This window comes from Dyadobacter bucti (assembly GCF_005869225.1).
GTDB lineage: Bacteria > Bacteroidota > Bacteroidia > Cytophagales > Spirosomataceae > Dyadobacter > Dyadobacter bucti.
The window spans coordinates 1-55999 of sequence record NZ_SWFP01000016.1 but is presented as its reverse complement, the minus strand read 5'-3'; the positions used below and the strand labels follow the sequence as shown (position 1 = coordinate 55999).

68 protein-coding genes (1 of these 68 cut by a window edge) are annotated in these 55999 nt (G+C 40.7%); 12 read left to right on the top strand and 56 right to left on the bottom strand.

From position 1 onward, the window contains the following. The 3 genes from FBF61_RS32165 to FBF61_RS32155 form a co-directional block, all read right to left on the bottom strand. Positions 1-51, bottom strand: the start of a protein-coding gene (locus FBF61_RS32165) for a DUF2147 domain-containing protein (RefSeq protein WP_138485104.1). 426 nt of this gene lie to the left of the window's left edge; 51 of the gene's 477 nt are visible here — the first part of the coding sequence; the start codon lies at positions 49-51; its stop codon lies beyond the left edge, outside the window. 67 nt (positions 52-118) lie between these two features. Next, positions 119-1360: a hypothetical protein gene (locus tag FBF61_RS32160; RefSeq protein ID WP_138485103.1), complete on the bottom strand. Its 1242-nt coding sequence runs from the start codon at positions 1358-1360 to the stop codon at positions 119-121. A gap of 34 nt (positions 1361-1394) precedes the next feature. Continuing rightward, a complete protein-coding gene (locus FBF61_RS32155) occupies positions 1395-2012 on the bottom strand; it encodes a recombinase family protein (RefSeq protein ID WP_138485102.1) in 618 nt (205 codons plus the stop codon). A 264-nt stretch (positions 2013-2276) separates the two neighbouring features. Between FBF61_RS32155 and FBF61_RS32150 the strand changes: the two genes are divergently transcribed. Together FBF61_RS32150 and FBF61_RS32145 are read left to right on the top strand one after the other, a co-directional pair. Continuing rightward, positions 2277-2879 carry a Crp/Fnr family transcriptional regulator gene (locus FBF61_RS32150; protein WP_138485101.1) on the top strand — a complete coding sequence of 201 codons (603 nt, stop codon included), beginning with the start codon at positions 2277-2279 and terminating at the stop codon, positions 2877-2879. Positions 2880-2947: 68 nt separating this feature from the next. Next, a complete protein-coding gene (locus tag FBF61_RS32145) occupies positions 2948-3766 on the top strand; it encodes a hypothetical protein (protein WP_205748345.1) in 819 nt (272 codons plus the stop codon). A 108-nt stretch (positions 3767-3874) separates the two neighbouring features. On the opposite strand, the gene FBF61_RS32140 is transcribed toward FBF61_RS32145, so the two are convergent. The 43 genes from FBF61_RS32140 to FBF61_RS31935 all read right to left on the bottom strand — a co-directional run bounded on the left by FBF61_RS32140 (position 3875) and on the right by FBF61_RS31935 (position 39950). Next, entirely contained in the window at positions 3875-6319 is a 2445-nt protein-coding gene (locus FBF61_RS32140) for a GAF domain-containing protein (RefSeq protein WP_138485100.1), read from the bottom strand. 26 nt (positions 6320-6345) lie between these two features. Continuing rightward, positions 6346-7170 carry an alpha/beta hydrolase fold domain-containing protein gene (locus FBF61_RS32135; protein ID WP_138485099.1) on the bottom strand — a complete coding sequence of 275 codons (825 nt, stop codon included), beginning with the start codon at positions 7168-7170 and terminating at the stop codon, positions 6346-6348. A gap of 333 nt (positions 7171-7503) precedes the next feature. Further along, entirely contained in the window at positions 7504-8397 is an 894-nt protein-coding gene (locus FBF61_RS32130; RefSeq protein WP_138485098.1) for a DUF6268 family outer membrane beta-barrel protein, read from the bottom strand. Positions 8398-8409: 12 nt separating this feature from the next. After that, positions 8410-11541: an efflux RND transporter permease subunit gene (locus FBF61_RS32125; RefSeq protein ID WP_138485097.1), complete on the bottom strand. Its 3132-nt coding sequence runs from the start codon at positions 11539-11541 to the stop codon at positions 8410-8412. Positions 11542-11543: 2 nt separating this feature from the next. After that, a complete protein-coding gene (locus FBF61_RS32120; RefSeq protein ID WP_138485096.1) occupies positions 11544-12647 on the bottom strand; it encodes an efflux RND transporter periplasmic adaptor subunit in 1104 nt (367 codons plus the stop codon). Positions 12648-12652: 5 nt separating this feature from the next. After that, positions 12653-13978, bottom strand: coding sequence for a TolC family protein (locus FBF61_RS32115; protein WP_166444671.1), 1326 nt, complete (start codon positions 13976-13978; stop codon positions 12653-12655). A 129-nt stretch (positions 13979-14107) separates the two neighbouring features. Continuing rightward, positions 14108-14896, bottom strand: a complete 789-nt coding sequence (locus FBF61_RS32110) for a LytR/AlgR family response regulator transcription factor (protein ID WP_138485094.1) — start codon at positions 14894-14896, stop codon at positions 14108-14110. Positions 14897-14901: 5 nt separating this feature from the next. Then, positions 14902-15606: a sensor histidine kinase gene (locus FBF61_RS32105; RefSeq protein ID WP_166444670.1), complete on the bottom strand. Its 705-nt coding sequence runs from the start codon at positions 15604-15606 to the stop codon at positions 14902-14904. Positions 15607-15905: 299 nt separating this feature from the next. Beyond that, positions 15906-16379 (bottom strand): DUF2147 domain-containing protein, encoded by a 474-nt coding sequence (locus FBF61_RS32100; RefSeq protein WP_138485092.1) that lies wholly within the window; start codon positions 16377-16379, stop codon positions 15906-15908. Positions 16380-16992: 613 nt separating this feature from the next. After that, entirely contained in the window at positions 16993-17361 is a 369-nt protein-coding gene (locus FBF61_RS32095; RefSeq protein ID WP_138485091.1) for a hypothetical protein, read from the bottom strand. Between the two features lie 201 nt (positions 17362-17562). Beyond that, positions 17563-17730, bottom strand: a complete 168-nt coding sequence (locus tag FBF61_RS34800) for a hypothetical protein (RefSeq protein WP_166444669.1) — start codon at positions 17728-17730, stop codon at positions 17563-17565. 3 nt (positions 17731-17733) lie between these two features. Then, positions 17734-18162 (bottom strand): DNA-directed RNA polymerase subunit alpha C-terminal domain-containing protein, encoded by a 429-nt coding sequence (locus FBF61_RS32090; RefSeq protein WP_138485090.1) that lies wholly within the window; start codon positions 18160-18162, stop codon positions 17734-17736. 100 nt (positions 18163-18262) lie between these two features. After that, entirely contained in the window at positions 18263-18541 is a 279-nt protein-coding gene (locus FBF61_RS32085) for a hypothetical protein (protein WP_138485089.1), read from the bottom strand. Between the two features lie 210 nt (positions 18542-18751). Next, positions 18752-19042, bottom strand: a complete 291-nt coding sequence (locus FBF61_RS32080) for a hypothetical protein (protein WP_138485088.1) — start codon at positions 19040-19042, stop codon at positions 18752-18754. A gap of 20 nt (positions 19043-19062) precedes the next feature. Further along, a complete protein-coding gene (locus tag FBF61_RS32075) occupies positions 19063-19563 on the bottom strand; it encodes a hypothetical protein (RefSeq protein WP_138485087.1) in 501 nt (166 codons plus the stop codon). Position 19564: 1 nt separating this feature from the next. Next, positions 19565-19846 carry a hypothetical protein gene (locus FBF61_RS32070; protein WP_138485086.1) on the bottom strand — a complete coding sequence of 94 codons (282 nt, stop codon included), beginning with the start codon at positions 19844-19846 and terminating at the stop codon, positions 19565-19567. A gap of 13 nt (positions 19847-19859) precedes the next feature. Continuing rightward, a complete protein-coding gene (locus FBF61_RS32065; protein WP_138485085.1) occupies positions 19860-20324 on the bottom strand; it encodes a hypothetical protein in 465 nt (154 codons plus the stop codon). Positions 20325-20334: 10 nt separating this feature from the next. Next, positions 20335-20991: a hypothetical protein gene (locus tag FBF61_RS32060; RefSeq protein WP_138485084.1), complete on the bottom strand. Its 657-nt coding sequence runs from the start codon at positions 20989-20991 to the stop codon at positions 20335-20337. Positions 20992-21475: 484 nt separating this feature from the next. Continuing rightward, positions 21476-21772 carry a hypothetical protein gene (locus FBF61_RS32055; RefSeq protein ID WP_138485083.1) on the bottom strand — a complete coding sequence of 99 codons (297 nt, stop codon included), beginning with the start codon at positions 21770-21772 and terminating at the stop codon, positions 21476-21478. Then, positions 21772-22083 (bottom strand): hypothetical protein, encoded by a 312-nt coding sequence (locus FBF61_RS32050; RefSeq protein ID WP_138485082.1) that lies wholly within the window; start codon positions 22081-22083, stop codon positions 21772-21774. Before FBF61_RS32050 ends, FBF61_RS32055 begins: the two co-directional genes overlap by 1 nt. A gap of 424 nt (positions 22084-22507) precedes the next feature. After that, entirely contained in the window at positions 22508-22816 is a 309-nt protein-coding gene (locus tag FBF61_RS32045; protein WP_138485081.1) for a hypothetical protein, read from the bottom strand. Continuing rightward, entirely contained in the window at positions 22794-23249 is a 456-nt protein-coding gene (locus tag FBF61_RS32040) for a hypothetical protein (RefSeq protein WP_138485080.1), read from the bottom strand. Before FBF61_RS32040 ends, FBF61_RS32045 begins: the two co-directional genes overlap by 23 nt. Continuing rightward, positions 23246-23458, bottom strand: a complete 213-nt coding sequence (locus FBF61_RS32035; protein ID WP_138485079.1) for a helix-turn-helix domain-containing protein — start codon at positions 23456-23458, stop codon at positions 23246-23248. The genes FBF61_RS32040 and FBF61_RS32035 overlap by 4 nt, the downstream gene beginning before the upstream one ends. A 192-nt stretch (positions 23459-23650) precedes the next feature. Next, entirely contained in the window at positions 23651-23887 is a 237-nt protein-coding gene (locus FBF61_RS32030) for a DUF2442 domain-containing protein (RefSeq protein ID WP_138485078.1), read from the bottom strand. Then, positions 23874-24110, bottom strand: a complete 237-nt coding sequence (locus tag FBF61_RS32025) for a DUF4160 domain-containing protein (RefSeq protein WP_138485077.1) — start codon at positions 24108-24110, stop codon at positions 23874-23876. The genes FBF61_RS32030 and FBF61_RS32025 overlap by 14 nt, the downstream gene beginning before the upstream one ends. Positions 24111-24724: 614 nt before the next feature. Continuing rightward, on the bottom strand, positions 24725-25279 hold the full coding sequence (locus FBF61_RS32020) for a hypothetical protein (RefSeq protein ID WP_138485076.1): 555 nt from the start codon (positions 25277-25279) through the stop codon (positions 24725-24727). Positions 25280-25382: 103 nt separating this feature from the next. Beyond that, positions 25383-26264, bottom strand: a complete 882-nt coding sequence (locus FBF61_RS32015; RefSeq protein ID WP_138485075.1) for a hypothetical protein — start codon at positions 26262-26264, stop codon at positions 25383-25385. Positions 26265-26980: 716 nt separating this feature from the next. Further along, entirely contained in the window at positions 26981-27904 is a 924-nt protein-coding gene (locus FBF61_RS32010) for a hypothetical protein (RefSeq protein WP_138485074.1), read from the bottom strand. 9 nt (positions 27905-27913) lie between these two features. Further along, a complete protein-coding gene (locus FBF61_RS32005; RefSeq protein ID WP_138485073.1) occupies positions 27914-28375 on the bottom strand; it encodes a hypothetical protein in 462 nt (153 codons plus the stop codon). 236 nt (positions 28376-28611) lie between these two features. Then, on the bottom strand, positions 28612-29049 hold the full coding sequence (locus FBF61_RS32000) for a DUF6705 family protein (RefSeq protein WP_138485072.1): 438 nt from the start codon (positions 29047-29049) through the stop codon (positions 28612-28614). A gap of 3 nt (positions 29050-29052) precedes the next feature. Then, a complete protein-coding gene (locus FBF61_RS31995) occupies positions 29053-29298 on the bottom strand; it encodes a DUF3127 domain-containing protein (protein WP_166444668.1) in 246 nt (81 codons plus the stop codon). Between the two features lie 9 nt (positions 29299-29307). Then, positions 29308-29745: a hypothetical protein gene (locus FBF61_RS31990; RefSeq protein WP_138485070.1), complete on the bottom strand. Its 438-nt coding sequence runs from the start codon at positions 29743-29745 to the stop codon at positions 29308-29310. Next, positions 29742-30281, bottom strand: a complete 540-nt coding sequence (locus FBF61_RS31985; RefSeq protein ID WP_138485069.1) for a conjugal transfer protein TraO — start codon at positions 30279-30281, stop codon at positions 29742-29744. The genes FBF61_RS31990 and FBF61_RS31985 overlap by 4 nt, the downstream gene beginning before the upstream one ends. Next, the gene (gene traN / locus FBF61_RS31980; RefSeq protein ID WP_138485068.1) at positions 30278-31207 is read right to left on the bottom strand and encodes a conjugative transposon protein TraN; all 930 of its coding nucleotides are present in this window, start codon (positions 31205-31207) and stop codon (positions 30278-30280) included. Before traN ends, FBF61_RS31985 begins: the two co-directional genes overlap by 4 nt. Before the next feature lie 13 nt (positions 31208-31220). After that, positions 31221-32594 carry a conjugative transposon protein TraM gene (gene traM, locus FBF61_RS31975; protein ID WP_138485067.1) on the bottom strand — a complete coding sequence of 458 codons (1374 nt, stop codon included), beginning with the start codon at positions 32592-32594 and terminating at the stop codon, positions 31221-31223. 146 nt (positions 32595-32740) lie between these two features. After that, on the bottom strand, positions 32741-33361 hold the full coding sequence (locus FBF61_RS31970; RefSeq protein ID WP_138485066.1) for a conjugative transposon protein TraK: 621 nt from the start codon (positions 33359-33361) through the stop codon (positions 32741-32743). A 201-nt stretch (positions 33362-33562) separates the two neighbouring features. After that, the gene (locus FBF61_RS31965; protein ID WP_138485065.1) at positions 33563-34753 is read right to left on the bottom strand and encodes a TraJ family protein; all 1191 of its coding nucleotides are present in this window, start codon (positions 34751-34753) and stop codon (positions 33563-33565) included. Between the two features lie 10 nt (positions 34754-34763). Continuing rightward, on the bottom strand, positions 34764-35957 hold the full coding sequence (locus FBF61_RS31960; protein ID WP_138485064.1) for a hypothetical protein: 1194 nt from the start codon (positions 35955-35957) through the stop codon (positions 34764-34766). Between the two features lie 20 nt (positions 35958-35977). Continuing rightward, a complete protein-coding gene (locus tag FBF61_RS31955) occupies positions 35978-38497 on the bottom strand; it encodes a TraG family conjugative transposon ATPase (RefSeq protein ID WP_138485063.1) in 2520 nt (839 codons plus the stop codon). After that, positions 38494-38796, bottom strand: a complete 303-nt coding sequence (locus FBF61_RS31950; RefSeq protein ID WP_138485062.1) for a DUF4133 domain-containing protein — start codon at positions 38794-38796, stop codon at positions 38494-38496. Before FBF61_RS31950 ends, FBF61_RS31955 begins: the two co-directional genes overlap by 4 nt. 9 nt (positions 38797-38805) lie before the next feature. Further along, a complete protein-coding gene (locus FBF61_RS31945; RefSeq protein WP_138485061.1) occupies positions 38806-39222 on the bottom strand; it encodes a DUF4134 domain-containing protein in 417 nt (138 codons plus the stop codon). 2 nt (positions 39223-39224) lie between these two features. After that, positions 39225-39542 (bottom strand): DUF4134 family protein, encoded by a 318-nt coding sequence (locus FBF61_RS31940; RefSeq protein ID WP_138485060.1) that lies wholly within the window; start codon positions 39540-39542, stop codon positions 39225-39227. Positions 39543-39611: 69 nt separating this feature from the next. Further along, a complete protein-coding gene (locus FBF61_RS31935) occupies positions 39612-39950 on the bottom strand; it encodes a DUF4134 family protein (RefSeq protein ID WP_229215321.1) in 339 nt (112 codons plus the stop codon). Between the two features lie 84 nt (positions 39951-40034). Between FBF61_RS31935 and FBF61_RS31930 the strand changes: the two genes are divergently transcribed. Then, complete coding sequence (locus FBF61_RS31930) at positions 40035-42017, top strand: type IV secretory system conjugative DNA transfer family protein (RefSeq protein WP_138485059.1); 1983 nt, start codon at positions 40035-40037, stop codon at positions 42015-42017. Here FBF61_RS31930 and FBF61_RS31925 read toward each other — a convergent pair. Genes FBF61_RS31925 through FBF61_RS31905 form a run of 5 tightly spaced genes read right to left on the bottom strand, consistent with a single transcriptional unit; the run spans position 42010 to position 44500 of the window. Next, positions 42010-42375 carry a hypothetical protein gene (locus tag FBF61_RS31925; RefSeq protein WP_138485058.1) on the bottom strand — a complete coding sequence of 122 codons (366 nt, stop codon included), beginning with the start codon at positions 42373-42375 and terminating at the stop codon, positions 42010-42012. The genes FBF61_RS31930 and FBF61_RS31925 overlap by 8 nt on opposite strands. Continuing rightward, positions 42350-42883 carry a M23 family metallopeptidase gene (locus tag FBF61_RS31920; RefSeq protein WP_138485057.1) on the bottom strand — a complete coding sequence of 178 codons (534 nt, stop codon included), beginning with the start codon at positions 42881-42883 and terminating at the stop codon, positions 42350-42352. Before FBF61_RS31920 ends, FBF61_RS31925 begins: the two co-directional genes overlap by 26 nt. Then, positions 42880-43068 carry a hypothetical protein gene (locus FBF61_RS31915; protein ID WP_138485056.1) on the bottom strand — a complete coding sequence of 63 codons (189 nt, stop codon included), beginning with the start codon at positions 43066-43068 and terminating at the stop codon, positions 42880-42882. The genes FBF61_RS31920 and FBF61_RS31915 overlap by 4 nt, the downstream gene beginning before the upstream one ends. After that, positions 43065-44153: a relaxase/mobilization nuclease domain-containing protein gene (locus FBF61_RS31910; protein WP_138485055.1), complete on the bottom strand. Its 1089-nt coding sequence runs from the start codon at positions 44151-44153 to the stop codon at positions 43065-43067. Before FBF61_RS31910 ends, FBF61_RS31915 begins: the two co-directional genes overlap by 4 nt. Beyond that, positions 44150-44500 (bottom strand): plasmid mobilization protein, encoded by a 351-nt coding sequence (locus tag FBF61_RS31905; RefSeq protein WP_138485054.1) that lies wholly within the window; start codon positions 44498-44500, stop codon positions 44150-44152. Before FBF61_RS31905 ends, FBF61_RS31910 begins: the two co-directional genes overlap by 4 nt. A gap of 342 nt (positions 44501-44842) precedes the next feature. Between FBF61_RS31905 and FBF61_RS31900 the strand changes: the two genes are divergently transcribed. The 5 genes from FBF61_RS31900 to FBF61_RS31880 all read left to right on the top strand — a co-directional run bounded on the left by FBF61_RS31900 (position 44843) and on the right by FBF61_RS31880 (position 48916). Beyond that, positions 44843-45265: a hypothetical protein gene (locus tag FBF61_RS31900; RefSeq protein ID WP_166444667.1), complete on the top strand. Its 423-nt coding sequence runs from the start codon at positions 44843-44845 to the stop codon at positions 45263-45265. An 85-nt stretch (positions 45266-45350) separates the two neighbouring features. After that, positions 45351-46055, top strand: coding sequence for a P-loop NTPase family protein (locus tag FBF61_RS31895; protein WP_138485052.1), 705 nt, complete (start codon positions 45351-45353; stop codon positions 46053-46055). Next, entirely contained in the window at positions 46052-46501 is a 450-nt protein-coding gene (locus FBF61_RS31890) for a hypothetical protein (RefSeq protein WP_138485051.1), read from the top strand. Before FBF61_RS31895 ends, FBF61_RS31890 begins: the two co-directional genes overlap by 4 nt. 591 nt (positions 46502-47092) lie before the next feature. Next, positions 47093-48016, top strand: a complete 924-nt coding sequence (locus FBF61_RS31885) for a replication initiation protein (protein ID WP_138485050.1) — start codon at positions 47093-47095, stop codon at positions 48014-48016. 582 nt (positions 48017-48598) lie between these two features. After that, positions 48599-48916 carry a hypothetical protein gene (locus FBF61_RS31880; protein ID WP_138485049.1) on the top strand — a complete coding sequence of 106 codons (318 nt, stop codon included), beginning with the start codon at positions 48599-48601 and terminating at the stop codon, positions 48914-48916. A gap of 171 nt (positions 48917-49087) precedes the next feature. Here FBF61_RS31880 and FBF61_RS31875 read toward each other — a convergent pair whose 3' ends face one another. Then, positions 49088-49333 (bottom strand): hypothetical protein, encoded by a 246-nt coding sequence (locus FBF61_RS31875; protein ID WP_138485048.1) that lies wholly within the window; start codon positions 49331-49333, stop codon positions 49088-49090. A gap of 11 nt (positions 49334-49344) precedes the next feature. Beyond that, a complete protein-coding gene (locus tag FBF61_RS31870; protein ID WP_138485047.1) occupies positions 49345-49941 on the bottom strand; it encodes an AAA family ATPase in 597 nt (198 codons plus the stop codon). Between the two features lie 309 nt (positions 49942-50250). Between FBF61_RS31870 and FBF61_RS31865 the strand changes: the two genes are divergently transcribed. The 4 genes from FBF61_RS31865 (at position 50251) to FBF61_RS31850 (ending at position 52948) form a co-directional block, all read left to right on the top strand. After that, on the top strand, positions 50251-50445 hold the full coding sequence (locus tag FBF61_RS31865) for a hypothetical protein (protein WP_138485046.1): 195 nt from the start codon (positions 50251-50253) through the stop codon (positions 50443-50445). Continuing rightward, complete coding sequence (locus FBF61_RS31860) at positions 50435-50737, top strand: hypothetical protein (protein ID WP_138485045.1); 303 nt, start codon at positions 50435-50437, stop codon at positions 50735-50737. Before FBF61_RS31865 ends, FBF61_RS31860 begins: the two co-directional genes overlap by 11 nt. A 184-nt stretch (positions 50738-50921) precedes the next feature. Then, positions 50922-52031, top strand: a complete 1110-nt coding sequence (locus FBF61_RS31855; RefSeq protein ID WP_138485044.1) for a phosphoribosyltransferase-like anti-phage protein — start codon at positions 50922-50924, stop codon at positions 52029-52031. Then, complete coding sequence (locus tag FBF61_RS31850) at positions 52031-52948, top strand: NADAR family anti-phage protein (protein WP_138485043.1); 918 nt, start codon at positions 52031-52033, stop codon at positions 52946-52948. Before FBF61_RS31855 ends, FBF61_RS31850 begins: the two co-directional genes overlap by 1 nt. 195 nt (positions 52949-53143) lie before the next feature. On the opposite strand, the gene FBF61_RS31845 is transcribed toward FBF61_RS31850, so the two are convergent. From FBF61_RS31845 to FBF61_RS31835, 3 genes are all read right to left on the bottom strand, one after another. Then, positions 53144-53755, bottom strand: coding sequence for a hypothetical protein (locus FBF61_RS31845; RefSeq protein WP_138485042.1), 612 nt, complete (start codon positions 53753-53755; stop codon positions 53144-53146). 643 nt (positions 53756-54398) lie between these two features. Then, on the bottom strand, positions 54399-55238 hold the full coding sequence (locus FBF61_RS31840; RefSeq protein ID WP_166444666.1) for a LuxR C-terminal-related transcriptional regulator: 840 nt from the start codon (positions 55236-55238) through the stop codon (positions 54399-54401). A gap of 130 nt (positions 55239-55368) precedes the next feature. Next, positions 55369-55806, bottom strand: a complete 438-nt coding sequence (locus tag FBF61_RS31835; protein WP_138485040.1) for a GNAT family N-acetyltransferase — start codon at positions 55804-55806, stop codon at positions 55369-55371. Positions 55807-55999: the final 193 nt, after the last annotated feature.

Sequence of the window (55999 nt, the reverse complement as noted above, 5' to 3'; positions counted from 1 at the left end):
AGTTACCCCACCGGCCGCAAAAAACAACTCTGATAATTTCGATCCTTGCATTCTTGTACTTTTTTAAGTTGTGTATATAAAATTCAATATATAGCGCGGAAAATTCTATCAATCAGTTCTATATAAGACTCTTAGTTAACCAATTAGGCTCCAAAATTAACTTGACTTTTTTAAGTACCATTGCGATTGATTCATCTGCACCTTTATCATAAAGAATGCTTGCTTCGAATGTCCGTCCCTGATTTTTATATGATCGAAATATTAACCAAAGAATAATTCCTGGTCGCAATAAAGCTGATAACGAATCTAAGTCGATCACCCCTTTATCCACCGCAGATATTGTATCTCTCGAATAAGGATTAAATACTTCATCAATTCCGACCACAATAATTTTTTTCCCCTTAAAATCGCGGTGCTGAGAGATTTTTTCCTTGACCTTTGCTTGAATTTTTTTGTTGACATCATCGCTGGTTTCTTTTAGAGAAACAGCGGCCTCGATATTTAGTAAATTTTTTTCTATGTCTGCATGTAATCGGAACTTGATAAAGGCTGGATATTGTGGTGATACGGATTCGTAGTGGTTGTTGTAGTGATTTAGATAGGCCGTGTCGAGTTGAAATCGATAGTGCTCATTATCATGCGGTTGCGGCGTGTAGATTGTGTTGTCTTGAATGTTTCGACAAGCGTCTATATAATTATCAATGTCATGGACGGCTTTGTCATATAATCCCGTAAACACCCCATGTGCATTATTTTTAACACCTATATACCCTGAGAAATATTCGGCCAATGTTATTCGCTTTCTTTTAAAGGTATGTGCAAGACGCGATAAAAGTTGAGTTGTCAAATTCAAGGTCTGATCTTTGAAAGGATTGTGCAGAAGGGTAGTTTCGATGTTGTAATCTTCCCCTTCAAATTTAAACATTACATCAACTTCTTTAACTCGGCCTTGACGTTGTATATAGCCATCAGGTGCCTTTATCGGTAAGCCAGCGCTATCCAATAAATATTCTACATAGCACTCAAACAGACTTTCGCCGAGTTGCCGGTACACCAAGCGGTTATGTCGTTGGCTCCTAAACTTGGTAAGTTTGTCGTTATTAGTGTGGTATAAATATGCGATTAGTTCGGCTAGCTCTCCGATTATAAATTTTGTGACCCCTTGTCTGTTAAGAAAAAGCGGATATAGCCAATTATCAGTATTATACTTGTTGGTTAGTATAAAATCGTCCACATCAAAAAATTTCAATAAATAGTGACTGATCGAATGGAAATGAGCACTATAGTCCGTACCCGATGAATTTGCCTTCCATCGATCTAATCTCAGATCATCAAGCGCTGTCAATAGGAGATTCGTCATAATATGCCTTTGGTTAGGGAAGTAAAGTTTATCACTACTTTCTCATATTTGATTTTTTGGATGATCGTTCCCAACCTTCAATCTCTATGCCTTCGTGCCTAAGATAAATATAAAGTGTAGCCTTACTACCAATCTTCAACTGTTCACAAATTTGCTTGGTTGTGTACTTTCTGCTTTGATATAAAGTGGCAGCTAAACTGGCTGTCTCCTTAGACTTCTTGGTAAGGCCCTTGGGTCTTCCACCAACTCGGCCACGGGCGCGCGCCGCCTCCATTCCCGCAAAAGTTCGCTCCATCATAATTTCCCGCTCATTCTCCGCAAAAACAGAACTAAGCATATACCACAGCCTACCCATCTTTGTTGACGTGTCGATCCCCTCTGAAATACTACGGAAGTCAACCCCCATTTCCTTCCATTCCACCATTAGTTTGATCAACTCGTAGGTGGCACGACCAAGACGGTCAATCCTCCAAACAACAATGACGTCACCCTTCCGAAGCTCTGAAACCATCTTCGCATATTCGGGCCTTTCCTTCGATGCACCCGACACCTTCTCATGAAAAATCTTTTCACAACCCGCCTTTCGAAGAGCATCAAACTGCAGATCCTGGTTTTGCTCATTCTTAGAAACCCGTACGTATCCAAAAATCATCTAAATATTACATTTTAACCCCCATGAGCTAAATATACTGTAATTAGATTTTATGTACCACTAATCTGTACTGTTTAAAGGTAATTTTGGGTAGGAAAATGAATTGCTAGCGGGTCGTCTCCACAGTACGGAAAAACGACCGTTTGTTTGTACAACATAATACCGTTTTGGGCTTAAACGAATGCTTGTTTGTTAGATGTATTTTTGAAATTTCAATCTACCTTGGGATAGGTGTACAATGTTGTATCCAAAGCAAGAACACATATGAAAGATAATGACATATATAAACATCAGCTCACAAGCCATATCTTGGAGAGTGTCCACCTTTCGCAAGCTGAAATTGACATTGTAAGTTCAAAATTTGAAGTTCGTTCAGTCAAAAAGAGAGAATTTATACTGGAACCTGGACAGGTTTCAAAGCACATGAGGTTTATTGCAAATGGTAGCATGCGTGTCTATTTGTTGGATGAAAATTCACATGAACACACCCTTCAATTAGGAATAGAGAACTGGTGGGTTAATGATCTTTTAAGTTTTCTGACTCAATCTCCTTCTCGGATGTATGTTCAAGCAGTGGAAAACTCAACCATTGTCCAGATTCACCGCGTAAATATTGAAATGCTATACGAGAAGATTCCCGCCATCTCAGATTTCTTTCGACAAAAGGCTCAAAATGCTTATGTAGCACTTCAAAAACGAACATTGGAAAATCTCAGTGTTGACTCCTACCAGAGATATATAAATTTCATAACCGACTATAAAGAATTTGAACGACGTTTTCCCCAATATATCATTGCTTCGTACCTAGGTATGGCCCCTGAATTTCTAAGCCACCTAAGAAAAAAAAATAGCAAAGACCTTTCTTAAGATTTCTTAATTTTTAATTAAGGTTAGAGCCTGAACTTTGCGAATAAATTATATCAACACAAAGCATCATGTATACTAGCTATTTAAAAAGAATCTTAAGAGTAGGGATATTTTCAGCCTTTACTTTAACTGCGCATGTCGGATTTTGCCAAGATCAGGAATCCAATGGAATTCAACTTGAATTCAGTGACGGCCGCCCGAATGCAGTTGGCTTTAAAAATGCAAATGCAATTTTGAGTCAAATTGGCGTTCATGCATCATTGATTACAATACCGGTCGAAGCCAAGGATATTTTAACTAAGTCGTTTAAGAGAGCAATAACAGAGAAGGAACACGAGAAGCTAATCGCATTATTCACGCTGAATAAAGATGCTCTATTAAAACAAATTAACCTTGCAGGTCGTAAACCTGAGGTTGCCAATGGTGGAAACTTAAATACTTCTGAAATCGGGGTGAAACCATATCCAAAAATATATGATATGAAAGCTATGAATGAGGAGCAGCAAGCTGGTGCTCTTCGCAAGTTTGGTAAATTCCATGTAAACAGTAGTGATGACGGTATTGGCATTGATGAAGTAATGACTGTTGTAGCCGGAGGGCCATTTAAGTGGTTCTTCATACTTCCTGATCAGACAATTGTGAAGTTGACCGTGAAAAACGTTACTCCATCAGAACAAGCTGTACGACTTAGCTATCCAGGTTTAGGTATTCACGCTGGCTATATGGATCCCAAAAATGGTCTTATAGTAGCTTATGCTCATGGACCTGAAAACTTTGTAATGAGATATGAAAAAGCCGGAATTAGAGGAGAAAAATTTCTGGGCACCAACCCTTGGGTTGACTTTTCAGGACCTATGCCTAAAATCAAAGACAAAATGGAGTTGTAGTTAGTCAAAAACAAGTGCAATGTCTCTGTAATGAAATTTAAAAAAAGATGTTGATCAAAATTTTCAACTGCGAAATTCAATTTAATTGTTGATGAAATATTTGCCTTGCTACTTAATGCTTTTTCGAGTTGCTTCTTCTGAGGTCATCTCTGGCAAATCCAAGTTAACCCCGACCCGAATCGCTTTAAGTCCGGAGACACCTTGCAGTTCTTCCAGTTCTAGAAATTCTAAGTCATCCAGAAATATATTTTGTGCCTGGAGAAAGGTGATATAATCAAGGTATTCATCAATCGATTTATTTTGGAAGTATACCAAAACAATTTTTCCTGGTTGGGCCAGCCTCTCACCGGTTTCTTTAACATGGACTTTATCAATTCTTTTTTTGATCACCTGATAGCGGATATTGTAAGCACCCTCGACATCAAAACGTCTTTCATCGTCGCGGAAACTGATGTCAATGGTGTTCGGATTGACAAAAATCAGCTGTGTGGTTTGAAGTGGTATTTCCATATTTGGAATCAGTTCATAAGTCACTCGGGCTATAGAAGCCATTGCCATCAGCTGCCACAGCATGAGATTTTTGAGATAGGCATGATGGAATTTTTTATCAGGATCGATTGATTGGCCAATATAAATGTCGTATTCGACTCCGTCCGTCCGGAACTTTTCGAAATATGCTGGATACAAAGGCTGGATCTGAATTTTAAACTTATCCAGCGCTTCGTTCACTGAAAAATTTATCATTTGCATTGACCTTTCCAGTGCTCTTCTTTTGCTGAACACCACACCCTTTTCCGGATCAATACTGTCAAAGTATTGCTCTATGGAACGTTTTAACTCCATACCCTCCTTTTTATATTTTTTTGTACCCCTATAGGAATAAGTTGACTTGTCATTGGATAGATCTTCATAAAAATGTTGTAAAAAAGGCAGCGCTTCGGCTTCTAAAAACTCAAGGGTTTTCATTTCATCCAGCTGCTCGGAAACATCATTGATCTGATTTAGTATATTTTTACATTTAAATGACATTTCATTAGCTAAAAGCAGGCCTAGATGTTGGCTAAACTGTGAGAGTAACCCTATTAAGAGCTCAAATTGTAATTGAAGATCTTGGCTCAGGGCTGTGTTTCTGGCAATGGTGGAATTTCTTATATCCACTGCTCCATATAGTGGATACACATTTTTGAATACAATTTTTTCAGTCGCCGGAAGCTGTTTTGAATAGCTGTCTCTAAGAAAATGCCAGGCTGCCTCTTGAAACTTCCATTGCACGGCCTGTTGTACTGAGGTAAATTTCTCCTTGATGACCGAGTCTATCCGTAAATTAAATTCATGGATTAAATTTTGAAAGATTCTGGATATCAGCTGATTTGCTGGCCGGATTTTAGATAAAGTGTTTTCATCGAGGATTATATCTACGAAAGAAAATACCTCAATTAATCCAACGATCTGATTCCCAGCGTAAACCGGCACCAGGACAAAAGATTGTAATCCTGAATTTTTAAGAGTGTTCATTAAACCAATCAACCTGTCATCTGTCTTCATTTCATCGATGAACATGGGTTGCGGACTTTTGGTAAAACGAGTTGCAAGTAACAAATAGATGTCAGCAACTTGGTCCTCAGGCAGTCCTGCTGAAATAATTTGGCTTTGAAATGCATATTTGCTATTTGATGTAAATCTATTGTTCACCAGAAGCTGTGGAATAAGCCCAAAATCAATCTTTCGATCCGCGATAAGGATTCTTAGAGATTCAGTAATGCGTCTAAGAAATGCATTTTTATTAGTGTCACTATTTTCCAAATGGGCGTTTTTGATATGCTCAAGAGTGTATTCAATGGTGACTTCCGTAAGGGAAATAATAGAGATGCCTTCGAAATGGAACAAATCAATAGGGAGAAGCTCTAGTAGCTCCACGATATCGCCATTGCCTGTCAAAAGGTCCTGTATTTTATCTGGATTGATATCAGGAAGCTCGGAAACCGGATAAACATCCGTGAAGCGATTATCAAAATTAATGCTGTAATATCTTGGTATATCTGTTTCTTTGATGCAAACAACTAAAGGTTTGTAATTCGGACTTGAAATATTATACAGGCGTTCTAAAATCAGTGAATAAACCGTCAGCAATTGATTTTGCTCATAAAGACTTTTAACCTGGACATACATCAGTTCCGTTCGACGTTCGCCTGTAATGGGATCCATAACTATGTTGTAGAGCCGGTCAGTTCCATAGAACAAAACAGGGCTCAAGGGGATACCAATAGCCCAGACAATATTTTCCCCCGGCTGTAGTGAAGGAGTCAAAAGATCATAGATAATTTTTAGCAACGGTTCGAATGCTGATGCTTCTTGAATTGTCTTGATATTATAAAATCCAGGCTCCACCGTCATTCTCTCAACAGCGCTTTCCAGATATACTCTTCTGGTAGATGTTTCTATTTGAGCGCATTCTTTTACAAAATCGATAAACCTTTTAAACGAGACCGAAGTGGACAAAGCAACTTCATTCGATTCAGATTCATCTGTTAAATCCAATATAATGGCTTTCATTTTACTACTTGTTTTGCCCGGTAGGCTCAATACTGTGCTTTCTGGCATTTCATAAGTTCGTAAGCAGTATGTGCTACCAGTTTTTGGCTCAAATACGGTATTCCATTGTTGCACTGCTCCTTATTACACTCTTCAAAATTCACGCAAGTAACTGAGTTTCCAGCACCAACCAGCTTGGAACAATAATATCCCAGCTCATAAAAGCTTTCCATATTCAATGATTGTTCAATGATAGTCGGAGGAAGACCAGATAGCTCTGACATCATTGATTGCAGCGGTAAATTGTATACACTTTCCATGTCAACCCACTCTTGACGCATATGTTCTGGTACAGTTCGACACCTTCCACGATTAGGTTTTTTAAGTCGTTGCGACAGGAAAAATTGTGTATCTATCATTACTTGAAGCCGAATGTTTGGAAAGTTATCGGCAAGGGCCATAATACTTAGGATGGCTACCACATTAGCTCCCAATTCGTGTCCGACAAGTGCTATCCTTCTCCCATCTAGCCCCAATTCGGTGCCGCAATATGCAATCCACTTCATTGCGGCAAACCACTCAAATACCGGAAGCTGTTCAGCGGATATCGCTGGACTGTTTAATATAACTGCCGCTTGTCTAGATCTATTAACTATCTGTGACACAATATGATCTTGATTTTCAATAGACAATTGGCATTCTCCAGTTGATGCGATAAATAAAAAGACCGGGAATTCAAATTTTTCATGACCTGCCAAATTAGGTTTAATGACCGTGATTGATAGGTCATAACCGTCATTGTACACCATTTTTGACGACCGGGTAACAGTGCTTATATCAAATGGTTCGGTATTGATTTTGTCCAGTGCCAATGGTTCTAACTTTAAGTGAGAATGGTTTAAATCGTAAGGCTTTCGAAACTTCCAATCCAAGGTGTTGTGGAAAACTTAAAATTGAGTTTCTATCTACTACCACTATGTCTTTCTAAAAATACCTTAACAGGCCAAACAGTATCCCGCTGTTGGTTCGAATTGCTTCGTCGCAGACCTTTTCTTCATATAACTACATGAATTTTTCAGTCTCAATGTCAGCGACGGTTTTGGGATCATCATTGAATACAACCTGTTCACTGGGCAGCCAACAGGTGATATCAAGTTACTAAGGAGAACTAACTCTCTTTTTGGTTCATTAGCATCGTGGAATTGCTATTTTAATTTTCGCTTGGGTGGCGTAATGCCCAACCCTATATTAAAGAAGCCGCCACTTTTAGAATTGTATTTATAGATGTTCTTATCAGTATCTTCAAACTGGTACATGCGCATGGTACTAATTCCACCAAAAGCTTCTATTTGAATCATCCTTGTCAGCTGGTAACTTATGACCGGACCAATATTGGCCCGGGCATAATTTAGCCTGTCTAACTCTGCTGGTTTGGAGTAATTGTTAACACTGGCGTTGAAGTTTGCCCCGTTCAGCCCGATTCTAAATCCAACTTTCAATTTTTCTTTTGAGTCCACCTGATAAGTATAATTAAAGAATGCCGGAATAAATACATTAAGGTTGTGTTTGCACTTTTTGTATTGATATTGCAAGCCTGGGAGAAACATCGGTTTTCCTAGCCTTGTGGTATATACCAACCCAGCCCCGGCTATAACCCTTTCGTTGAATCTCTTGGAGGCAATAATAGATCCCTGAAGGATAAAATCATGACCACTTAGATTGTCCTTGAAATCAGATGCTAACGTCGGCGAGAGCCTGCCTGACAAAGTCCATTGTTCATTGAACTTATGGATCAAAATGAAGGTATAAGCTATTTTGTGAAAATCCTGCGTGTTCTGTGATGAAAGTTTTTTATTGTAAGATGTAGCTTGAACAAACCCATATTGAATCCCATTCATGATAATGGTTTGGTCGTTCTTTAATTTTCGAGGATAAAACACGTACGCGCCGAACTCCTGAAAAGATGCCTGGTGTTGATTCCCGACGTCTTTCGCCTGCACTTTAGGATAGGTGAAGTACTCAACCCCGGCCAGCTTGAAGTCCTGCGCCCACACATTGCATGTCCCTAAAAAGAATACTAAATTTATTATAAATCTCATTTCAATTGTTTATTAAACATGTTCAATTGGATCGCCAGCCTCAATGGTAGCCATATGTTTATCGTCGTTTTGGTGTTTGGAAAACCTGTTCATCAATTTCTCGACTACCAGATACACAGAAGGTACCAAAAACAAGGTCAGCACAAAGGAACTGGTTAACCCGCCAATCAATACCCAGGCCATCCCGTTTTTAAACTCAGATCCAGGGCTTTGTGAAATTGCCAGTGGAAGCATCCCTAAAATCATTGCGAATGTGGTCATAATGATCGGCCGTAACCTTTCTTTGCCCGCCTCGGTTAAGGCTTCGACCACTTCTTTACCTTCTGCTTTTAGTTGATTGGTAAAATCCACGATCAATATACCGTTCTTAGTAACAAGGCCCAGAAGCATGATCATACCAATGATTGTGAAAATGGTTAGCTGGTTCATTGTCAGGGCAATGGCCAGTAGTGCGCCAATCAAGGCGACAGGCACCGAAAAGATCACAACAAAAGGATACACCAGGCTCTCATATAAACCGACCATAACCATATAAACTAACACAATCGCAATGACAAGGGCGAAGCCAAGACTACTGAAAGCATCCCCCTGATTTTTAGCATCTCCCTGATACACGATCTCTATACCTGAGGGTAAAGTCACGGTTTCAAAGGCTTTCCGGACGTCTTCAACTATATCCCCCGACGGACGGCCAACCGCCGATGAAGTAACGGTAATGGAATTCTGCCTATCAGTTCTTTGCAGAATAGACTGGCCGGAGATTTCGCGGACATCGGCGACCTGCCATAGCTTTACCAGCTGCCCTTTGCTGCTGCTTAAAGATAGATTCCGAATTGCTTCAATATTCTGTTTATCAACCTGATTGATACTCACATCTATTTTATAAGTATCATCGCCTTGTGTAAATTCCGTTTTATCATTTCCCCCGAAAGCGAGTTGGATAGACTGTGCTACATCAGGCAGGTTAAGGCCGAGCATGGCAATTTTGTCTCGTTGGGGCGTAATCTGTATTTGTTTGACGAGCCCCTTGGTACTATAACGCACATAATCTGAGCCAGCCGTTTTGCTGACAATATCTTTTACAATCGCCGCTGCCCTGTAAACACTGTCCATATTTGTGCCTTTTGCCACAATTTGAATTGGGGCGTTTACTGCTCCGGTAATGCTGGTTGGAATAACCGTTACTTGCAGGCCGGGCACTTTTTCTATCTCATTTCGGGCAGTGGTACCAAACTCATCGGTAGTCAAATCCCTTTCTCTTTTATCAATCAGAGTCACTGAGAGTTCGGCTATGTTTTCTGTATTGCCTTTTGCGCCGGTTTGTGTACCTACCAATGTGTAAACCGATTTGACCTGGGGATGTTTAAGCAGGATCTGTTCTGCCTGTCTAACCAGCAAATTGGTTTGATGGATCGGCATATCAGCGGCTGTTTCCAGTTGTATAGCCAGCTCGCCTCTGTCGCCTGTTCCTGTAAACGAAGCGCCAATAAAGCCGGTTGGTACCAATGCTATGGAGGCGATCATTAAGATTATAACTGTTGCAAACAGGTACCGCTTATGATGAAGTACCCAATGGAGTACCAGCCCATACCCATTTTTCACACTATTTAAAAAACCTTCAAAGCTAAGGATAAAGCGCCCCCATAATGTTTCATTTGAAAGGTGTTCCAATCTGGCAAACCGTGACGCCATCATCGGAGTGAGCGTAAAAGCAACCAGCAAACTCATCAGCGTTGAGACTACCACTACCACGGCAAACTCGCGCAGAATATTTCCAATTAACCCGCCGGCAAATGCCATAGGTAAAAATACCACCACGTCCACCAGTGTAATGGCTACTGCGGTAAAACCTATTTCGTTTCTGCCATCTAGTGCAGCTTGCCTTCGATTTTTCCCCATTTCCAAGTGCCTGAAAATGTTTTCAAGCACCACAATACTATCGTCCACTAAAATACCAACTACCAGTGACAAGGCGAGCAGAGTCATCAGGTTAAGGGAAAAACCCATCAAAAACATGACAATAAAAGTTGGTATCATCGCCGAAGGAATGGCCACCAACACAAAAAACGAGCTTCGCAGGCTGTGCAAAAACAGAAGCATAACAACACCTACAATTAGTACGGCCAAAAATAGATCATGAAGCACCGAGTCAGCAGACTCCAAAGTATAAACAGACTGATCAGAGGCAATCTGATAGCTGAAACCCTGTTTGGCATATAAGGTTTTAAGCTTCGCCAAAGTCTCTTTTACCTGTTCGCTTACTTCAACGGCATTTGCATCGTTGGTTTTAAAGATCTGGATACCAATACCGGGTTTGCCATTGATGCGGTTAAGTGTTTCGACCTGCTGCTGGGCATCGCTTACAACCGCAATATCAGAAAGCAATATGCGGCTTCCCGTTCCATTGTCACGGATTACCAGTTGGCTTAAAAGTTGCGTATTGGAATAATCGGCGCTAATGGTAATGGACAAATTTTCACTGGCACTATTAACATTTCCTCCTGGAATAGAAATCGTATTGGCCGCCACAGTTTGAAATACCTGCTTGGCCGAAAGCCCGTACATTTGCAATTTTTCATTATCGAAAAGTACTTTTATTTCCTTGGGCTGCCCTCCAATAATATTGATCTGCCCTACGCCCTTAACATTACTTAGCCTGGGTTTGATATCTTTATCAACTAGTTCATAAAGTGCCTTATCGGAAAGGTTAGCAGTTGCGGTCAAATTTAGGATTGCAAAATTATCTGTGCTAAAACGGTTTACAACCGGGTCGTCAATATCGGCAGGCAACGTGGATTTAATCTGGGTGATTTTTCGCTCGATGTCCTGCTGTGCTTCAATATCGGATACTCCTGATTTTAAGGTAATTGCAATCGAAGATACATTCTGCAATGAGCTGGATGTGACCATATCGATCCCTTCTACTGTGCTGATTACGTCTTCAATCGGCTTGGTAATCTTGCTTTGTATTTCGCTTGGTGAAGCACCGGGTAAGACTGTTTTGATCGTAATTGTACCTTGTGAAAAACTGGGTAGCAGGTTGTAATTAAGGCTCGTATATCCAATAATGCCGAATAAAATCAGGCCAACAAAAACGGTTATGATCAGAAGCGGTCGGTTAATTGATATTTCTGTGAGTGACATAGCTATTTATTTATGATGCTGATACTGCTTCCATCCCTTAGATTGATCTGACCGCCGGTGACCACGGCTTGACCCGTCTTTAAACCGGAGAGTACTTCCACCTGATCGTTTTGAACCAATCCGGTTGTAATGATCTTCACTTTCGCCGTTCCCCCTTCTACCACGTACACATAAGGTTGCTGTGCGTCGGTCATCAATGCCTGTTTTGGTATTACCAATGCATTTTTCCGGCTTAGTGTATTAAACGAAATCTGTACATCAGTTCCACCCTTCAATGCCACACCATCGTTGTTGGCAACCAATAAATCAATCTGATAATTATGGTTGGCATCGGCGACAGGACTAATGAAAATGATTTTTCCCTCAAACTGTTTTCCCGAGAAAACTGGGGAGGTGATACTGGCTATTTGCGCTTGTCTGAGTTGATACGCAATTTGCTGGTCCACAAACACGGTTGCTTTAAGGGAAGTGATATTGGTGATCGTCGCAATCGGCACTCCTTGGGTCACAAATTCACCTTGCTTGCTATTTTTGGCGGATACAATACCGGTCAAAGGCGCATAGATCGTCGAATTCTCGATTTGCTGCCTGATCAGGCCGATTTGAACAGAAGTGTTTTCATAGCTGTTGGCGGCACCTTCAAAATCGCTTTTTGCGGTTAGCATACTAACTTCAAGGCCAGCCTTGTTTTCATACAAGTCCTTCGCCCGGTTGTAATCGTCCAGTAATTTATCTCGCTTTATTTCGGCTGATTTCAAGTTAATCAGCGCAGATTTTAGGTTAATTTCAAGAATTCTTGTGTCAATCTTTCCAATGATTTGCCCCTTGGTCACTTTCTGGCCTAACTGGATATTCAAGGCGCTCAACATACCACTGGTCTGCGAGGAAACATTGGCCTGCTCGTAAGGTACAATTATCGCAGGATACTTTTTGTTGACATCAAGCCCGTGGATTTCTGCGGCCGCAATGGTGACCGAGACAGGTACCTGGCTGCGATCGACTGGTTTGTTTGCTTGATCGATCTTCTTTTTATTTCCAATTAATGTGAATGCAAGTGCTAGCGTCAGGATAATCAAAATAACAATAGGCAGAATGAATTTTTTCATGATGTTTATCTTAATTTATTTATAAAATCAGGCAAAGTGCCCTGCGATTTCTGATAGTTCAACTGGCTGATCATCAAATTGTACAGACCATTGATATAATTTGCTTGTGCAGTCTTGTAGGCTGAGTCATCATTTAGGTAGTCGGTTAGGCCAACGACTCCTCGTTGATACTGGTAATCTGTTACATCCAATAGCTTTTTTGCCAGCACCATATTGTCTTCGCTGCTACGATAGCTACTATACGCAGTTCCGACAGCGGTTTTTGCATTCTCAAATCGTAGCTTCAGGTTTTCCTTATTGATGTTAAATTCAGAACGGTTGTTATCCAAAATCAGCTTCTCTTCTTTGAGCATGCTTTTCCTTTTAAACCCGTTAGTTAATGGAATGCTCAAAGTAGCACCTACATAAGTAAACCCTTTCCAGGATGCGAATGCATCAGAAAAATCATTGCTAAGCGACTGGGTAGCAAGTTTCCCAACCGCGTTCAGGGTAGGTAAGTAGGCGGCCTGCTTGATTTTTACATTGATTTCCTGTAACGCAATAGACTGCTCATTAATTTTCACTTCAGTAAGTGATTCTAGCGATAGGCTTTCTTTTGGAAGCCCATCAGCAAACATTTCGTAATGCAGCGAATCCCGGATAACCAGTTCGTTTTCTAACGGCATACCCATTGCGTTTTTCAGAGTATTGATGGCGAGTTGCTCTTTTATAGCAGCATCATCGATCTGATAATTGGTTGTATTCAAGTTAACCTTAATCCGGTCTACGTCTTTTTCAAGTACCATCCCCTTTTCATATTGATACGTGAGCACTTTGACCATTTCTTCGTATTTAACTTTATTAGACCTAAGTATTGCCAGTTGCTGTTGGTAAATAAGAACCTGAAAATAAGCTGTGGAAGTATTGTAAATGAGTAGCTCCTGATTTTGCTTTTTTTGCAGTTCAGTCATGATCATGTAAGGCTTATTTGCCTTGATCCCGGTCAATTTTGACTGATCATAAATGGTCTGACTAAAATCCAGGCCCGCATTGGTGTTGTACTTCGTACCAAGTTGTACGGCTTTTGGCTCCGGCCCAAAAATCCCTGCTGGCAGTACAGTCGTTTGCAAACGTATGTTGTCGATCAGGGTTGCCGACGCTGTTACCTGAGGCAGGTATCCCGAGAGGCTCTGTGTGGACTTTTCTCTGGCGATCCGGCTGTTGTTATCGTATACCAAAAGCGAGGGATGGTGCTGTAAAGTATAGTCAACGCTTTGTCCCAATGAAAAAATGTCCTGGGCTTTTGCCGAAAAGAAACAAGCCGCTAAGAGCAAATATGCTAGAATTTTCATCTTTATGATTGTTTCTGCAAAGGAGGCAGAAATCATAAACCTCTATGGCGACTATGAAAATGAAGCGGACAAATCAGCGGATCACCGGTACAGATCCGGGCTTAGAGTGGTGTTACTTTCACGGACAGGTTAGTTTGCCTCCATCCATCTGAGCAGTTCAGATGATTTTACTTTGCTGACAATGACTGGCTCGGGAGTAGTGACGATGAGCTTAACGGCCAACCTACGGGTGAAATAATGTTCCACACTGGAAATACTGGCGCGGCTCAGAATAAACTGACGATTGGCCCGGAAGAAATCGACAGGATTAAGCATTCCTTCAAGATCATCCAAAGTGTGGGTAGTGATATATTTTTGATTACCGGATAAACAAATGCTTACAAGGCCATTTTCATAATGAATATATAGGATCTCACTCGTTTTTACCGGAATTATCTTTTCCTGAAAATGAACTAAAATAGTTGTCTTGTAAGCGGCGGTGTCGAATTTACTGAGCATCTGCTCAAAACGCTTTTCCAACCCGCTTACTTTACTGCTATCTTCCTTTGAATTTGTAAACAATCCCTTCATCCTCTCATATTTGGCAAGGCTAAATTCAAGTTTGTTTTCATCGACAGGTTTTAGCAGGTAGTCAATACTATCAGCTTCAAATGCGCGGATGGCATATTCATCATAAGCCGTGCAGAAAATAACGGGGGCTTGAATTTTTAATTGTTTGAAAATTTCAAAGCTGAGACCGTCAGCCAGCTGAATGTCTGCAAATATCAAATCTGGCAACTGGTTTTCCGAAAACCACTTCACAGCACTTTTGATAGAAGGTAAAATAGACAATATCTCAAGAGTGTCATTCAGCGCTTCAAGCTGCCTTTTGAGCTCTTTGCCTGTTTTAGTCTCGTCTTCGATGATCAGTATGCGCATCCTTGTCAGATTGGTAATTTGACTAAGAACTTATCATGGTCACAAAAGATTTCAATATCCTTATTAGAAAGCAACTTAAAACGTTCCCGTATATTCTTCAATCCCTTTCCTGTGCTTTCCTCCGAGGACTGCTTTGCAAGCAGGTTGTTTTCCACACAAAGCATGTTACTCTCGATATAAACTCGGATGTGGAGTGGATCTTCCTGTGAAACTACATTGTGTTTCACAGCATTCTCAACCAGAATTTGTAAGGAAAATGGGGGAATTTGCTGGTTAAGGTATTGGTCAGGAATCTGGATGTCCACTTGAAGGCCTTCCTCAAAACGTTCCTGTAAAATATACAAATACGAGCTGGTGAATTCCAGTTCCGATTCCAATGTAGCAAGGTGGCTATCATCGTTGCTAAGCAGGTATCGGTATACCGTCGAGAGTTGCATTACGAATTTTCTAGTGGGCGCATCTGTGGCAATGGTCCTGAGGGTGCTAAGCGAATTAAACAAAAAATGCGGACTTACCTGTTGTTTCAAAAGGCTTAAACGGGCTTCCAGATTTTCATGTTTGAGCATCTGATTCTCAATTTTTGCTTTTTGATTATCCGCCGACAGCTTTAGATAGTAGGCAATAAAATATTCCAGCCCTCCTAATAAAAAACCGCGAAACGCGACCAAAATGAATTTACGCTCTTCGGAAAGTCCATTGTAATTAAACATAAGTGGTAAACTTTCTGATGAGTCCTTTATTGGGTACTGTATTAAAACTGCTATAAAAGTGCATATAATCAGGGCAATAGTGCCCTTCAACCAGTCACTTCCCATCGCAAAGTGATTGAGAGCATATTGGTTTACAATCCAGCAGCTTAAAGTAAGCAGAAATGTAAATACCAAATTTTGAAGAATTACATAGATATCGCTGCGTGAGTCAAGGCGGATTGCAACAGGGATGACAACGATAAGTGGAATGAAAACCGATATGATCAGACCTGGTACAAGATTATATTTTTTCATAGTGATCACTCGATAAAAAATTTAATGTGCATTCCCCTTCCAAAAACTGCCGGAAACGGATTATACCTAAAGTACAATTTTGTTTGCCGTGACCCGGTTTGCGATTTACTGAACATTCCTTTCATACCGGTAAAAATCATTGTTTGCTCTCCCATTAACTCTGCTTTACACTTAAGCCATTCATCTCTTTCCGGAGCAAACACTTTACCATCAGCATAAGCTCCATTGCCCATATATTGCAAGTCTTTAAAAATAACGCAGCCCGTATTCTTACCTTCCGAAGCGTCTTTCGCACACATTGGTTTAGCCTCATATAAATTGTTTTCACACTTAAACTTACGGTCCTTACTTTCGTTCAGCCATACGCCGACAATTTTGTCTGCTTCCGATTCAGAGTTCACCCATACCGATTGGATTTTAAAATATATGGTCAGCAAAATCGAAAAGCTTAAAATATTTTTCTTGTCATGAGATTGCACGGTTTATTAAAATGGCAAAGATTCTATTATGCAGGCGTGTATATGACCATTAATAGATTTAAAAGGACAAATCAGCCGGTGAACCGGCCAAACCCGCCAGAATGGGTGTAGTGTAGCTGCCCGCCCAAACCAATTCTGTTACTGATTCGCATGTGAATACGACTTGTTCTTTTCATCATCGAGCTGCTGGCTGTTGCGGAACAAACCCGAACAATTTGAATTTTAAGAATTTTAAGATCTGTCTTCAGAGTGTTTTAAGAGGCTTTTTGATTTTGAAGCAGGTGGCTGCCATCAGCACAACCTTGGGTGCGGCGGCTGTTCCTAGAACATCTCGCGAATCAATGTAGCATTTCCAGCAGTACAACAGGGTTAATGAAACGTTGCGAGAACATTGATCAGGTTATTTGATATTTGCATTACCTATCTGGTTTTATCTGTACCAACCCCAAACTGTACTTTTTAAATTTGTAAAAATATTTACGTCTCCCGTCGCATCTAATTTTCGTCTTCAACATAAATAAAATTATGCGACGAATTTTTGAGCCTCCCCGAATAATCCTGTTTGGACAGGTCTGTTTGGCATGGTGGGGCGTTGGACTTTTCCCGGAAACGGTCACCTTTTAACTACGACCGAAATCAGCCGCTCGACAAAATTGATAACCACCTCCCAGACATGGACGTAATCGGCATCTTCGCCCACAAAGGTTACCCACTCACCAGAAATTTCGCCTTCTGCCGGTAAGATCGTATCCTTGGCCGCGATCAGCGCAGCCAACCCGAAATCACTGATAAAACCGGCGAAATGCTGGTTCCATTCCTGCTTGTCGGCAAGAAACGAGCTGATCAGCTCGTCGATGTCTTTATACTCCTCCGGTAAGGCTCTCAAATCGCACAGATTAACCTGCCATTCATCGTTCCATTCAAATTGAGTGCGAAGGTTCCAACCATTAGCAATAGCCAGGCTTGTCCGATCTGCCGCCATTAGACGCGCTTGTTCCTCTTGGGTAAATTTTTCTGTTGTCTGCATTGTAGTAGTTTGAAGTTATCGTCGATCCAGCAATAACCGAATAAACTTCAATGCTGGCAGGACAGCAAGAAGATGACGGCGGCCCCCATCAGGAAGACCAGAACAAAAAACAGTCTTACTAAGCTCACTTTTTCCATCGGTATACCGTTTAGAATTTCAATTGTCACATTCTTCCAAATGCTCGATCTCGATCAGGTTAAGTTGCTGCTTCTTAGATAGCTTCAACTTGTCGGCAGATATCGCCCGCTTCTCGTCGATCCCAACCCCGAACGGGGTGTGGTACCATACCCGGAATTTCCGTATCGCATTCATTCTAGCTTTCATAACTCATAAAGTCTCAACAGCATTGATAAAATTCACCACTTCATCAAAAGACTTTGTACCAAAATTCCGGAATCTCAGCAAGCCATTAATTCCATGCTTTTCCTTATACGCAAGTAGTTCCCGAACCGTCCTAATATCTCCGCTTCTCAGGCAAAGGAATGTTCTGGTAGAAAGTGGCGTTGCGCTTATTTCTCTATCAAGGTAATTTTCTACATAGACGTCTGAAACACCTTGTAAAGCCGTCCTTGTTTCATGAATGACTTTCCTTTGAGTTTCAACAAATTCAGCAAGGAACTCGATATCATTCTTAATCTTCTTATCAGATTCGTAGGTAACAGCTTTTTGAATAGTCTTTTCAATCTTTCTGACAAAAAGCTCTACTCGATGCGACGCCTTCAAAATTTCATCTGTGGTGTTTTTACCTTTACTCATAATAAACTTCAAGGATTATTACCGTGCAAAAAAGGTTGATCAAAAAATAAAAAAAATGACTTCGACCCATCCTTCGTGAGGACGAAGGATGGGTCGAAAGTTAAGAACCGTAGCTGAATATATGCGCAGGATTAATGACTTTATAATACACAGAGTCGGAAATATTAGCCCAGCATTTGAATGGATCAAACGGCATAAAGTACACGCCCAACACAGTTCGTTCAGCATCTTCGTCGATCATTAACCTGGGAAACTGATCTTCCTTTTCGTAACCTTCTGGATCATCGCGAGAATAACGCAATATTTTGATTTCATCTGCTGACACCATTTCAAATTCCAGTGTCCATATACTGCTGATTAGCTTTATCGTAGCTTTCATGTTTTCAGCTCATTAACGTATGAGCACCGATTGATTTTGCTACACAAATATACCCGTTTTTTAAATACAAAACGACTATTATCGGGTATTATTTTAGCTTTTTTTATAGGCAAAAGCAACCCGTAGAAGACAATTTTTAATAATGTGTGCGTAGCGACATAAGCCGTAGTAGCGTGAAAGATATTCAAAACTTATATTCAGTTAGTAATATTAAGGCTTGTTCGATTGTAAATATTCATTCCAGCCAGCAACATAGGAAAGCTGCTCTTTATCCGCAAAATAGGAGTGATATAGCCGCTTTCCCTGCAAATTAGCAACAGCAGGCCAGTAGAACGTGCCAAAGGTGAGATTACCGGTTTTGATAAGCGCCTGGGGGACGTGATCGCGGCAGGTTTCCCCATTAATCTCGATCTTACTTTTCCAATGAGCCTTTGAAACACCAATCAGGTATTGGCTAGGTTGATCGCAGTAGAAACACTTACCTCTTATTTGATATTCCATTTGATACAGCTCATTTGGTGCTATTCCTCCATCAAATGTGCATGCAGCTGCGTGATCACCAGATCGCGCCCTTCGGGGGATAAGCCTAGAATGTAGTTTCCCCAATTCTTCGAATTTCCGTACCGCTCGACGGGCAAGCTAGGTAGTATGATGTCTCGGTAGTCTCCTATACCGTGATTGTTGAAATAGAGCATCATTTTATGAATCCAAGTAACTTCCTCCGGCTCTCCACCGAACAAGACGGATATCGGATTTTCATTTTTACGCTTGGAATACTCGGAGAGAGCCGGAACAGGGATACCCCAATACTCAATAAACAATCCTTGCTTCTCGTGTCCAAGGTTTAGAAAAAAACTACCAAAATCCCCTTTACGACCCGCCCAACTGTCACAAAGATGTTCGGCAATGTGTGTATTCCCGAATAAAGCTGTAATAAGCTTATTACCCACTGAAACCGGTGAACTTTCCATACTTCGGTACTCATGGATGAACAGAACTGTGTCTTTTACCAAATCCTTCATATTAGCCAATGTTATGAGTTCTTCCCTTTAATGTGGTATTATCAAGCATCAAATAAATTCGTTGGATTTCTTCAAACTCATGCCTGATCTCCCTCACGTACGTATGTGCCATATAAGCGCCGCCGTCAATATTTTTTAATATTAACTCTTCGTCTTCCTTACTAAGAAATTCCCAAGGGTCGATATATTCACCAACTCGCGGTATAATAGGAAGTTGAACTTCAACAACCGGACTATTATCGTAATTGAAATAATAATGGTTCAGAAAAACTTTGTATGCCATAGTGAGCGAAATTTTATCGTTGAAATTGAAAATCAATGTTATTATGCCTTAGCGTGGTATATTCCTTCTCCCAAGAATCTTCATTAAAGACCATAACCAATTTTAATTCGAGATCAGTCACCGAACGATACCACTTCTGATAAACAAAGAAGGAATAGCCATGAAAATTGTCTTCCTGAAAGTAAGACAAAATAGCCGATCCCACAGGATCGAGCGGATAAAAGCATCCTAGTGAAACCATATCACCAAAATGCAAATTCTGTGCAAAATCTGAATACAATGAGGTCTTTTGCTCGAAAGCTAGCTTAAGGGAAATAGCTCTTTCCTCGCTTCCTCTAATAAAATCTTCAATAACGCGAATTCTATCGGTAAAATGATCGTCATTTCGCGTTCCTTCTATTTCTCGAGATATTACATCCCCAATATGGCAAAAGTTCGTATTAGGCACGAAGTGATTACAATCTATTGAAATCTTCATCAGTGTAAAATTAGACTTTTACAAATACCGAAATCAGTTTGTCGTCGTGGTTTATATCCAATTCTGTAACAAGACATAGGCCCTCCACAGTTGTGTCATTATCCGTGAATAAGATATCTCTATCTCCTTTTGCATCTACTGATGCAATGAGTGCAGCCAGACCAAACGCATCTACAAAATCGACGAAGTGCTTAATGTGTATGGGCTTTTCAGCTTCCCACCAATCTAAAAATTCTTCCTCAGTGGAGCCATTCGGGACGTTCACATAATTGAAAAGCAGGTTTCCCCAATGAACAGTTAGTTTCCATCCATTTGTTAGCGTTCCGGCAACAGAATCAATTCTTTGCACCCTGTCTTTATCTTGGAAACAAGATATTTCTAAAACATTCATAGTGTTACGTTCTTTTCGTTTGTCAACAATATAACTAAACTCTTGGTATAGATCGTCGGGCGCCTCTTGTCCGGCAGCGTAAATATCGCATATTCGATCACCGGTGAAACGATCTTTCCTACTTAATGGAAGCACGTTTGCACCATGCTCTTTAAGTGCTTTAAAAGCCTCAAATTGATCCTCATGTGTGATTTGATTGCCTTCACATTGTTTAAAAGTTACCCATAACCCGAATGCGGGGCGCTCTGTACCGCACTTGAATACGGGGACGCGCAACGAATACCGGCGTATAAACCGGCTGTACATTTCTCCTTTGCATCACGTATAACATCCTGTTCACGATTCTTTCGGGAACGCCTTGGTTTGTCAGTTCGACAATATCCTCAGGCTCCATCCTGAAACAGCAAACCGATTTGTCAATTTTCGTCAGGATCACGCGATCAGAAACAGTGTTCGAACACATATAAACGATGTCGGCGTTAACCAAACAATTTTGAGCAAAAGCGTTTGTAGCGAAGAGCAACAGAAAGGGGATAAGAAGTAGCTTTTTCATGGTTATGGTTTTTAGTTTGATGCTGGAATGTCTACGCTTGTAAAGTGAATATCACCACGATCGCGTATGATCTGCTTATGAGTTGAGCGGCAGGTGTCTACATTTTAAGGGCAGCCGCGCGTGCCGGCGAAGATCCAGGGCGCTCAAAATGTCTACACTTAAATTCCGGATGTCGGGAATATTCAACCAGGTTAAAGGTCGGAATGTCTACACAGTTACCGAGCCACCGACCATCATTTTAACCGCTATGGCTACGGCCAGCCATCCGGCAATCAGATACACTACCGGCATTAGCGCACGGCCAAACAAGCCTTTATTTGCCAACTGATAAATGACTATTGACAGATACAGAAGGTTTAGGGCTATGGCAAGTTGAAGAATTTTTGCAGTTAATACCCGGTTTGGCAAAATGTCCAGAAAGCTTAAAATAAGCGTAAAGAGTACCAGACCAAGGGCATATATCGAAACTCTAAATACCCGCTTCGTTTGGCTATCGTTTTTCATTAGTTACGTTGGTTTGAAAATGACTTTGGCACTCGCGGGTTTCTACCACGTGAACCGGTTCGTTTATGCGACCCCATTTGTGCGATCATTTCGTTAATCACAATATCCGGGACTTTGTTTTTTGAAATTTCGATCAGGTCACTACTCGCAAGATTAAAACAGCATTCGGAATATTTCATTTTTGTGATGATGACCGAACTACTTACTGAATCGCGGCACATCGCATAAATATCTTCATTGCTCAGGCATTTTTGCGCGTATGCCTGGCTAAATAGCAAAAGGGCTAGAATTACAAATAGTGGTTTTTTCATTGGTTGTTGGTAAAAAGATTAGACAATAATTTCGCAGGTGTCTTGGTGGTAAAAACTCCAGTCCTGACCGCTCCCCGGATCAGTCCATAAAATGGACTTGCCTTGTAAGGTGCCAACGTACTGACCTCCGATTTCAAGAATGGAGCCGTGTTTACGAGGTTCCTCTATTTTGGTGACTACAAACGAGACTTCATTCTGTGAGTCCATAATATCATTTCCTGTGTTTTAACGATTAAAAATACCTGTTTTTTAAATACAAAACAATGTTTTTCGGGTATATTTTTTAATTAATATGTCTACATTTTTAAGGCATCAGGATCAGCTCGCTCCGCACCTGAGCGGCAAAACTGTCTGCACTATTCGGCAGCTCAGCAGTCAGTGTTCACCCTCGGGAAACATGGAATGTAGATACCTGCCCCCGACATCAGGAAGATGTATGATTAATTAAATCATTGAATGAGCTGACAAACGCTTTGTGTTTGACTTTATACGCCTGATTTTGATCGGTAAGGCTTCTGATCTGACCGCGCATCTCCTTAAGCTGCTCTTGTAGCTTTTCGATCTCGGCTTTTGTCCTCAGTTCATTTTGGTGGAATTCCCGTATCATTTGCTCGACTGCGGTGGAGCCGTTAGAGGTTTGCATATAGTGTCTGCTCAAATATTCTGACAGAATTTCCCGTATATCTGCTTTACTATCGGCACTTAGGTTTCTAAGCAATATTTCTTTCATCATTTTCTAAATATTTTAGTGTACTCAAATACTCCAAGAAATCACTAATCTTCCTAAGATTAGTGATCCCCCACAGTTCACGCCCATTTACCACGTTCATTATGATGTTGTAGTTAATGTTACTGTGCTTGCTTAACTCGGTAAGGGCAATACTCATACTTTTCAGCCTTTCAGTGGCTAAACGCTCTATAAGCTCATATTTCTCGGTTAGAATAAATTTCATTCTATCCGCTTTCTCTTTACCTAGCTGTTCAGTATAAAATTCAACGATAATCGCCATATCTTTCGGTGAAATAGATCGACTTTCCATCCTTCTAACTAGGGTATCCCACTTTACGCCGATTAGCTTTGCAACCTTTGTATTTTGAAACATTGGATACATCAGGTCATTAATTTCTTCGATCTCCTGCAAAAAGCTCTTAATAGTCAGGCTCATACAAAATCAATGGTTAATTTTTTACCTACGGCCTGAGCCCATTTTAACAAGGTTTTTATTCCGATTGCTCTTTGACCTGCTTCGATGGCCGATACTACTTTGGAATGATACCCGATAATTTCCGCCATCTCTTCCTCGCTAATATTTGCTTCCTTTCTTAGGCGTTTGATCTTGGCCGCTAATTCATGTTCAAATACTTCGTTTTCCATAGATTATGTATTAATAGCCCCCTTTTAGGGGGGCGTTACTGAGTTTTATAAATCCCATATAGCCAGCTCATTAACGTATGAGCACCGATTGTTTGACAATACAAAAATACCCGTTTTTTAAATATCAAATAACAAAAAAGGGGAATATTTCAAAAATAATTTTGAAATATTCCCCCGGCCTCGCGGATAATTCTAACTGGAAACAGCTTCTTTTGAGTAGGTAAAGAAACCTTCAAAACTCAAATCTTCGTCCAGTTCCGGCCAATGAATACCAAAGGCCGATAATTCGAAATTTTGACGTTGGGCTTCCGTGGCATTTTCCAGCCTTGGGAACCATTTAACGGGATGGCTCCGCCGTTCGCCTTCAACCGTTTCGATGTTTATTTTATCGTCCTGAAACCAGACTTTTTTTACTTCAATTTCCTCCATGATATTCGTGCCATTTGGCTTTTATTATCTCCCTATTTTCTTCAATCAATGATTCTGCTAGGCTAATATCCTTTTTTTTAATCCCCTTATTCTTAATAAGTTTTACCGGATCGACCTCAAACTTTGCTTCTCCATCTGCATTTTTAACGTGAACATGGACTGGTAAATGTTCGTTGGCGTAAAAGTAAAATCTCAAACCAAAAATTATAAATAACGTAGGCATTTGTTTTCTCCTGTTTTGCGTTAGTTGCCTTTATAAATGTACCCGAAATTTAAATACAATGCAAACCATTTTAGGGATTAGCAGTAATAAGCTATCATTAAACCCCAAACCATCAGCATAATGAAGGAAACAAAGAAAATGTCCTTAACTGCATGTGCATACTTTGAAATTTTGTCTTGATTGATATATCTGTAAATCTTCATATAGCCAGCTCATTAACGTATGAGCACCGATTGTTTTATAGTATGAAAATACCCGTTTTTTAAATATAAAACAACAATAATCGGGAATATTTTTATATAATTATATATTTATATAATCAAGCGAAAGCAACCCCTAGAAGGCAATTTTTAAAAATGTGAGCGAAGCGACATAAGCCGCAAATGCGCATAGGGTGTCTACATTTTAGCAGCTGCGGCAAGCGCCGGCGAGGATCCTGGGCCAACAAAATGTCTACACTTGATGGCGGGATTTCCGGAAATTTCAGCCTGGTCGCAGACTGTTTTGTCTACACTTGGCAAGGTTAGAGTAAGACACCGGCCGCTGGTCCGGGCGCGAGCTGTGCCCCAACTGTCTACACTATGGGCGAAAGAAGGCGGCAAAGCCGCCCCGGCTTACGCATATGAAGACCAGTAGAGCGGCTTACCATCCCATTTAGAAATACGGTTTCTTTCATCAACTTTCAAACCGTACTTCCCTATACGTAAAACAATCTCATCGCCTTTGAAACTGTCTTTAATAGCAGATGTATAGCCGTGGTCGATTGCGTCGTACTGCTTATCTTGGTAAAGCTCCCTAACGATAACCTTTATGCCTTTCACGGCTATGATTTGGTAAAACTGGATGTTAGTTTGATCATATCCCCACGAGGCGTAAAATATTGATCCGGGTTGGATATCCCGCGCGTTTCTCTCCTGCTGCCGCTTCTCCCGTTCGCTATTGATTTTATTGGCCTCCATTGCCTTGTTCACTAACGCGTAATAGGTTTTATTAAGCTCGTCAAGGCTCGTGAAGTGCCGATTTACTACCGGCTTTGTTGATCTGCCCCGGAAGGCAATAAAGATCAGGGCTTTTTCATCAATAAAGAAAGTATAACCGCAGTTTACAATCTTCTTTGCAGATGGGTATGTCTTCTGCATAGACGCAATGAAGGTATCAAATTTGGTCATTTTGATTGCCCATTAACGTATGGGCACCGATTGGTAAAGACACCAGCGGGAAACCGGAATTTCCCGTCTGGTGGGTTTTAGCTTGCTGCTGTGAAGTTTGATGCTATTGGTTCAATCTGGGAAGAATGAAGCCGCGAACGTCGGCCAGGGCGTTAGGTGTCAATCTGCGGCACCAGCAAACCCAATGAGGCGACCAGCGGAAACCGCTTTTTTTGAGGAAATCTCTGATTTCTTGTTCTGGCTTTGTCTCGTGGAAAATTTTCACTCTGTCATCATTAACGGTAATATACCCGCCGTTAAAATGTATGTCCTCCCAATTATCTTGTGTAGTAATTCGACGTTCCAGATCAGCAATTTTTTGCTTTGTGTCTTTGATCCGGGCATTGTTATTGGTTAGGATGAACGAGGGAACACGCCATTTACCGCCGTAAAAGTCAAGTCGTTTGAGCAAATCAGCCGAAAAGCCTTGTTCTAGGGCTTCTTTTACAATCACGGCTTCATCGTCGGTTTTCAGTTTGCGGATAAATTTGCCAAGGTCTTTTACTGTTTCCTGATAGGCTTCCAGCGTCACCAATTTGCGCTCTGCTTCTTCTAGGTCTGTCGAAAATGGTAACCGGGGTTTTCTGTTAACAGCGGTAAAATACTTGTCTCTCCAGTGCATGAATTCTTCGTAGCGAGCGTGTTCGGCGTTGTTTGCCTTTTCAGCGCGTCTAACAGGGAAATTAGACGGTCCCGCTATCATACTGCTTAGGCAATTAGATTTTGCGGCCATCCACGCGGTAAACTTTGCGATGAATTTTTCTTTATAACTGCCGGTATTCTCGCCTAGCTCTGCCAAATCATTAGCCAACATCTCCGAATAATCCCGAACGTAGGAAACTGCGCGTTTTTCAGGGCTGAAGGATGTACCAGAATGGGCGCGGTAGCATAGTTCGTAAAGATGCCCTAAAAGCTGACTTGAAACTTGGGTTTTGTTATTCTCCATAAAACAGCTCATTAACGTATGAGCACCGATTGATTTTGTTATATAAATATACCTATTTTTTAAATACTAAACAATGTTTTTCGGGTATTTTTTAAGTTTTTTTGACCGGCGAAAGCAACCCCTAGAAGACAAATTTTTAAAATGTGCGCGAAGCGACATAAGCCGCAAATGCGCGTAGGGTGTCTACATTTAATTAGCAGCAGCTCGCGCTAGTTAAGATCCTGGACAAACAAAATGTCTACATTTAACGTCGAGATCTCCGGAACTTTTGACCTGGCCAACAATTCGAATGTCTACACGCGTGCAGGCAGCGACGCAGGCAATAAAGCGGGTCAGGATTAATCATCAGAAAAAAAGGGGAATAATTTTTTCCCCCAAAACCCAAATCTTAATGTCTTTATAAGGAAGCGGTAAGAATCTGTCAAGGTTTTCAAAAAAATACGCTTCTGACGCAGGAAGAAGGAAGATTTTTTTGAAACGCGCAGCGCTCGACCTTGACCGATTCTGTGAGCGACTTATTTTTACATTTAGGTTTGTGTTGCAGGGTGCCGGGGGGTGCCTTGTGCGCTCGATGAAACAGGGATAGGAGCGGCATCCTTTTTACGGAGAAAAAAGATATAGCGGATAGCCCGACCGCAGGGGTTTCCCTAGACCGAAAAATAAAAAAAATGACCTGAAAACGATCAGGCCACTTTCCGGAACACTTTCATCAACAACTATACGGTCATTGCCGGTGCCTGTGCTTTTGTCTGTTCCTTCACTGCTAGTTTCTCGACCTGCCGCTCTGAAAATTGACTGTTCGCGTTCGTTAGAAGCCCCTTCTCTTTGCCTTCCATACTCACGGTTTTATCCTTCTGGACTGTAAATTTTGTATTCTGGTGGTCGCTGTAATCTCCTACCAATAGTTTCAATTTGTCCTGATTTGTCAGGTTATTGCCTTGAATCTTGTCTGGCACAGACTCTAATTGCTTATCAAACTTCTTGAAAAGGTTCGTCGCGTGCCTGTTATTTTCCAATTTCCCCTCCTGAAAAGCCTCCTTAACCTCCTTTTTTTCTCTTGAGTTCAGCGGCTCGACAACAATTGGCTTAATTTCTATTTTCTCTTTCTTTTCTTCTTCATTTTTTTTTAACTCATCTGCTTTACTTCCCTCCGTCTGCTTATTTTTTTCCGCGATAAAATCCTTGTGTGGCATCACTACTTTAACGCTTCCATCTTTAATATTTTTTGCTAGCTCTGAAATTTCAGTTTCTAACTTGTTGTCTGTTCGTTTCCAGTTTCCCGCATCCTTTTTTAATTCGATGTAAGACAATTTGTTTTTATCCTGCCTATCAAAGCCAAAAGTTTTATCATCCTTTCCAATCATCTGCGGAGCCTTAAAATTGGTCTCAAACTCCTTCCTGTTACTTTCCAGCATAAATGACTTCGACGGCATAAGTATCTTGATTTCACCATCTTTTATTCCTTTAATCAGGTCCGCGGGGCTGGTTTCAATTTTGTTGTCAGTCCTTTTAAATTTCTCATCTTCACCTTTTTGCAGCTCGACATAAGAAATTTTATTAAGCTCTTGTTTATCAAGCCCGTACGTCTTTTGGTCTTTCCCGATTATCTGTGGCGCGTCAAATTTGTTATTAGAATCCATAGTCTGAAATTAAGAATGTAAAACAAAAGGCTTCTTGTCAAAGACATCTTGCCGGTACAAATGTGCCTCGCTATCAGGAAAATTATCGTAATATTCTGCTATAAGCTCGATTGCATTTTCTAATGAATTTGGCGGCGTTTTCGTTTCCAAAAATTTGTGAGTGGCCTGTATCATATCTTTCATAATATCTTCATTTGGCAAAAAATCAGGAAGAAATTGGTAGGAATCAAAATGATAAAATATATTAATTCCGTCGATACTTGTAATATAAATAACCTCCCTTATTGGAAATCCATTTATCCTCGTGAGGTCAATAACTCGGTGCCTGTTATCAAGTAATTCAGTTTCAAAATGTTCAATTTTTGTCAGGTATTTATCGGCCTCTTGTTTCCATTTTGCGTAAATCATCCAAAAAATATGTACAAAACCAGTAAGCAAGGCCACAAGTATACCCATTTCCGAAAATGCCATAATTGAAATGCAGTAGTTATTAAATCAATTATTATAAATTCGCTCCGCAAATTTGCGTGTCCTCCGATAGTAAATATTGGCGTAGTCCCACTTAATTCCATGCGATTTTAGCCATAAAATGGCTTTATTTGTGTCATGGACGTAGTGTAAAAACAAAACCTGTTTGTCAACAGGTTTTGTACGAACATCACTATCCTTTACAAAAAAGGTCATTGAAAAGTCATTCTTAGCACCCTTCATTGCCCAACCTTTAAATACTTCGAGATTCCTAGTTCCAGATACGTTTTTCCTGAAATTACTCGGTAGGTTATCGCTGCTTTCCCAGAAGTATAGGAAGAAGTGATATTTACCAGCGGCTGGAAGGTGGCCGATTTATCCCAGGGCACGAAGTTGGCCGGTAGCAAGGCCTGTGCTTCATATACGTCCTTATCCAGCGCATACGTTCCTGCCAGCATCACGTAGTGTTTGAATACGTAGGCTGTGCCTTCCTTTGCCACAACGATCTTTTTGTACGGCTGATTATCAACCGTATAAACCCACTCACCTATAAAATTATCAAGCGAGGTAGCCGCTCTTTCCGCCTTGGTATCAGCGGATAAGTTACTATCAGGCTCAGGGGTATCTTTTGAGCAGGAAACAAATACAAGGGCCAAAAAGACGAGTAATGACTTCATTTTTTAAAGGATTTTAGTGATCGTTAAATCTGTAAAAAAGCGGTCTTTGCTTTCGCGGCTTTCGATCCTGAACTCGACATCGATCTCGCTTTCCAAAACGAGTTTAGGGTCGGTGCTTAGATCGTTCCATAATTTGAAAGCCACGTTTTTATCATTCACAAGGCCAGAAATCCAGCGCACTTGTAATGACTTGCCAGACGACGTAACAGTCTCCGGCTCTTTCATTGATTTGATTGTAAGTTTGGTCAAAAACATGGTTTAATCAGTTGTTGTGAGGTTTAACTTAGTTTCTTTCGTTACCGATCTGATCGTAGTTTCAACGGTGATTTCGTGTGTTCCTTTAACCTCTGACTGATATTTAAAAATAAGTAGAAAGTTGTTAAAGTCCGAATACCTGACGTTAATTTTGTCGTCGTTGTAAAGGGTATCCCCCTTGACAATATATCGACCAAAATTGTTAGAACTGAACTTCAAAGTAACATTATCCAGCTTGGTAACATTCTCAAACGGTCTGAGATAGATCGTAGGTGAAGTGCTGTATTTGTTCGACTCTTTATCGTATTTAAACAAGCTGGATGCTTCTGAAAGCAGGTTATAATCTGGTTCGGATATGTCCTGCGGGTCGATGTCTACTGCTATATCTTTGTTGCAGGAAAACAAAAATACTGTGAGGAAAAAGTATAGTAAGTTTTTCATTTTAAATGGATTTTAACGCCTATATATGGATAGGTTGAGAATTTTTGATAATTGGAAAGAAAATTGTAAGTAACCCTCGTACCAATCACAATAGGCGAAAATTCGTACTCCGCACCGGTGCCCAATCCCAAAATAAAGGCTGATTTAGAACTCACGTAGTTAGGACCAAAATATTCCTGATCTCGGTTGATAGATTCATATCCAAAATCAATGGTACCTAACATTTTAAATGTGCTTCTTAGATCGGCACTTGAAAAAATATTCAATTCCTGCTTAAACGATGCTTGGTATTTTTCAACCGGGATCAGGTTGCCACTAAGTTTTTTGGCATAGGTAAAGGCGACCCCTCTTGTGTTGAGCTTCTTGCCGTATTTGCCATATTCTATTTGCAGAAAGAAGTTGTCAAAGTCTGGGTGAATCAGTTTGTCATATCCACCGGCATTAACCTGTACATAATGCTGATTTTTGATATGAACCTGCGCGCTGACAAAGGACGAGCAAAGCAGGACGAAGGAAGCGATTAGTATCTGTCTCATTTTTTAAACGATTTAGCCTTGGAAACGATTTTCGAGTTTATAGGAAAGCGCAAATGCCGTCCTCCTTTCACTTCGTACACCTCAAAATCGAGTTGCTTGTCGCTTGAAATTGTGATTCTGGGCATGGCTATTACAAAACTCTTGCTTGTGCCATGATCCAAAATGTCAATGTTATCTAGCAAAACAGTGGTCAACTCTTCTTCCTGTATTACTTGCCGTTTTGCGCCTTCAACATCACGAACGTAGACTTTAACAAAGTCCACAGGATAGGTAACCCCGGAATAGTTATGTATAGTCACAGCCATGTATATCAGAGAGTTATCCATGTAGATATTATCTAGGAATGCGGATACATTATGATTTCTTACCCCAATGTTCTGAATGGATTTTTTGGAACTCAGGATGTATGCAAACCGGTCTCTTATTTCCTTCTCAGAAAGGTTGACGTTCGGAATGAGAAAATCAGATTTGTGGAAAGTGGACGCGTTGAAAGAACGTGAAACGATCTTGTCAGATTCGTAGTTTTTTTCAACGTTGATATTCAGGATTTCCGGCGTTTCTTGGTAGTTGACGATGAATGAATATAGATCGCCCCCGGAAGTTAAAACGGTTAGGTTTGATTCCTTGAAACCTTCATCAGTGATGGCCTTCACCTTTAACACGTTGTTGAACGAAGGAGTGATTTCGGTGATGATCTCAGGTATACCGGCATCAACTTCTTTGATCTGGGAAGGAAAGATGATGTGGACCGTCTTCGTTGAGTTTATCCCTACCGGGTGGCTCCCTTTGATTGACATTTTGGCGATAGGCAAAATGTAGTTATTATGCCTCTCAGCGTTTCTAACGTTATCCGGGTTGGCAGGTTGCAGTTGAGCAAACAGGGAAACCGGGATAAGGAAAGCGAAGATAAAAGCGTACTTTTTCATGATTTAAAGTCTGTTAATAATTTGAAATTGATTCGGTTTCGTCGGTATTTTCCAGCTCTCCGGCTGTTAATAGGACTTTGTAGTTCGGTTTGATGGTTACCCGGACGGTTTGCATTTTCCGTCTCGCAAATTGCGAAGCTCCTTGTGTAAGCGTTCTGGCGACATCGGTCGCTACCTGCGTACCGATCTGGTTTCTCATAGAACCTTGTGTCCAGACAGAACCTTGCAGGGGTCTTGAACCGGCTTCGGCGAGTTCACGGCCAAGTAGGTTCTTATCGACCAGATTTGGAATATACAAGCCTTGTACCCCGTCGATGTCGTAGGCGATCATCTTCACAGGAATGACATTATTGTTGATCCTTACGGAGCCTATGACGATGTTAACGCGGTCTTTGGATATACGGACTGTGCCTACCAGTAGAGAGTTTCTTGGTAGAAGCGTTTTAACGTTACCCATAGATATATACGTCGCTGCCAGCAGACGTAGCTTTACGGTTGAACCGTTCTGAACCTTGATGCCATCACCGTTTCCGTGAATCACGGCAGGGATGTAGCTATATTGATTCATTGTTTCTGCTTCCAATGAGCGGGATTCGCTATAAAAACCGGTGCTAGTAGCCTTGGCAATGGTATTTTCGTTGGTTGCCGGTTGCAGGCTGTTGGCCGCAGCTTTGGGTTGTCCAGGATAAGCCTTTTTAGGTTTAACTGGCATCGGATCACCGTACGCTGTCGGGATCACACCGGATGGTGTATTTTGAGCGTTGGAGGCTTTTTCTAAACCGGCAAGAACGGCCTTGGTCATTTCTGCATTGTTCTGGCGTTCCAGCTCGGCGAGCTTTTCCTCTCTGATTTCTTCCTTCGACTTCTTGAACATAGGAGTTTCAGGGTTGGCATCGTAGGCTATTTGTCGGCGTGCCGCCGCAATTTTGCGTTGATTTTCTTGGTTCATTTGCGCCTTAGTCTTCATTTTAGGCGTACTTCTTGGTGCGCTGATAGGGGCATGAACGTTACCGGCCTGACGGACTTCCTCGTAGTCCTTTTCGGTTAGGTTTTCGTTTGTTCTGCGCTTATACTGGTCAGGTTCGCCTGTTAGATCAGAAATGCCGCTGTCATAACTCTCGTCGGCTAGTTTCCGCTTATAGTCCCTGCCGTATTTGCTCTTTTCTTCCTTTCCTTTGTTTTTGGCTTCAAGGGGCATGATGTTTTCCAGATCGGTATTTTCTTCTGCCGTTTCCTTCTTTCCCATGCTCATATTAAAGAATATAATACCGCCTGCTAAAAGTAAAACAGCACAGAGCATGATTAGCAGCATTTGACCCTGCTTCTTCTTTTTGGAATCTAAGTCAATATCTTGCTGGTTATTGTTTTGGCTATTTAAATCGCTCATAGAGATAATGAATAATGATGTTGTAGATAATTAAAGCGGCTGTGATCCCAAGAACGACGTAGGTTTTATTATTTGCCTTGTCAAGTCGTCTTGCAAGCCGGTGCTCTATTAACAGGTGATTATTGATCACCCTAGGCCATAGTTTTTTAATTCGCATCTTCTAATGAGGTTTTCGCGTCCACTGAAGAGAATTTAAAATCGCGAATCATCAAACCGTTAGGGCTGTTTGTAGTTCTTACCACATCTTCAAGTCTACAAGTGGATGTTCCTCTCTTGACAGATTTACCGGTAGCGCGGGTTTGGTAGATACGGAAAATCGTCTCAGCCGTGTAGGGATACGTGGAAGTGTTAACCAGAATCGTATCAATCTTAACTGTCTGATTCACATTACCTTGAATCATATTTCTGAAAAAATTCCGCTCGATCAAATCGTCGTAAAGTCTCTTCACGCTTTCATCACCCAAGTAAAAGGCTTTTTCCATATTCAAATCAACGGCCTTTGGATCAGGCGAAATTGTAAAAAACAATTCATGGAAACGGTCAAGTTGATAGCGTATTTCAGCTTGCCTGTTTTCGTTAACAGTAGACACCATTGCTTCAAATTGTTTGTCCTTATTAACTACATATATTCGCTTTGTAAAATCATTTGTAACCTGATTGGCGAAAACAATTGAAGCGATAGAGATAATCACAAAACTGACAATTGAAATTATCGTTAATAGTCTCTGATGTTTGAATTTCTTATCTATTTCGAATAGCTTTTCCATTTTTCTTTGGTTTTAAGTTAACTTCAATTGATGCTCCGTTTGAACTGTACACGTAGGTTCGAGCCATCGTCTTTTCGTAGGACTTGTAGTTTGTCACTACTATATACAGCGTGATCATTGCGCCGATAGCGACGATACTGGTACAGGCCATCAGCCATATACGGTATGCATAGACCAGATTGTTATTGTAGTATTTCATGGTTAGGCGTTGGTTGGTTTTCCGGCCTTGCTAGCCTTACTAATTCCCTTCACAGCTCCGACCGCTGCGCCTCCCATAGCACCGAGTGTACTGGCTACTGCCTTACCTGCTGTGGTTTGGCTGGAAAGAACAGCTCCGCCAACTAGCGCGCCCTGGGCTGCGCCTCTTGCTGCTCCTGTTGTTGCTCCATTTGATATCCTACCAATTTTTTCAGCGGCATTAGTCATACCTCGTGAAGCGGTGCCAGCGGCTTGATTCACTGTTCTGGTAGAACCTGCCATGATGGAACCTACGCCGCCGATATTGACGAGCATTGCCGTCATAGAGGGCACAAAAAGGTAACCGACCAAAGACAGGCAAAGAATACCGATGTACGCAAAGCCCAAAAATTCGGGATTCTGGGTATCAGAACCGGAAACAACGTCAGCCGGATCGGAGCTAAGGTATAGGTCAAGCAAGCCGAAAGAGATTGTTGAATAGATCGCCGCAACTGCCGGAAGCAATGAGAAATTGACATATTTACCGAACCAATGGATCATGTTGTTTGTGAATCCGGGGAAGATGGTAAGGGTTATAGCAATAGGAAATCCCATCTTCAATATCAGCCGGTAACACAAGCTCATAAGTAGTAGAGCTGCTTCGGCAACGTACATGAGCGTGATCAAAAGGTTTTGAATCAACAGGACCAACGCAATTTTAATCTGATCGGTTGATCTTCCCATCATGAGCTTGATATCGTCACCGATTGGAAATATCCCGCTGTCGTCTTCGGCACGTGTGTTACCAAACGTCTGTTCGTAAAGTGCTTCATCGTTGCCGATTTTGTCCCATTTCTTATCGATGGCATCTTGCATCTTCTCGGAGTTCTTTTCAATGCGCTCGGCGATCTTAGCATTTGATCCGTTCACGGCTTCCCTGATCTCTGTTGAAACCTTGTCTATTCCTTCTGTAATAGTTGGAGAAAGAGGGATCAGCATCAGAACAAGGAACGGCCTCATGTAAGGGAGGAAGTTAATTTCCTCGTTGTAGTAAACCTGTTTGATCAGGTTGCCGAAAATGTATAGGGTTGCACCGATCGAAGCAATGATATTGACTTTTGAAACGATCATGGCCGAAATCTGCTCGGTCATTGGTATCATTTCATTGTAAATCTGATTGATCAGGCCGATTACCCCTTGTCCTATATCTTCCATTTTGAAAATGCTATTGTGGGTTGTTTTTCAAATATTCGGCTTCTGCGGCCTTCATGATGGCGTCGAAACTTTGTGCGAGTTCCTTACACTCTTGGATTTTATATTCTTCTTCAAGCTGCTTGTCAATACCATATTCCAGATATAGTTCTTTTGCGAGAAATTCGACCTGCATCTGAAATATCTCGGGCGTGATACGCTTGCCGGAAGGATCGTAGATTGCGAGAATCTCGTTTTCGAGCATATTCTCCAAGTTAATGTTGCCCACGACAGACATAGAACCGGCTTGCTGATAACTCGCGCTATCACCTGCGATAATGTTCATCTGACTGTTGAAGTTTTGTTGTGCGCTGGATTTGCTTTGAAAAAATCCATTCTTTGCAGTCATCTGATATCCTTGCTGCAAAAGTTTAGTCAGAGCATGGGCCTCCATTTTCTTTGCTTCGTATTCCTGACGTTTGTAAAACATCTGGTTCCTGAACTCGCATTCGCGCATTTTCTTTTGAAAATCTTTATAAGCCTGTGTTTCATATAGATAATCGAGAGGAATGGTAAGCGAGTCGTTGTATTTATCATCGTATCCTTTTGTCCCAACAATAGCACCGACCCCACCGCCGAAATATCCTTTTGGTACAGTTGCGGCAAATTTGTAAAGGTTTGATGTCGCGGTTACATCTGCTTTGGATGCTGATCTTCTGATAGAAGCGCCCTTGATACCTTCAAAATAGCGGGTAATTTTGCCTTCAAATGCAGATACCTTCATGTAGGTATCATCTAACCATTTTGCGCGCTCAGCATCAGTCATTTGAAGTACACCGCCGGACGCTGTTGTAGCTGATTTCATGTCCTTGATCAACTTCGTAGCTTCTGTGGTAAACATGCCCACATCTTTCGACATCAATTTATACTCGACAGGATAGATGTGCCCATCCTTCGCGATGGCAGCAGAATAGGTATTTAGTTTTGATGTAATGTTTGTAACCGATGTAATGATCTCGCTTCCCCGGTGAAATTGGCGAACCGCTGACGTTACCTTTTTTAATTTCTCAATGTTCGAGACAATTGACTTGAATGAAGGGTCTTGAAACATTTTGATAAGCGTGGTAATGGCCGTATGAATAGGGTCATTTGTTACCATCTGGGCGCTAACGTTCAGTGTTGAACTGCCCATAAAAAGAATCACGAGAATTGTAACAATCTTTTTCATGATAGTTGATTTTTAGTTTGTTATAAATTTTGATCAGCCCACATTATGGAAGCCTCATACAGGCTTATTTCCTTCTCAGCCGATAGATGCCGTATTTCATCTACTTCGGTTGGCTCCGTGGTAAACAGGCTGTAAGCGTGTTTGCTTACTTCGGTTCCGTATACTTTGCAGTGCTTACCGAGGATGATTGCTAGCTCCTTATAGCTTCCCCGGCTGTGTGACGTTGGCAGTTCTTTGTTGATCGAAAAAATCTGTGGGATATTTGAATTAGAGATTTTGAATAGGTTGAAAATTGTTTCGGGATCTTCCTCGTACTTATTGATATCCATAATGATTTTGATATCAGTGTTTTGTATGATGGTTTCCTTGATAATTTCAGACTTCAACAAATCCTCAATTTCTTGGGTAATTACACCGATTGCGCCGAAGTGCTTACGGGCTGTTTTAAATGCCCAAAGAAGAAATGTTGCAAAGAAATCACTTGAAATAGCCTTCCATGCTTCTTCAATAAAGAGCACTTTCAAAATACCGCGTACTTCGAACAGCTTAGTAATGAACGTGTTGGTGATCATCAATGTGATGATTGGCAACAGGATCGGGTGATCCTTGATATTGTCCAATTCGTATATTACAAAAGGATGGCGTGAAAGATCAATCTCTTCTTCACCGTTCAAAAGGTAGTCGTACTGACCACCATCATAGAAAGGCAAAAGCACGTAGTGAAAATTGGTCAAATCAAATTCCTTGTTATCACGCCCTCCCTGCTTTTCAAAAATTTCCGGAAATACTTTCTTGGTATAGTCATAGAATGTATTGAAGCACGGTCTAATATATTCAGGCGACTTTTTAGAGTACTTGGCATTATGTTTTGACAAGTGATCATAGTAGCCGGTAACCATGTTGTAAAGGGTTACTTCTTCTGCTTTGGTAACTTCCTCGGATTCTTTTTTATAGAGAAGAAAAAGAATTTGAACGATAGTTTGTTTAAACTCTTCCTTCAATTTGGAGGCCTTCAATTTGTCAAGCCCTGTGGTGTTGACTTCTGTATAAAAAGGGTTCAGAGAAATCGGGTGATCCTCAGTATGCTCGATGTATTTCGCTCCCAAGATTTCGCCCAGGCGTTTGTAGGAGTGACCAATATCGATGATGCTGATATGAGCACCTGAATGTCTCAGGTAGTAAATTAAGTTGTTGTTAGCAAATGACTTCCCAGAACCGGAAGGCCCAATAATTGTGAAATTTCTATTAGTAATTAAACCATCCTCCCGCGGCTTAAAGAACAGGTCAACGATCCGGGGAGTGCCGAAGCGGTCTGTTAAAAGCAGACCGTTTGTCTGGTAGGGCGAATGACGGTAATTCGTTTCAAGACTATACATGGATACAGCATTTGAAAGGAAACACGTCACAAAGTTGTCACTTCCAAGCTCCTGCGCGTTTCCGGGTATACTGGACCAGTATATCTGCTCGGCGAAGGTCGTAGCGATTTTGGCGGTAAACTGTGCGTTGGATATTGCACCGGAAGTGATCTCCTTGTACTCTGCGAGTACGTCAAGGTCTTCATGGAAGATTTGAACATTGAAGTGAGCCTTAACAGCTATCTCACCGTACTTCATGGTGTCCATAAAGCGGGTCTTCTGCTCAAATGAAAATGTATTGTCGCGGCTCCATTGCGAAAAGCTCAAATGACGCTTTGTCTGTTTGGTCTTTTCAATGATCAGCTCAGCCTGTTTGGTGATGTAGAAAACCTGATTGTATACGTGGTTAAACGGCAGGTTGATACCAAAGGAAGAGCCGAAGGAAATCGGCATCTCCGTTGTGCTGCTGAAATCGCGAAAAGCGACAACAGGGGCTAATTCGGAAGGAAACTGATCAAGGTCGTTTACTACGAATGTGTAGGTATTCTTATTTCCGATCTTGAAGTTTGAATTTTCCCGGTTGATATCATAGATATTGGTATCGTCGAATGCCAACGTAAAGTAATAGTTTAGCAGTCCGGGCGTTTCGCGAGTTCCTACAATTTGATCTCTGTTTAGCCTGGACAAGCGAACAGCTTTGGTCTGGTTGATGGCCGATACAAACGACGAAACCTTTTCCTGAAAGCTGGCTAGTGCTTTGGGGTTATTCAGGCTACGGGGTACTAGGCTCTTCTTAAACAAAGAACTAGCGGCAGAATTACGCTCTGCGGGGTCTGACGAAGGCAGCGTAATATAAATAAACCCTCTGTGGTTGGTAAATGGCCTGTCTTTAAAGTGCCTTTCATTCTCACGGATAATGGTATCACCATTATCATTGTAAGAGAAATCCGGCTTATATCTGTCCTCGATGAAGAAATCTTGTTTATGAATAAGAAAGCCTTCACCTAATGATTTCGATGCACTCATGATTGCTTCTACAACCGCTGAATAGCTTCCCTGACTGGTAATAAATACTTCGGGGTAATCTATCGCAAAGAAATAACTGATATCAGCATTCTTACTAATAACTAAGCCATCGTCGGACACCTGTAACAGGGGAAATATATCTTCGATCTTAGTTCTCATTTTTTGATCATTTTAAAGAATTGTTGATTCTGAACAATGGCTTTCGGCGCTTTGTGGGATTTATGAATATGACCAAACTTCTTGTTCATTTGCATTTCATGTTTTATGTAAAAGAATCCACCGGTTCCAATTCCAAACATGACGAAAAAGAAAAGAATAGAATTAAGCCCAAACCCATAGATAATAAATGTCAGAGCTACCAGTATCAATACCATAGCTATTAGGCGATTGAAGTACCGACCTTTGAAACCAAGAAATTCGATTTCATCGTCAGCACCTTTTACTACTTCTTTTATCATAGCAAATGATTAGCTTAAAACTGATTCAATAATTAAACCGAAAGTGAATAAGAAAAAAAGCGAGGCAACCCAACGATAAACAAGCTCTGTAACATCATCCCCGGTGGTGTATCTGTGGTAAATGTGAATAACGGCTACGATTGCTACGATAAGCCCGATTGTAATTGCTGCGCTGTGTGTTTCTTTGGCGAACATTCTCGCCGTACCGATCGGGCTATAATCTCCCGCATTCCCGGCAAGAACCAAACCGTAGATCATGTGATTCATGATCACAGCTAAGGCCATGCCGCCCATCCATGTAAAAATTAGCGGTATTACCGCCTCTCCCCTACCCCACTTCTGGTATATTCTGAACCCCGATGCAACAGCGGCGATAGCCACGCCCAGAAATGCCATTTCCTGCACGGTATAGTATAAGTTCATCATATCTATTCAAAGTTAAATTCTACCCCCCCTGTTCCTACCGGGTTTGCCGCCATCCACGCTTTAAGTCCAGCTAAAAGCACTATACACAGTACCATTCCAAGCATCCATCTGGAAATTTCAGATACAGTGTTTTCACTGCTTCCTGATTGCCAGTTGCTATAAATTCTATAAGCGGTCAGAATCGCCAGGATCGCCAGAATTGTATAGGTCAGGTTCACAAAGACATTCATATTACTTGCCAAGGGCTCTGTGACTAGGTTTTTTATCCATCCATCAGATTCGGAGGTTCCCGTTAAGTCAAGAGCTAATATTGTTTGCATACCATTGAAAATTTTAGGGTGGCAAAATTGAACTAGTTCGATCTTGCCACCCGGATAAAGGAATAGTTTTTAGCCGCCGATGAACATCGCTCTAACAACTGTATTAGCCACAAGCAGGAAAAGCATCGCACCAAACCAGCCCATTGCACCGGACATAACATTGTCCTTGCCTTGCTGCCAGTTGGTATAAACCCGAAATGCGCCAATAACGCCTACGATGGCCGCCGCCACATAAAGAACAGTCGTAACAGGATCGAGATACTGCTCCAAATCTCCAGTCAAAGCATCCAACGCAGCGGCTCCCTTAGCGATACCACTGGTTTGAGCAAACACCGCATTAGATAAAGCGGATGCAACAACCATTGCCAGTGAGGCAAACATTCCTTTGAGTAATCGTAACCTTTTCATAATTGTTTTTAATTGTTTTAAAGTACGTGGCAAATATAAAAAACTATTTATATTTGGAACAAAAATTTTTTAAACAAAAATCCAATGGAAAGCATAAAAGAAAAGGAGTTTGGAGCCTCCATTCACTATCTAAATTTAGGCGTAATAATCTTATTATCAGTAGTATTAGCATCAGTTGAAGGTATCACAAGAGGGGTTATACATCTCCCCTATTTAGGCGAAAAATTGTACTATCTTTTTCTAAAAAACCCCCTTTTTTTTGAAAAAAAATTTTTGGCGTCGTTGGTGTTTATTAGTTTGATCTTTTTGGCAATGCAGACACCAGCCAAGCCAGACGTAAAGGCGACCCGGAAAAAGGGCGACTTTTATCTGCTACTCGGCCTGTTCGCCTACGTGGCAATACTGATCCTTGATATTCCCGGGAAGAACTATTATCTATATACGTTAGTAGCTTTACTCCTTGTGATGTGCATTGCCATGATCAACGGAGGTGTCAATTTCAATAGCATGGTTTATGTGCCGGTGAAAGACGTATTCAACAACTACAACGAGCAGTTCCCACAAAATGAAAAATTGATAGAAAATGAATTGAGCGTTACTTATTACCACCAATATCAATACAAAAACAAATGGCGGTTAGGAGTCGTACCGGTAATTGCACCCGACCGATCCGTACTTATTTTAGGTAGCCAAGGTTCTGGTAAAACATATACATTGTTTAACCCTGCGATCTATCAGCAGATAGAAAAGGGCTTTTCACTTAATGTTTATGATTATGCTTACCCGGATTTAAGCCTGGTCACTTTTAATGCAATGATGGCCGCACTCAAATCGAATAAATATACATGGGGTAAGACAGCCGACAATGAGCCGGTCATACCCGAATTCAATTGTCTTACGTTTGAAGATTTGCGCCGTTCAAATCGGTGCAATCCATTTCAGGAGCGTTATATGTCTACAATTGACGATTGCAATACAATGGTCAAAACATTGCTCTTCAATCTTAATAAATCGTGGATAAGTAAAGAAGGGGATTTCTGGGCAGTGTCTGCGGTAAACCTGTTGACATCGTATCTATGGTTCCTGCGGATCATTGAGCGCAACAACCCGGATCATGAGGTTTTATCAAAGGTGTGTACGCTGCCTCATGCAATCCAATTACTAACGGTGGATATCAACGATGTCATCAACGCCATTTCATGTGAACCGGAATTGGATGCCTATTCAAATATGTTCGTTCAGGGTTTGAAGAATCAGGCGGGATCTCAAATCGCTGGACAGATTGCTTCAACGCAATCGTCCCTGGCTCCGCTATCATCTCCTAACGTCACATGGGTGATGACTGAGAACGATATGGAACTGGAAATTAACAATCCCGACAGCCCGCGGGTTATAACAATGGGTAATTATACTCTGAAAGATGCCGTGTACGGCGCTGCGATCTCGGTGTACAATTCTGTGATCATGAAGCGTTCCTACCTTTACAGAGATCGAAAATTTGCGTTCTTCCTTGACGAGCTGCCTACCATCTTCGTAATGGGCTTGGACAACTACATAGCAACGATCCGAAAGCACAAGGGATGCGTCTGGATGGGTATTCAGGATATGGAACAGTTGGTGAAGAGTTATGGCCAAAGCTCGGCCAACATTATTGTAAATACTGCCGGTACTGTGATGGTGGGCTTAGTGAATGGCTCGACTGCAGAACGAGTTTCAAAAATGTTCGGCAAAACAGAGCAGGAAAACTACTCTGCTAGCTTCAACAAGGACACATCAGTAAGTTTCAATACTCAGGCAAAAGAGCTGCTTCCTGCCGCCAAAATCAGCGGACTTACACAAGGTCAGTTTGTGGGGAAAGTAGCGGACCGGTACGAGTCTCCAATTGATCTGAAACTCTTTTCGGGTCAAATGATAGTCCCTTCCATTGAACCGGTCACAAAGGAGCTGCCGTTAAAGTATAATATCACTGAACAAGAAATGGAAAAGCTTGTCAGTGATCACGCAATTAAAGTAAGAAATGACATCAAAGTGATAAAGGATTATTGCATAGAGACTTACGTTAGTTGATCCGTAAGGCATGTATATTGATGTTCTTATAACTGTAAATTAAAATTCCTTCCGGGGGGGTTTCGTCAGGAACCTCCTTTTTGCTTTTATAGAAACTTGCAAGTGAAGCACCAATATCGATGTTATTATCTTCAAAAAACTTGAACATCCCTTTTATGTTCTTGAAACCCAACACCTTAGACTTATTCGTAAAATCGTCATTTCTCAGGCTCCAATACTGAAAAGCATTAGGGAATTTATCCGAAACTTCTACGAGTATTTCCGTATTCGTCCCAGGCGAATCGACAGGAAAGAAACGGCGGCTACTGTCGTTTTTCTTAATGGCATATTTCCTAATTTGTACTAGATATATTATCATAAAATAAAAGAATAAAATACAGCGGGTTTAGACTCAGACCGTTACGCTTTACCTCATAATGAATGTGTTCGCCGGTCACTACACCAGTAGCCCCAGATTGCCCAATCAGTGACAATAAGTCTACCTTTTGCCCGACTTCTACAAAGATAATAGACAAATGACCATATAGCGTCGTGTAGCCGTTGCCGTGATCAATTTCTACAAAATTACCGTACCCCTGTGAAAATCCCGCCGATTTGACTACCCCGGAAGCGGTCGCAACCACGTCAGCACTTTTAACCGAAATGTCGATACCATCATGATGCCGGACACCACCCCACTTTGGATGAGTGCGGTAACCGTACAATGATGAGATAGCGAACTTGGAGATTTTGGTGGTTGGAAGTATACAAGGTATGTGCAATGCTCTGAGCGGCTCCCGCCTGTACAGCTCTCGAAACTCCCGCTTAATTGCAAGCTCGTCATTGGGATTGAAAACCATTGCTAAAAATAAAGCTAACTCTTTCATTTCCAATTGAATTTCTCTTTCAAACGTTTCTCTGGTACCCCATTACTGCCAGTGAACAACTGCATAGCCTTGACCTTCGGCTTGGGATCGGCTTTTTTGGCCTTCTTCACATTGACATTCTGGACGATAAAGTACAGGGCGAATAAAACGACTGCACAAAAGATGGCATAAGTTGCAAGTGTCATAGTTCAAGATTTTTAGATTGTGACTGTTGTTTTGATCCTTTGTTTTTTAATAAATAATTCCTTCCTCTCCGCCTTCGCTTCATACCATATCGATCGGTTAACTCCTTGTCATTTGAGTTGACCGTTACAATGTTAAAAGCCTGATTTTTATCTAGTTTCGACGTTGCTTGATTTTCGTCAGAACCCATCAGGGTGCTAACAATGTTTTTAGACTCTCTTTTTAAATTTAAGTCGCTGGCCTCCTGCCCTTTCTTCGATTTGCCCTGGCGAAATTCCTTCTCGCCGCTAGCTATCTGCTCCTTTCCCTTCATCAACTCTTTCTCACCAGATTTTTCATTTCTATTAAGGAAGAATACAGCATGCAGGTCCTCTGGTCTGTATATCTTCTTATCAATTTTTACCCGATCATCTTTCAAAAATTCAGGCGTGATCCTGTTAGATTCCAATAGTTTGTTAAGGTGGTGAAAGTTTTTAGCAGATTTTAGAATCTCCGAATCATTACGCAGTTTCTTAATGTCATCATCTTTCGATCTGATCTCTAAAACTCCTTTGGTTAAAGCAACCTCTTTTTGATTTTTAACTAGTGTCAACCTGTTTTTTAATGCTAATGCAACGCCTCTTTCTACCGTCTTATTATTTAGCTTCCAATCGTTTTCCTTCTTAAAATTATTTTGTACCTTATGGTATATAATATGAAAATGTGGATTATTCGTGTCCTTATGTTTTATAGCAACAAACTTGGTTTTTTCCAATCCGGCTAACTTGATATAATCGTCCAACATTTTGTTCATACCATCATCTTTGAGTTTCTCAGAATCCTCCTTTGTGAAACTCAAAATTTGATGGCCGATCAAGTTATTTTTATTCTCAGGATTTTCAAGCAGATATTTAGACGTTCGCTCGTTAAATTGTTGCTTCAATTCTAGGATGCCTTCTTTATCCTGAGCTGAAAAGGGTACAAGCAAATCATCGGAGTAACGTACTACTTCGGCTCCTTTGTCTTTGTGTTCCAATTCTCGCCCCTCAAAAGCGTAATTAATAAGACCATCAGAAAACTTACCGGACTTCAAATTCCTAGCAATCATTCCTTGAATTTTTTGAGTTCCTTCTTGATCTCACGTAGTAATTCCTTGGCTGACTGCTCCACGCTCTCAATACCTGCCGCGTTCGCTCTATATGCAATTTGGTTCAGGTTGTTTGCCATGCCTACCAGTCCACGTTTCAAACTTAATTCTTCTTCCGTAAATGGTGCAATTATTCCAGATTCAAGAATAGCTTTACTACAATATTCCGAAACCGTCAGGTGGATCGCCCTGGCTCGATCTGCTATCTCCTTCGCCTGCACTTTCGTTACTGTAAAGGCGATGGTTTCCGACTTAATAGTGCTCTCGGATTTCTTCGGGCGACCGGGTTTCCCTTTTGATATTTCCATATATAGACGAACAAAACATTGTATCAATCTGACCGGAGGACAGATTCAAGGAAGTGCTTGCACTTGTTTTTCATTGCATGAAAAACCCCCCTTGCTTCCAATCGCTATCAACAAATTTAATAATTCTGAATGGAAAAACGCTATCAACAGATAAAAAAAAGAACCTAATGGTGCTCACTCCTTTGTAGTTACCTTATAGTTATCCTACTGTTAGTTTATCGTTAGTATAATTGACTGCATTTGAATAAGTTAGCCAAAAGTTATTAAAAAGTTAGCTAAAAGTTAGGCTAAATGTTTGGATTTAATTTTTATCAGTCGTTACTTTGGATCAAACAAAAAAACATGGTAACAACAGCTCAGGAGAAAGAAATTATCGAGCAGGTTATACAGATGCGATCTGCCGGAAAAAGGAAATGGGCGTATCTGCTATATGACATGATAGAGGAAAAAATTTCCCGAAATATGTCGTATGAAAACATTGCGAAATGGTTATCTGACGAGGGTTTAAGCATCAACGAAAATGCGCTTAAACAATTGATTTGGTCGTACAAAAAACAACTTAAAAAGTTAGAAAATGCAAAGGAAAAGAAAAACTTAGCTAAACAGATTATCGTTCAAAAATCGACTCAATTAAAAGAGAAAAAGAAAGTAGTTATTGAAGAAAAGCAAGAAGATACCAACGAAGACCTTAACTTAAAGTTGCAACGTGGTTCTGAGCAATTAAAGAAGCGAAATTCCGGGTTTGAAAAGTTCAATGACCTGTAAAGAAAAATAGGTGAAGGCATCAGCCCCCACCTACCCAAAAAAGAGTATCAGTCCTTTTTTTTTACATAAACATACTAAAAACAGAATGAAAAAGCAAGTCGTATTCATCGCGCAGAGTAAAGGTGGTGTCGGTAAGAGCTTCATCACGTGGTTTATCGCCCGGAACAAAAAAGAAAGTAAGGCCGCTTTCATTGATCTTGACAAATCTACTCGTACATCCGACCGATTGAAGAAAATCGTAGGAGAAAAGCGAGTAATCGAACTATCGATCATCGACGGAAATCAGAAAATGGATCGCGAGGCATTTCTCAACATCTTCGAGGAAATTTCTAACGCAAAGACAGACGAATGGTTTGTTGACCTTGGTGCACCGGAAAGTGACGAACTCAGAAGTTTTTTCACTAATGATGTACCTGCGGACGAGTTAAAGGAAATTCTGGAAGAAATCGGTATTGATCTCAAAATATTGGTTGTTCTGGCTGGCGAAGATGCGTTTAACGCCTCGGTCAATTACTATAAGGAAATCACAAGATTGACCGGCGATAACATAAATGTGATCGCAGTAAAGAATGAGGGAACTTTTGGGTCACTCGAAAGTCAGGAACATGGAGACACACTATTATCTGAGCTAGGGATAAATTTTGTAAAAGTGGGCAAAATGCCGGTTGGTAATTCCGCAAATGAAATCATTGCCTTGATGTCAGGCACAATGTCGGAAGACAAGCTAACACTTGCTGGAAAAAGATCGTTAAGAAAGGTTACAGACGAAGTTAGCGAGGTACTACTATGAAATTCGATGTCAAAGAAACCAAATTTGCCATAGCCCAAAAGTACGGCATCCCGGAAAGCGAAATTGACGAAAGCGTTCTCGCTATTTGTGTGATAATCGACAAAAAGAATGATGAATCTATTACGCTGCTGAAAGATCAAAAGGCTGCGCTCATTCAATCCCTGGACGAGATCAAACAGATTCAGGCGAAAAAATTTAAGTCAATTTCTTATGAAGACCCTAAAACGGCCTTTTGGGGAAATTTTGGGTCTAAGGGGATAATTGGAGTATGTTCACTGGTAGCGCTGGTCGTGATCAGCTCTGCGTACTCATCTTGGTATGAGAACCGCGAACTCGTGCAAAATTTTCAGCTTCTCAAACCACACGTGCAGGTTACCGATCAAGGCTATGTAGTTAAAAAAGATAGCTACACTGTGACCAAAGACGGGATTCTGATCAAGCCTTAAAAAGTATCAGGCAGGTACAAAATGGTATCTGCCTGATACTTTTCGAAACGTAATTCTAAAAAAGGCTGACATATTGGCATAAAAAAATTTATTACCTTTACACGCGCCCACGTCTCAATATGATGGCTCGGTTTTACTGGTAATTGTAAAAATTGGATTGGTTTTATTTTATTATTTAATGGAAAAATGCAATTTAATGGCGAAACAACATATAAAACCTGTTTTTTGCGCCCCGGCCCCTTTTCCTTCATCAAAAAAATTCCAGCCCACTTTTCTATTTTTGATTTGTTTTTTTGAATATTTTTTTTGCTCTAATGGACTTTACTGCGCGTTGGGAACAACACAATAATTGTGAGGATTGAAATATTTGACTTTATTTGGATGGTTTGTAAGTATTTGATAATCAGTATATTAAGACGACTTTAAAACAGGTTTTATATGCCAAAAAACAGGTTTTATACGGAAAAAAACAGGTTTTATATGCCAAAAAACAGGTTTTATACGTCTAAAAAACAGGTTTTATATGCCAAAAAACAGTAAAATAAAAACAGGTGTTTTTTAAATACTGTTTTTTATTAAATTGCCTTTACGATGGAAAAACCAAAGGAGAAGTCAACCAGCTTGCAGGTCAGGCAACACAATGCGATCACGTCAGCAAGGCATGAATTGACTGCCGCGCAGCTAGATTTATATTTCATGGTTCTATCCAAGCTAAAAAGTGGGGATCAGCTTGGGACAAAGTACCGTATCAACGTGGCCGAAATTTTCCAGCTAACCGGACGTAACTGGAACTATGTGCAGCTTCGGGATGCTACGGAGGGGCTCATTGGTAAAGTGTTTGAGATTGAGGAAAACGATGGTCTTTTGCAGGTTGCGTTAATGTCCAGCGCCAAGTACCTAAAAGGGCAAGGTACAATTGAAATATCGATTGCGGCAGAATTACTACCCTATCTGGTTGACCTGAAAAACAACTTCACCAGCTTTCAGCTTTATTGTGTGCTCTCTATGAGTTCGAAATATGCTAAGTGGCTGTATGTTCAATTCTCGCGCTGGAAGGACATCGGGTATTTGAGCATCGACGTTGAAGATTTAAGGTATCGCCTTCACTTGAAGGACCCGGAGGGAAAACAACCTGAGCAGTACAAGCAATGGGGACAATTCAAAGATAATGTGATTGAACCGGCCATGAGGCAAATCAATCTTTCCTCAGACCTCCGTGTAAGTTACAGTACCGAGAAAAGCGGCAAAACGATCACTAAAATTAATTTTCTAATCAAGTCCGTGGCACAATTTCAAACCGTTATTCCCTTTGAGATAGAGGAAGGCGACCGGGACGCTATTCAGCTTAAAACCAGAATGATGGATATCGGTATATTGGATCAAAACCTGATAAAGAAAGTATTAGAGAGCACAGACCTTCGAAAGAAAGCAAACAAATGCCTGTATGATATGCAGTTCAGGCGAGCTGAAATAAGCAATCCCGCTGGTTACTTCCGTACAACGCTGGCAATTTGAACAATAACTGTTAAACATCAATAAACATGGAAAACATTACTATCCTCGCTATTTATGGCCTAGCTGCCATCATCGGCGTATCTGGTGCCATCAAGGTTTACAAGAACTGGCGGCTGTATAGATAGATAGCTGGTAGCCTCGAAATGAGGCTTTTTATATAATTATATAATTGTAATGTACATTACAATTATATACCTATCATAGCTTTACAGTTGTCAACGTTTTAAGTATTGATCAAAAGAATAAGATACAATGCCGCAAAAATCGTTTTTAAGCGCATCAAACAGTTTTACGTGCCTTATCCCCTACCCTCCCGGCTTTGACGTTTTAGAGTTGCCTTAAAGGCGAAATAATATTGAGTGTCTACAATCTATGCATGACCAGGCGCGCGGCCAAGATCCTCGACGCGTGAAACTGTCTACAAAATCTCTATGGAACGAGCTGCTGCCGGCAATTCCGGATCGGAATTGTGTCTACACATAAATTGAACATTATAATCAAAAAATAAAAAAAAACGGGCTAAAAAACAGGTTTTATATGTCATAAATAGGCAAGCCGGGAGGGGCTGAGATAGGTCAAAGCATGGATCACTATCAGATCGAAGGTGGAAAGTTCCTTAACGCGTTCCGCAAAATATCAACGGCAAGCCTCGATGCGTTGAAGCTCCCCTATCTGAACGCTAAGAAGGTGTTTTACAATACAGACGATTCCAGCGATGAAGAAACAGAGCAGGAGGAAACAAAAGAGCCAAAGGAAAAAAGTAAATCCGGGAAAAAGATAAAGTATATGTGTCCTTGCGGCTGTAAAGTCTGGGGCAAGTCTGGGCTGGAATTGTTCTGCAAAATTTGTCAAGCAGATTTCACCTGTGATCCTGACGATATGTCGATAGGTTTGGATTAATCTAAACTTGCTTCGGCGCTGATCCTGGCCATATCAAAAATAAAATGTCTACAAAAACGGCCAATGTAGGATCCCAATTTCGCGTCGAGGATAGAAGAAGTGTCTACATTCGAATTGAACAGCAGACACCGCTATATATTTATATAAATACATAATTATATAAATACATAATTATGTATTTTGTTTTAAATACGCTTCAAGTGCATCTATACCAACCTGTTTAATGCTACTACCCGTGCGTATCGCGTGCATTTTTAACTCGTTAAACAGTTCCGTAGGTATCCAAAAATTGAGGTGACTTTCATCCTTTTCCTCTTTTGAAACGATCGGCTTCACCTGTTGGATTGGTGCCGTGCTCGGTTTGCTTTTAATCATTCCTGCCAGCCTAGACCGGTTTTCATCATAATCTTTACCCATTGCCTAAAATATTAAGGAAGTAAACTGAAAATTTCCATCGACAAATCAACCATCTCGGTTTTGGCCTTATCATCATCAGAATTAAATACTCCAGCAGTCATAGGAGAACGTGCATAGCTGACCCGCTGATTAATGGTCGTTTTCAGGATCGGTAAGGTGTACTGATCCAAAATTTCCTTGACTTCATCATTCAGGTTCGTACGAGTGAGCATGTTCAATACAACAGCTGCCTTCAAAGAAGGCTTCTTCTTTTTCGCCTGATCATACAATGCTATTGTCCCCCTCACGGCCAGCGCATCCAAGTAACCCGCCTTTGTAGGGATTAGCACAAAGTCACTCAGTAAAAATATGTCTTGTAGCTTATCAGTCAGATAAGGAGGCGTGTCGATAATAACAACATCGTAGGGTAAGCGTACCTTCTTTTGAATCTTGTGCAAAGGAATAAGCTCGATGCCTTTTAGAAAAGGACTGATATCGGAGATCGAACCTTGTAAATCCGTGTCGGTGATAGCAACCTTTAAATCTTTACTGAGGCAATAAGCCAGGTTAAGCGCAAGCGTTGTCTTGCCTACCCCACCTTTTTGATGAGCTACTGAAATAACGATCATAGTCAGAATTATATATTTATATAATTATATACAAAGATAGCAATAAACACATAAAAATCAATATACTGCATATATAAATATATATTTATATAAACCCCGCGAAAGCAACCCGTAGAAGACAAATTTGAAAATGTGCGCATAGCGACATAAGCCGCAAATGTGCGCCGAACACTCCTTAAAAAAAATCGTGTGAAATTTCACTAAGGCAATTGCTATTATTAGTATCATTGTATTGTTACTATAAATACCAGAATAATGGCAGCTTATGCTTGGTGTGATGGACACCCTCTAATAATTAATCTAGATAATGTGGACGTGATAAGAATTGGTGGCGGACAAGGTTACTACCTGATCGAGTTTTTCCGGTCCGAACGAACATCCAAGAAAGTATCACCAATCTATGTTGCGGAATGGAAATTTTTGACCCAGGAAGAGCGAGACGAAACTTTAAAGCAACTCATGAAAGAACACGGTACGACAATCGGCCTGACAAATGAAAGATAAGGACCAACTTTTTTGCTCTCTGCGAAACACCGAACCACGTTTCGAATATCACTCGGAAATGAAGCCGATTGATTTTGTCGAAAAAAACTCTGAAATCATCCGCGCAGCTGAAAGACGTTGCGAAATAACCGGCATCGACTTCACAGATATGGTCTACATTGCCAAAAAGTTGCTGGCAACTCTACCATACAAGTCCTACGGAAGCTATTTCGAACGGCCAAAGCCCCACGATCCATTTTGGGATCAGTTTGGAGAATGGGGATCAAAAAGGCACAAAAAGGGAGGAAAGTAGGGTAGGGGCAAGGTGATACATATTTATATAATTACATATTTATATAAATATATAATTATGTAATTTTTAGTTACAACTTTGGGACAGCGATAAAATGCCAAGGACATCCTTTTCCTGCAAAAACATGATTATCTTGTGACTAACATCCTTTATCATAAGAGTTCGTCACCAACAGATAGCAGAAATGGAGCAACTAATTGCTAGTATCTATGAGACTTTAAAAGGTTACCGAGCAGATGAAAAAACCCCAGGTGTTCGAATGACGACAGCCCGCATCGAAACTTGGATTAAACAGTTTGAAGAACCATTACGAATACCAATTCTTACCGAACTAGACAGCATTTTCAAAAAAAGATACTATTCAAAAGAACAAGTTCAAGAATATTTGGAGAAACTTGTCGAATATTTCTCCAAGGAATTTGGGTTTAAAAATCCAATAGATTTCTTAAAGAATACTGACTTCCTAGACCTTCAAGAGCACGGTAAAAGTCAGAAAGTGATGCTTAAATTATTTGGAAATATGATCGAAAGCAAGTACGGAATTTCCCTTGTAGAATGTGGAACCACATCGAAAAAGTATTCATTCTATCTAGACGACGTACTTTGCACAGGTCTTAAAATGATGACGAATATCAAAGAATGGTTAGACAAGGACTTCCACAAGGGAAAGACTAATAATCAGGCACTTGCAGATAAATCCACTAAATTGATTTTGTTTTATATTATGATCCATGAGAAAAATTATAATAATAAAACATGGGAAATGGGCAAAAACAACATGCAGGTATTGAAAGACAATCATCAACTATACTACATGAAAGAAATCAAAAATGATATATACCATGCCCCAAACTTCGACTTAGTGTATCCGCTTGCGGAAAATCAATCAGACGAAGTTATCGAATACGAAAATGAAATTATCGAAACTGTCGATAAATATACTGCTGAAAAAAAATATCAAACAAGAAATGATTTTTATAGACCAACAGGTCTACCCAAGAAAGATGTAATATTCACCAGTCCCGAAAATAGAGCAATTGTAGAAAATGCCTTTCTTGAAAAAGGCATCGAGATTTTGAAAAAATCTAACGTACAGAAAAAAAGCATGAGAGCACTTGGCTATTCGATGCCTTCGCAGAAAAACTTCGGTTTTGGCGCGCTATGCTTCACGTGGCGCAATGTTCCTAATAATGCTCCGTTAGTCTTTTGGTGGGAAGGAGGGGGCTTCACTCCACTCTTCAAAGTAACACGTGGGGAAGTATTCGATTTCGGAAAATTCTTTGACCTTGAATAATGGAAACAAAAAGGCGCGAACATAAAGTTTACAATGCCCTTGAATGCTGTGTATTTAGAAAGACCAAAGAAGAGTACGGTGGGCTTTCGAACATGGCATCAGGGTTTCCATTGGTAGTGAATAACGTCAAAATCCTATCGTCAGAGGCATTGTATCAGGCATGCCGGTTCCCACACATGCCAGACGTTCAAGAGCGGGTAATCCGCGAAAAAAGCCCAATGACAGCCAAAATGATTACAAAACCATATCGAAATACTTCACGTCCAGACTGGAACGATGCCAGAATCAAGATTATGAAATGGTGCATTAGGGTCAAGCTGGCGCAAAATTTCGTAGAATTTGGGAAACTACTAGAGAGTACTTTCGATAAACCAATAGTTGAAGACAGCTCAAAGGACGACTTTTGGGGAGCTATACGGCAAAAAGAAGATTCAAATATAATTAAAGGCACAAATGCCCTCGGAAGGCTGTTAATGGAACTTCGGCTGACCTACAACCAAAAGAGATATAGCTCAGAAATGTTTGTTATTGAACCGCTTGACATACCCGATTTCAAGTTACTTGGCGAGCCTATTCAAGTTATCGATGCCCGTGAAAGTTTTCTTAATTATCTCCAAAAGGAGATGAAGTTCTTTGATGTCGCGGATACGAAGGCGCATACTTATATCACAATACTACCGCAACCGACAATAGAATTTGTTCATGGTCGCACGCTTTCACCCAAAAAGCCAGAATTGACTGGTTCCGTGCACGTTTCACCAGCTCAAATACTAACAGCTAAACCAAAAACCCCAAAATCTACTCCTAAGTTGCCTAGGGTAGACCCAACATTACCCACTACTCCCAGCCAATCACCTAAAACGGTAAAAGCTGCGACTGGTAAGAGGGCGAACAAGGCACAAACAACCCTGTTCTAATAAGTCAAGCCGCTCCGGGGCTAAACTCTATATGTCTACAATTTAGAGTTGGATCTTCTGAAAGTTTAACCTGGTTGCCACACAGATTGTCTACACTTTGCATTATCAAAGAGTGTCACCGGCAGCTGATCCGGGCGCGAGCTGCGCCCGGACTGTCTACAATATTCTTAAATCATGGACGCAAACCATCCAAATTCAAGCACATGAAGACCAGCAAACCGCTTTGTTATCCCAATGACTCAAATACTGGACGGCATCAATACGCATGCCGCTCACTCCTATACGCAGTCGAACAGGCACATCGATAAATGAATCCTTAACACCGATTGCTAATCCGTGATCCATTGCCAGGTAAGTACGGATTTGCTTTATCTTCTGGATCGTGACTGATCGGCCTTTAACGGCAATGATCTGAAAAAACTCGATGTTGATTTGATCACATCCGGGCGCAGTGTAAAATATTTCTCCTGGTTGAATTTCTCTCTCATTTTTCTTGACGGCTCTATTTCTTCGTAGTCTCTTAGAATCCGTAATTTTAAGCAGCTTATTGACAAAAGAATAGTAATATATATTAAGGGCTTTCAGATTCTTAAAAGAAGTGAAAACAACCGGCTTTTGAGCCCTTGTACCTTTAAAGGCAATAAAGAGAAAAACTGTCTCGTCTATTAAAAAAGTATGGCCGTAATTCTGAACCAGTCTTGCAGTAGGGTAGAGCCGTTTAAAATCTAAAATAATTCTGTCAAAACTGGATTTTTTAGCAACAGAGCGCAGATTGGGCGCAGGCTCATTTCGATATACTGATAGCATGTTCTTTCACAAAATGAAAAATAGGAGATTTCATTAGACAAACAGGTGCCTGCAATCCAGTAAAACCAGATTGACCATTAAAACAGTAACGGGCCTGAATTGTTGGCAATAACCAACGTGTATCAGACAATAATATCAAGCTATCCACACTATACGCAACTAGCGATAATAATGAAGTGGACAGGCATTATGTCCGTGTACGTTGTAGCAATAAAGGACGATAAGAAAACTTGTAGCTGACGGTTTTGATTTAATACCAGTCTAAGTTGAAGAATGATGCTTTGCCGTCTTTTCGTCAAGAACGATAGCAAGTTTCAACCAACGCGGAAATCGACGTTGACCATGACCTCCATTATCAGCGCGGGTAACTTGCGACCTTACATTAGATTCCGATAGCTTGGTAATCCTTGCAACATCGTCGTTGGTCAAGCCATGACGGCGCTTCATTTGATTGTAGCGCGAGTGCCAGTTTGCATCCATAATATTTTTATAGGTTGTCGTTAAGAATGATGCAAACAACCGGTAAGAAATTTGCTTTGTCAATACGTAATTCCAGGAATTTTTACGTATGCTCCATAAAAAAAACGCATACGTAGCATACGTAATTACGTATACATGGTATGCGTTTTTAGGTTTTGTCCTATTATTTATCAGTATCGTCCACTTTCATTCCAAACTTTCTCGAAAACTCCTTTCGGCCACTTACTTGTGCCTTTTTATAAATCTTCTCAATATGAGTCCTAACAGTGCCAATGCTGATTTCTAGTAAATCCGCGATATCTTGATTCCGGTGTCCTTTCAGAATCAAAATAGCAACCTCCTTTTCTCGTAGGGTAAGTTTTATCTCTTCCAACGAATTGCCAATTTCGATCATTTCCTCTGATAAGTCACCAGATGGTTCAGAACCGATATTGTCAATATTTTTCAAAACCTCATATTCCTCTCTGGATTGAATAATATGCTTTCTGAGAAACAATACTGTAATGATAGCAAATCCCGAATTGGTTAACAGTACCTCCTTGACTTGTGATATTCGGAAATATGCGCAGAATGCCAGCGAAGCGTATGGAATGACAGCAAGGTAAACCGCTATCAATTCAAAGTATTCCTTTCTCTCAATTTGGTCTTTTAAACGATACCGGATGCCATCTAAAATCAAGTATCCTAGAACAAGCCCGTAAATTGCAGGTATAGCAAGGCCAACGTTTATTGCAATATCGACACTCTTTGTTAGGTAAAATGTTATGCCGAACAACAAAAAGAAGGGGAAGTGCAAAAACAAGAAAATGCCCTTTGTAGCATGCCATCTAATTTTCTCAATATTATAAGCTTTATAGAAATAGAATGGAAAATAAGAGGCCATAACAAATCCCGCGCCGTATGTCAAAATATACTGCGTAAGAACTGGAATAAATGTAATTTTTGGATCAGGAAACAAACCACTAGCCGTATTTTTACAGATCAGCAATACCAGCAATATCAAATAAAAAAATCTGGGTTTGTCCTGTGGCCTTGAAAGAAAAAGTATTCCTTGAAAAACAAACATTACTGATTCGAAAATGATAAACAGCAATGTTATTAAGTGCATGTCAGTATTCCCTATCAGCATCAACCTAACTACGGATTAAGTGCAATGTGTAACCAAAATCCAAAGTTGCGTACTCAGTTAACCCGGCATTCTTATAAAATGGCAGATTTCTAATTGTTGATGTCTCTAAGTAAATAGGCCGCTTCATAGCGGCTGCGTCGTTGCTTATTTCGGTCAGGAACTTGGTTCCAATACCCTTCCCTTGTAGTTCAGGGCTGACGGCAATAAACCATAAGTAGTAAATCGGTGTCTGTGGATAGTTTTGCGAAATCTTCTTTTCCCGGGCCATGGCCTTAGAAACGTTTCCAATGCCGATTCCATTCAAAACAAGTTTTGCCTCCCAGATTAGGCTTTGCAAAGTTGTCTTTTTGTTTTCGGGGAAACAAATTAGAGCAACTGCATCGGAGCTGTCAGAAATTAAAACCTTGCCAAAAGCAAAACAGGTTTCAAAAGAATAATCCATCAGCGCACGTACCCGCTCTTTGTGTCGATGGTCATTTGGAATTAGGTAATTTACGCTTTTGTTCTGGAGGTTCTCGTTACAAATGGACGAAAAATAGCGGTTTGAAATTATTCATTGCTCTTAGCCAAATAATTATGCAAAGCATTGTTCATAAATAAGTCCAGATCGGATGCATTCTGGGATAACAACGTTT

Excerpts from the sequence above, each read along its gene's own strand:
- FBF61_RS31990 (WP_138485070.1), bottom strand. The coding sequence starts at position 29,745 with ATGAAAAACTTACTATACTTTTTCCTCACAGTATTTTTGTTTTCCTGC.
- FBF61_RS32015 (WP_138485075.1), bottom strand. The coding sequence starts at position 26,264 with ATGGAGAATAACAAAACCCAAGTTTCAAGTCAGCTTTTAGGGCATCTT.
- traN (WP_138485068.1), bottom strand. The coding sequence starts at position 31,207 with ATGAAAAAGTACGCTTTTATCTTCGCTTTCCTTATCCCGGTTTCCCTG.
- FBF61_RS32040 (WP_138485080.1), bottom strand. The coding sequence starts at position 23,249 with ATGAGCCTGACTATTAAGAGCTTTTTGCAGGAGATCGAAGAAATTAAT.
- FBF61_RS31965 (WP_138485065.1), bottom strand. The coding sequence starts at position 34,753 with ATGGAAGATATAGGACAAGGGGTAATCGGCCTGATCAATCAGATTTAC.
- FBF61_RS31870 (WP_138485047.1), bottom strand. The coding sequence starts at position 49,941 with ATGATCGTTATTTCAGTAGCTCATCAAAAAGGTGGGGTAGGCAAGACA.
- FBF61_RS31915 (WP_138485056.1), bottom strand. The coding sequence starts at position 43,068 with ATGACACTTGCAACTTATGCCATCTTTTGTGCAGTCGTTTTATTCGCC.
- FBF61_RS31930 (WP_138485059.1), top strand. The coding sequence starts at position 40,035 with ATGGAAAGCATAAAAGAAAAGGAGTTTGGAGCCTCCATTCACTATCTA.
- FBF61_RS34800 (WP_166444669.1), bottom strand. The coding sequence starts at position 17,730 with ATGAAAGCTAGAATGAATGCGATACGGAAATTCCGGGTATGGTACCAC.
- FBF61_RS31920 (WP_138485057.1), bottom strand. The coding sequence starts at position 42,883 with ATGAAAGAGTTAGCTTTATTTTTAGCAATGGTTTTCAATCCCAATGAC.
- traM (WP_138485067.1), bottom strand. The coding sequence starts at position 32,594 with ATGAGCGATTTAAATAGCCAAAACAATAACCAGCAAGATATTGACTTA.
- FBF61_RS32155 (WP_138485102.1), bottom strand. The coding sequence starts at position 2,012 with ATGATTTTTGGATACGTACGGGTTTCTAAGAATGAGCAAAACCAGGAT.
- FBF61_RS32145 (WP_205748345.1), top strand. The coding sequence starts at position 2,948 with ATGTATACTAGCTATTTAAAAAGAATCTTAAGAGTAGGGATATTTTCA.
- FBF61_RS31950 (WP_138485062.1), bottom strand. The coding sequence starts at position 38,796 with ATGATAAAAGAAGTAGTAAAAGGTGCTGACGATGAAATCGAATTTCTT.
- FBF61_RS31925 (WP_138485058.1), bottom strand. The coding sequence starts at position 42,375 with ATGATAATATATCTAGTACAAATTAGGAAATATGCCATTAAGAAAAAC.
- FBF61_RS31835 (WP_138485040.1), bottom strand. The coding sequence starts at position 55,806 with ATGGATTATTCTTTTGAAACCTGTTTTGCTTTTGGCAAGGTTTTAATT.
- FBF61_RS32010 (WP_138485074.1), bottom strand. The coding sequence starts at position 27,904 with ATGGATTCTAATAACAAATTTGACGCGCCACAGATAATCGGGAAAGAC.
- FBF61_RS32055 (WP_138485083.1), bottom strand. The coding sequence starts at position 21,772 with ATGAAAAACGATAGCCAAACGAAGCGGGTATTTAGAGTTTCGATATAT.
- FBF61_RS31945 (WP_138485061.1), bottom strand. The coding sequence starts at position 39,222 with ATGATGAACTTATACTATACCGTGCAGGAAATGGCATTTCTGGGCGTG.
- FBF61_RS31855 (WP_138485044.1), top strand. The coding sequence starts at position 50,922 with ATGGAGCAACTAATTGCTAGTATCTATGAGACTTTAAAAGGTTACCGA.
- FBF61_RS32090 (WP_138485090.1), bottom strand. The coding sequence starts at position 18,162 with ATGAGTAAAGGTAAAAACACCACAGATGAAATTTTGAAGGCGTCGCAT.
- FBF61_RS31935 (WP_229215321.1), bottom strand. The coding sequence starts at position 39,950 with ATGAAAAGGTTACGATTACTCAAAGGAATGTTTGCCTCACTGGCAATG.
- FBF61_RS32105 (WP_166444670.1), bottom strand. The coding sequence starts at position 15,606 with ATGTTTAATTACAATGGACTTTCCGAAGAGCGTAAATTCATTTTGGTC.
- FBF61_RS32045 (WP_138485081.1), bottom strand. The coding sequence starts at position 22,816 with ATGATGAAAGAAATATTGCTTAGAAACCTAAGTGCCGATAGTAAAGCA.
- FBF61_RS31905 (WP_138485054.1), bottom strand. The coding sequence starts at position 44,500 with ATGGAAATATCAAAAGGGAAACCCGGTCGCCCGAAGAAATCCGAGAGC.
- FBF61_RS31875 (WP_138485048.1), bottom strand. The coding sequence starts at position 49,333 with ATGGGTAAAGATTATGATGAAAACCGGTCTAGGCTGGCAGGAATGATT.
- FBF61_RS32065 (WP_138485085.1), bottom strand. The coding sequence starts at position 20,324 with ATGAAGATTTCAATAGATTGTAATCACTTCGTGCCTAATACGAACTTT.
- FBF61_RS31885 (WP_138485050.1), top strand. The coding sequence starts at position 47,093 with ATGGAAAAACCAAAGGAGAAGTCAACCAGCTTGCAGGTCAGGCAACAC.
- FBF61_RS32080 (WP_138485088.1), bottom strand. The coding sequence starts at position 19,042 with ATGGAATATCAAATAAGAGGTAAGTGTTTCTACTGCGATCAACCTAGC.
- FBF61_RS32025 (WP_138485077.1), bottom strand. The coding sequence starts at position 24,110 with ATGCCTACGTTATTTATAATTTTTGGTTTGAGATTTTACTTTTACGCC.
- FBF61_RS31955 (WP_138485063.1), bottom strand. The coding sequence starts at position 38,497 with ATGAGAACTAAGATCGAAGATATATTTCCCCTGTTACAGGTGTCCGAC.
- FBF61_RS32160 (WP_138485103.1), bottom strand. The coding sequence starts at position 1,360 with ATGACGAATCTCCTATTGACAGCGCTTGATGATCTGAGATTAGATCGA.
- FBF61_RS31850 (WP_138485043.1), top strand. The coding sequence starts at position 52,031 with ATGGAAACAAAAAGGCGCGAACATAAAGTTTACAATGCCCTTGAATGC.
- FBF61_RS32110 (WP_138485094.1), bottom strand. The coding sequence starts at position 14,896 with ATGCGCATACTGATCATCGAAGACGAGACTAAAACAGGCAAAGAGCTC.
- FBF61_RS32095 (WP_138485091.1), bottom strand. The coding sequence starts at position 17,361 with ATGGCGGCAGATCGGACAAGCCTGGCTATTGCTAATGGTTGGAACCTT.
- FBF61_RS31895 (WP_138485052.1), top strand. The coding sequence starts at position 45,351 with ATGAAAAAGCAAGTCGTATTCATCGCGCAGAGTAAAGGTGGTGTCGGT.
- FBF61_RS32050 (WP_138485082.1), bottom strand. The coding sequence starts at position 22,083 with ATGAAAAAACCACTATTTGTAATTCTAGCCCTTTTGCTATTTAGCCAG.
- FBF61_RS31910 (WP_138485055.1), bottom strand. The coding sequence starts at position 44,153 with ATGATTGCTAGGAATTTGAAGTCCGGTAAGTTTTCTGATGGTCTTATT.
- FBF61_RS32075 (WP_138485087.1), bottom strand. The coding sequence starts at position 19,563 with ATGAAGGATTTGGTAAAAGACACAGTTCTGTTCATCCATGAGTACCGA.
- FBF61_RS31890 (WP_138485051.1), top strand. The coding sequence starts at position 46,052 with ATGAAATTCGATGTCAAAGAAACCAAATTTGCCATAGCCCAAAAGTAC.
- FBF61_RS32005 (WP_138485073.1), bottom strand. The coding sequence starts at position 28,375 with ATGGCATTTTCGGAAATGGGTATACTTGTGGCCTTGCTTACTGGTTTT.
- FBF61_RS32130 (WP_138485098.1), bottom strand. The coding sequence starts at position 8,397 with ATGAGATTTATAATAAATTTAGTATTCTTTTTAGGGACATGCAATGTG.
- FBF61_RS31880 (WP_138485049.1), top strand. The coding sequence starts at position 48,599 with ATGGATCACTATCAGATCGAAGGTGGAAAGTTCCTTAACGCGTTCCGC.
- FBF61_RS32020 (WP_138485076.1), bottom strand. The coding sequence starts at position 25,279 with ATGACCAAATTTGATACCTTCATTGCGTCTATGCAGAAGACATACCCA.
- FBF61_RS32000 (WP_138485072.1), bottom strand. The coding sequence starts at position 29,049 with ATGAAGTCATTACTCGTCTTTTTGGCCCTTGTATTTGTTTCCTGCTCA.
- FBF61_RS32125 (WP_138485097.1), bottom strand. The coding sequence starts at position 11,541 with ATGTCACTCACAGAAATATCAATTAACCGACCGCTTCTGATCATAACC.
- FBF61_RS32030 (WP_138485078.1), bottom strand. The coding sequence starts at position 23,887 with ATGGAGGAAATTGAAGTAAAAAAAGTCTGGTTTCAGGACGATAAAATA.
- FBF61_RS32070 (WP_138485086.1), bottom strand. The coding sequence starts at position 19,846 with ATGGCATACAAAGTTTTTCTGAACCATTATTATTTCAATTACGATAAT.
- FBF61_RS32150 (WP_138485101.1), top strand. The coding sequence starts at position 2,277 with ATGAAAGATAATGACATATATAAACATCAGCTCACAAGCCATATCTTG.
- FBF61_RS31985 (WP_138485069.1), bottom strand. The coding sequence starts at position 30,281 with ATGAGACAGATACTAATCGCTTCCTTCGTCCTGCTTTGCTCGTCCTTT.
- FBF61_RS32115 (WP_166444671.1), bottom strand. The coding sequence starts at position 13,978 with ATGAAAATTCTAGCATATTTGCTCTTAGCGGCTTGTTTCTTTTCGGCA.
- FBF61_RS32140 (WP_138485100.1), bottom strand. The coding sequence starts at position 6,319 with ATGAAAGCCATTATATTGGATTTAACAGATGAATCTGAATCGAATGAA.
- FBF61_RS32035 (WP_138485079.1), bottom strand. The coding sequence starts at position 23,458 with ATGGAAAACGAAGTATTTGAACATGAATTAGCGGCCAAGATCAAACGC.
- FBF61_RS32085 (WP_138485089.1), bottom strand. The coding sequence starts at position 18,541 with ATGAAAGCTACGATAAAGCTAATCAGCAGTATATGGACACTGGAATTT.
- FBF61_RS31860 (WP_138485045.1), top strand. The coding sequence starts at position 50,435 with ATGAAAGATAAGGACCAACTTTTTTGCTCTCTGCGAAACACCGAACCA.
- FBF61_RS31900 (WP_166444667.1), top strand. The coding sequence starts at position 44,843 with ATGGTAACAACAGCTCAGGAGAAAGAAATTATCGAGCAGGTTATACAG.
- FBF61_RS31940 (WP_138485060.1), bottom strand. The coding sequence starts at position 39,542 with ATGCAAACAATATTAGCTCTTGACTTAACGGGAACCTCCGAATCTGAT.
- FBF61_RS31960 (WP_138485064.1), bottom strand. The coding sequence starts at position 35,957 with ATGAAAAAGATTGTTACAATTCTCGTGATTCTTTTTATGGGCAGTTCA.
- FBF61_RS31845 (WP_138485042.1), bottom strand. The coding sequence starts at position 53,755 with ATGCTATCAGTATATCGAAATGAGCCTGCGCCCAATCTGCGCTCTGTT.
- FBF61_RS31970 (WP_138485066.1), bottom strand. The coding sequence starts at position 33,361 with ATGGAAAAGCTATTCGAAATAGATAAGAAATTCAAACATCAGAGACTA.
- FBF61_RS32120 (WP_138485096.1), bottom strand. The coding sequence starts at position 12,647 with ATGAAAAAATTCATTCTGCCTATTGTTATTTTGATTATCCTGACGCTA.